Raw genomic sequence first — 57,671 nt, 5'->3', positions numbered from 1 at the left:
TTTTTGAGCTTCTTTGTAAACTCCCATTTTCCAAATAATACAAGCCCAATCTTCCGGGCAAAAAGCTTATTAAACTGGTATCCAAGCCACTTTTTCGTAATTCGGATACAGCCCTTTTACCCAATTCATCATCTGGAAAGGCTGTCACATGGGAAACATGTTCTCCCCAGTAAGCTAAAGCTGCCCCGACATTTGCTTCTGAGCCTCCAAAATCTATTTGAAAAGAATTAGCCTGAGCAAATCTTCTATTATCTGCCGGAGATAACCGCAGCATCACTTCTCCCAGAGTGATTATTTTATTCATGAAAAAGAGAATTGGTTGGTATGTCTTCCAAATTAGAAAATAGCGACCGAAAGTCCCCCTTCTTCAATATAAAAAATAGCGGAATCCATTTCAGGGCATAAAAAAAGGCGACCGAGGCCGCCTTTTACATCATCGTGATGATATTTAATTCAATTTAATCAAAGCTGTTACTGTGGATTCACCTTGCCCGTTATTTGGATTATAAAAGCCTGTTACATTTCCCGTACCAGTTGCATTTTCATATTTTTTAGTTCCCCCAACTATGGTTAATTCTGCTTCAAACTCAACTCTATCTGGTGCCATTGAATTAGCTACATTAGTTTTACTTTCGAAAAATAAAGCATGGCCAGCATCATTTATTGTCACAGTATGAACATTGTTAGGAAGGTCAACAATTCCAAATTTAGCTAAAGCATCAGCATGAAATTGCATAACTGGTGCGCCGATTGATGTTGTTGGTCCAGTTGCAACTTGGTTGATAAATGAATGCACATTTCCCATAGTTCTGGCTTTTCCCTTTCCGGTTCCTGGTAAAAAGATAGTCCCCTCAAAAGTCCTTGGGTCTACTAAAACAAACTCACCATCTACCTCTCCAAGACTTAAAATTTGATTTGTAAAAGAGTCTTTATACTCAACAAACCCTCCTTTTTTCAAATTCTCACCACCTTCTGAATCAGTAACTTCCAGAGCTTTTTCAGTTAGTAATGATTCTTCTAAAGGACCCTCTGTATCTGTCATACAGGACGTTACGATTAAGGACGATGCTGCTAGAATTAAAAAACTCTTAGCAAAGAAGTAATTCTTTTTCATTTGAATAATTTTTAAAGATGATTGAACTTTATGGTTATGTGAAACAAATATTTTCAATGGATTTAAGGCGATTAGATAACTCAAATCCATTTATTTGTATTACATACCAATAAAAATGCCAATTATTCAGATTCGATAAGAAAAAATTTGGCAGAGCCTGCTTTTGATCGAATTTCCTTTGCTTCTTGATATTCCTTAGAATTGTACCAGGCTTTTGCACTTTTCCCATCCGGGAACTTTAACATCACCAATCTGTCGTGAGTCCATTCGCCTTCGAGCGCTTCAACCGGTTGTCCTCGAAGCACAAATTTTCCTCCGTATTTTTCAACAGTGGCAGGAGTTAATTTCTTGTACTCCTCATACTGAGCCGGATCGGTAATATCTACTTCAACAATAATATAAGCTGGCATAATCCTTTTTAATTATTCAAACCCTATACCCGCAGCAAACCTTGCCTTGGCTACGGCAACTTTCCTTTTTGCAATTAATTGGTTCAAAGTCAGTCTCGAGTCAAAGACCGAAACCTCACGGGCATTGACCAAGAACAAACTACTCTCTCCCATGTCAAACTTCCGGATTTCGGCATCCAATAATCTTTGAAGACTGAATACATTTTCTGAAAAGACCTGAACCTGTGTACTCAAAGCAGAAAAGTTGTTAATCTCTGCCTCTAGTTTAGTTCTAAGTTCCAATGCTTTGATGTCTCTGGAGTTTTGCTTGAAGTCAATTTTAGCTTTTGCTAACCCTAAAGAACCTCGAGCTTTTCTCCAAAGCAATGGAGTATAAACTGAAAGCCCAAATTTGTAATTGTTCTCAAAAAACGGTGCTTCCTGAAATCCGTCTAAAGTCTCAACCAAGAAATTGTACTTTAGCTTAACCACTGGCAAGAGTGATTGCGCCTTGAGTTTTCTGTCTATTTCCAATCCCGCCAATTCGTAATCTACCAGTTGAAGTTCTGGATGATTCGTAATAAAAGTTCTTAATTCCTCAGGGTTTAGGACTAAAGACAAATCAATTTCCAGATTTTCAGGAATAGTTTGCTCATCCAAAACCATGGGAAATCCATCCTCACTCCAAAGAAATGCACTTAAGAATTGAGTAGCTGCGAAATACTCATTTCTGGCATTTTGTAGTCTATACTGCCTGTTTAGCAATTGTGAATAGGCTTCTACCGTATCAATAGCGGCTACGTCACCCTGCTTATAAGAACTTACTATTCCCTCAAATCGGAATTGTGTCAGTCTCACTGCTTCTTCCAAGGCTTCTTGATTGGCATAAGTTAATGCCCAGTTCCAATAAGCCTCATATCCTCTTACATAGAGTTCGTTGAGCATTCTTGCCCGCTCAACTTCTGTAGACTGCTGATAAATCTGAGCCTGTCTCAAACTTGCCCTTCTTTCATCCAAAATCAATCCTTGGCCCAAATTAACCGCAGCGCCTGCGGCAAATAGCCCTCCGGAAGGAACAGTTCTCTCCTCATTCAGAAACTGTCCATTATTCTGTTCAAATGTACCGTTCAACTCAATTCCAGCCCAAGTGGGAATAATTACTCCTGCTTCCCTCTTGTCATAATAATTGGTCTCTTTGTACTGTTTGCTGTCAAGATCTCCATAAACCAATGGATCAAAAGCTCCCCTAGCTGTTCTCAATTCCATATCCCCGAATTCCAGCTGGATTTCAGCCTGCCTAGCCATGGGATGATATGCCTGCAACCAAGAAATGAAGGTTTCCGCTCTCAGGGTATCAGCTGCTTGACCATAAGTCAAAGAGGATAGAAAAAGACCTAAAACGATGAAGAAATATCTCATTTCTTTTCCTTGGCTAATGCATCTTTTTGTTCCTGCGTGTAATAATCAGCTGGGAATCCATTCAACTGACGCCAGATTTCATACCATACCGGCACATCGTTAAGAAGAGCGATTCCATCAGCTCCAGAACCGATTCTTAGCATCTCTGGCCAAGCTTCTTCTTCTGGATCTTCAATTACTAAAACACGATATTGATTATTATTTCCTGCAAATTGGTCTATTGCTACTACAACCCCGCCGAATGTACCATTGGAAATCTGAGGCCAACCAGAGAATACAATTGCAGGCCATCCATCGAATATGAATCGTACCTTATTTCCAACCTTAATCAATGGAAGATCTACAGGTTGCACATACATTTCTACTGCCAAAGCAGCTTCAGCCGGTACGATGTTGAGAATTGGATCACCTTCTTTGATGGTCTCACCTAAACCTACCTGGATTGCTCTCGCTAAGTATCCATCCTGTGGCGCCAGAATATATCTAAAGCCAGTCCTAGCTTCATAATTCGAATAGGTGTTTTCCAGTTTGGAAACTGTAGCCTCCGTATCAAACTGAGAGGACATGGCCGTATACATCTCAGACCTTGCCTTCGCTAATTTATCTTTAAATTCATTGTCAATCGCACCCAACTCAATTTGAGCGGAAAGAAGCTCATTTTGACTGGATAAATAGTCGTTTTCAGCAGCAATTAATTTAGCATTTACATCCTGAAAACGGAGTCTTCTCGATTCCAAGTCTGTCAAAGATGTCAAACCTTCTATATATAGAGTTTCATAACGTGCAAGCTGCTGCTTTCCAATATCAAAGTTTACAGAAGCCTGATAGAACTTGATGCTGTCAGATTCCACTTTCAATTCAGCCATTCTGAGCTTATTCTCAGCCTGTTGAATTTTGAGTATGTTATTTCTCTCCAAAGCCTGGATTTGAGCCTTCAAAGCTTCTACTTTTTCACCATATGATCTAGCTGCGAAAGTTTTAGCATTAACCTGCTGCTGTGTTCTAGGCAATAACAAGGAATCAAAATACTCATCTTTGATTTCTGATATCCTTAATATTGTATCTCCTTTTGAAACAAAGGCGCCTTCACTTACATACCACTTTTCAATCCTACCAGCAATGACAGAATGAATGGTTTGAGGTCTTTGATCAGGCCTTAAAGCTGTCACATATCCCTTAGATCTAATGTTTTGAGTCCAGGGAAGGAATAACATCCCAAAGAAAACTAACATGATCACTGTCAAAATCCTGACTCTCTTCTGACTTTCTTTGACAGGCAGAGTCATCACCAAACTTTTGGCCCCACTGAAAGGAATAGATTCCTTGATTCTAATATTTGAAATATTCAGCATGACTTAATTAGAATTTGAAGTGAATGATAAGTAGCCCTCATGATTTCCCTGGAAGACATTTTTACCCTGATCCATAACAATAATTTCATCTACTCGCTTAATGGCTTCCTCATCTTTGGTTACCAAAATCAAGGTCCAATCTCCCTTAATCAAATAATCCAAGATTCGATTTTTTACATCCTCATATAAGTGAAGAAGTGCGTTCTCCATAATGATCGCTTTTGGCTTGCCAATCAATGCTCTAGCCACCAAAATACTTTGAATTATACGCTTTGAAAGCCCTTTTCCTTCAGGTTGCAACTTGGTTTCTAAATCGTTCGGCAATTGGTACACGTACTCTTTCAAATCCACCAATTCTAATACAGATTCAAGTTGCTTATCATCATATTCTCTTCCAACGATAATGTTTTCCCGAATGGTCCCGTGGAAAATCTGCTCCATTTCCAAAACATCCCCAACCATGGATCTGTATTTTTCCAATTGAATCATATCAATGGATAAATCATTGACCATGACTTTACCTTCGTATTCTTCATACAATCCAGAAAGTAAAGCCAAAAAGGCACTTTTTCCACTGCCACTCTTTCCAGTTACGGCAACTTTTTTACCGGGTTCTATAGTCAAAGAAATTCCTCTAAGAATAGGATGATCTGAATCCTGGGGATGAAAAACCACGTTTTCCATTCCAAACTTCAAGCCTTTTGGATTAGATACGATTACTTTTTCTGTACCTCTAGTATTCTCAAGCTCTAAATCCATTACATGACCAAGTTTTTCTGTAGCCACCAATGTGTCATAAACAGTTTCAAGAGAAAGAATCAACTTTTCTACAGAGTTAACCACCAATACAATGATTACCTCAGCAGCTACAAACTGACCGATACTGATTTGATCGTTTATTAAAAGTAAACTTCCTGCAACCAATAAACTGGATACAATTAATACCTTAAATGCAATCATGATCTTGTATTGGAAGATCAAAACGGCAAAGTGCTTGGATCTGAAATCCACATAAAACTGCAGGAGTTTATCAGCCCTTAAAATTGGCAAACGGGTATTCCCCACCAATTTGAAGGTATTCATAGTTCTTCCTATTTCTTCCAGCCAGTAAGCTGTTTCGTATTTGTAGGAAGACTCTTTCATGGCAGTTTCCATACCTCTTGGTCCTGTGATGTAGAAAATCAATCCTAAAATCACGAACAGAGCAATACCAAAGAGAATGAAAGTTGGGTGGTAAACTGACAACAACAACAAACCAAATATTACCTGAAGCAAAGCAGTGGAGAAATCGATCAGAATTTTCGAAAGCCCTTTTTGCAAGTTGACTGTATCAAAAAATCTATTGACTAATTCAGGTCCGTATTGTCCATGAAGAATTTCTGCCTTTACCCTTGGCAATCTGTAAGCAATGCTCAATCCCGATTTGGTGAATATTCTCTGTTGCAATTTCTCCATAATTTGGAGCTGAGAAATCTGAAGAAATCCACCAAATGCAACACCTGCTGCCACAATCAGAACCAAAATTATCCAGGATGTTGATATTCTGCCCCCTAGAATAAAGTTCAAAATCGCCTGAATACCAAGAGGTAAGGTAAGTGTAATTAAACCATTTAATACGGCATAGAAGTAAATCGAATATACCTGACTTTTTTCTTCTTTCAGTAATCTGAAAAAGCGTTTAAGTGGTGTGATATCGCTATTAGTTGCCATTTTGAATCGTATTTACGACCAGTTGATGAAAGAATTGAAAACGTGAAGCAGCCCCCAAACCATTTTCTGTCATTCCAGGGAGATGCTGGGAATTAAAAGACTGCAATAAACTTGACTCCAAAACAGTGTAAACCAAGGTTTTCGGGTATTTATAGGAAGGGTTAATTTCCTGAATTATATTGGCTATTCTTTCACCAAACTTGTAAACCTGGGCAAAGATTCCAATTTCATTTTCTACGTCTACTTCTTTTGTTAAAAAACCCTTCAGAGACTCATTTACTACTATATCCCTAAGAATAGAGGGATTCAAATATTCATTTTTGGTAAAGACAGGACCTTCTGAAAGCAAACGAATAGCCATTGATAGTCTCTCTGCCGGATCCTTAAGGTTCGCCGTGCTATACACTAAATTATGCTCCATCCAACCCCAATACCAAGCTGTAAGGTAAAGCAGAAGTTTATGTTTATTGTCAAAATACCGATAAATCGCTGCTTCTGTACTTCCGATTTGTATGGATAGTTTTTTAAAAGTAAAATTTTCCATGCCCAATTCCTGTATCAGTTTGGAGCCTTCCTTAACAATGGATGTGCCCAAATCAGAGCTAAATGGCTCTTTTTGATACAAATTAGGATTGACTTCTACTTTGATTTTACTGAGAATAGCCTCCATAATTGGTCTGATTTAAACCCATGAAACGGACAGTTTTGAAAAAGGTTTAGTATAGCTTCGATTTTTGTTAGTAATAATAACAAATAATTAGGATTGTTTCCAGTACCATAAAGGCCAAGCGATTAGAATAGGGTGAATGATCACCAGTCTTATCCATCCAATCCAGTTTGAAACACAAAGCCCACCATCAATGCAAGATCCCTTTTGAATAAAATAAACATGGGATGGAATAAAGGCCAATAGCATTAAAACGATCCCAATAATAGCTAACCTCCTTACCTTTTTGATCAGAAGACCTATTCCAAGAATAATTTCAGCTAGGCCTGCCATAACATTGATGAATTCAGCATTTGAAAAATAATCAGGAATTAATGGGAGGTAAAATTCAGGATTTAGGAAATGATTGATGCCCGCAAATATGTAAAAGCCCGATAGGACAAAAAGGGAATAACGCTTCAAGACTTGTATCATAGTAGTGCGATTGGGATTAAAAGTATATGGATATCCGCTTTCTTACAAGCAACAACAAAATACGGCTTATTGTCTGCTAAAAGGATCAGAATCCGGTGACAATGCCTGAAAAAAGTTGACACATTTTGTTGGGACGATAAACCAAATAAGATGACAAAAAGATTTCAACTTAAAGCTCAGCGGATTTTCAGTGAGGATTTGCGTAGGCAGATTGTAGGTCAGATAGAACGGAAAGAGTTAACAGTTCTCCAGGCTGTTCGTGAGTACGGAATAGGCGGAAAACAGACTGTATATACTTGGCTTTACAAATATTCGACTACCTTGAAGAAGGGGACAAGAATGGTTATGGAAAAAGACAGTCAGGACAACAGGGTTCAGGTATTAAAAGGTAGGATCAAGGAGCTGGAAGCTGCTTTGGGACGTAAATCATTGGAGGCAGATCTGTACCGGATCATAGTAGAGCAGGCATCAGATGAATTTCGTGTGGATTTAAAAAAAAGTTTTGGCGATCCAGCATCAAAGTCTCAGAAAAAATGATCTATCCGTATTCTTTTGAGATCAGCTCAGCCTGTAAGATATTGGGTTACAGCCGTCAGTCCTATTATAAAGTTGCCGCTGGTAAGCCAGAAATTGAAGATGAGGTCATTCGGCTGGCAGAATTGAACCTGCGTAAAGTCCGTAAAACTTGTCCCAGCCAAGGCTGCCGGAGTATGTATGAAGAGTTTGGTGATCAATTGCCCATAGGAAGGGACAAAAGTATAGCGTTATTTATGGAGTTGGGTTACCGTGTCAAATATCCCAAACGTTATGGGAGAGCCACACAATCAGGTACCCGGGAGTTTTCTAACCTGCTGGTTCAGAAAGATGTGAATGGAGTAAATCAAGTCTGGCAGGCAGATATGGCCCATTATCTATACGGAGACACTAAGCTTTACACGATCTATATCACCGATGTGTACAACCAAGAAATCGTAGGCTATGGAGCTTATGATTCCAATCATGCACTTAATTATAGAGCAGTGATGCGAAAAGCAATCAGCAGAGCCGTGGGCAATGGAGTAAAACTCAAAGGGATGATTCATCATAGCGATGGAGGCAAGCAGTATGAGAGCGAGGTATACAAGAAGTTGTGTAATCGACACGGAATTCTTCAAAGTATGTGCATGTACTCTTACGAGAACCCCTATGCAGAGAAAACAAACGATCTGATAAATAGTGGATACTTGAATTACTGGAAGCCAAAGAAACTTGAAGAATTGAGAAAATGTCAGAAAAAAGCAGTCGCTGACCACAACAAGAAAAGAAGAAAGAAAGTACTCAATGGACTTTCTCCCCTCCAATATAAATCAATGTTGCAAACTCAACCTTCAATGGCATATACCTTGAAATTGAAGCCCAGAAATCCTGAACAACCAAGAAAAAGAGTACCTCAAAATATAAACAAATTAACAGTTCACAAGACGGAATTGTGACAACCAAAATCAGGCAAGGTCACGGAAGCTTCGGTCTTCGGTCATCGGTCTTCCAACCAGCCAATCAAAGAAAATAAGGAAACAGGCATGAATGCGGATAATCAGTTAAATGTATATTCATAACTTACAATCCTATAAATTGATTTGAAATCTTTTTAATTGATCATTTGAATGCAGTTTCCTCCCGAGCTTCCAGTAAGAAAATCGGTTTTTTGGCCACCCGTAATTCTGCTCATTTTTGCAGTAGTTCTCTCCATTTTATACCCTGGAGTTTTTGATCTAAAGATGAGGGAAATCCAAAACTGGATACTTATTAATTTTTCACTGGGATTTAGTTGGCTTTCTTTCTTAATGACTCTATTAATTGGATGGGTATTCTTTTCACCTTTGGGAAAATACCGAATAGGAGGCGAAAATGCTAAACCTCGATTACACACTGTTTCTTGGTTTGCAATTGTCCTTTGTACCACCATAGCAGTAGGAATTCTATTTTGGGGAAGTGCAGAACCACTTTCTCATTTCCTCTTCCCTCCTGAGTTCTTTCCAATCGAACAACAATCTGAGGCTGCCAAATCATTTGCGCTGGGTGCTCTCTTTTTTCACTGGGGCTTCACTCCTTATGCTATCTATGCTGTTCCTGCTTTGCTTTTTGGATTGATGTATCATCAAAAGAAGAATAAGTTTCGATTGGGGCTGATGCTTAAACCTACTTTGGGAACAAAAAAATCAAAACTTTCAGAATCATTAGTAGATATGATCAGTCTCTTTGCTTTGGTGGCAGGGATGGCGGCATCTCTGGGAGCAGGGATCTTGAGTCTTTCAGGCGGGATCCAAAATATTTTCCCTAATGTGAGTTTCTCTTTATCCTCCTCTGTAGTGACTTTGCTAATAGTCTTCACATTTGTGATTTCTGCCAAATCAGGCATAGAAAAAGGGATAAAAAACTTATCTCTCTTCAACTTGGGTTTTTTCCTAATTTTTATAAGCCTCTTTTTGATCTTAACTAATGGGGAATTTCTAAAGAACATCATGTTGGGTTTCCAACAATATTTCTCAAACTTTCTTGATCTCAGCCTTCAAATCTCCGGGAAAAAAAAGCAGTGGACTTATGATTGGTCTACCTTCAATTTTGCGATTTGGATGGCTTGGGCACCTATTACAGCATTATTCTTAGGGAAAATTGCTATAGGAAGAACAGTGCGGGAATTCCTCTTGGTTTCCTGGTTTTTCCCAGCCCTATTTTGTTTGATTTGGATGGGGATTTTTGGAGGAAGTACCCTCGATTTGGCTTTAATATCCCCTGATAAATTTCTAGATTCTTTTGTAGAAAGGGGGCCTGAATCCATCATCTACTTAGTTTTTGAAGAAATTGGATACTATCCCCTTTTTGCAGGAATATTTTTGATCGCCATGTTTATTTCCTATGTCACTGCTGCTGACTCCAGCACTGAAGCCTTGGCCAGTTTAAGTATGCGAGGCGGAGCGGAAGATGATTTTCATGTTCCCAGTTCGATAAAAATCTTTTGGGGAATTTTAATAGGCGCAACAGCCTGGATAATGATCAACTTTTCAGGCATTGACGGAGTCAGAATCCTTTCAGTGATCGGTGGTCTTCCAGCACTTTTCTTTTTAAGTTTGGTAAGTATAGGATTAACTTTGGTCAGTTTCTCCCCGAAAAAATATCTTTAATAGCCTTCCTTATATTTAAGTTTCCCGACTGCATATAAGTACAGAACTTTAGAATATCGGAGCATAGCCGGGAGCAAAACCAAGTTGATCACCACTATGGTTGTCAAATACATCCATAGCTTGGGAACGTCTACCAACACATTAATCGCCACAAAAACTGCTATCACCAGTGCCACGGAAAAGGCATAACTGATGTACATGGCTCCATCGTAAAATCTCGGTTCTGGCTGAAAACTGGCATTACATACTTCGCAGGAATGCTTGATATCAGTCAATTTATTGAAACTAAAGATTGAAACAGAAAAGATATTTCCTTTCCTGCAACGTGGGCATTTGGCTTCTACAATTGCGCCTGCTAGACTTTTTGACATCATTATTTATATTTTCTGATTATCCGCAATCATGCCAGTTGCCTTATTTTCTTTGCTTAATTGGCTGGAAGACTGATGACCGATGACCCAGCCACGGCTGGCAAGCGAAGCTTCCGGATTTTGATCCTCTCAGCAGAAAATAAGCCGTATTTTTGTCAATACTGATAAGAAAGCGGATATCCATTTTGTATTTAATACGAAGGTACTAATTATTCAAAAGTTGTCAGTGACTTCCAGCACATTCTTCTTTTTATGAAAATTAACAACCTAGGCTAAATAAGTTCGTTAATTTTGCAGATGGAAAAAGAATATCAAATTGTCAGTTCGATCAACTAATAAGTATGCAACTTGGGTAAGGGTTTTTTCCTACATTCTCCTTATCAATTTTATCAATCTCTCCGCAAATTTTTATGAAGGAGGCGTAGAAGGTCATGCTAAAATGTACTTAGATGATCCTATTGATAATATATCCGAAGTGATTTTCGAATACATATTAGATGGTGATGGAGATGTTATCCCTGATAATGGAACCAATCAAGAAGACAAATCACTGAAAAAATTAAAGGTTTATCAGTGTTTGATTCCAGAACTTACTCTGAAACCAGAATTATTTTTGTTGGAGAAAAAAGATTGGTCTTTGGTTAAAAAGACACTTCCTCCTCTACTTTCCCTTACCCCTCCCCCTCCTGATAGATCCTGATTAATTAAGGCAGTTTTCAAACTCAAATTAAACAGGAATCATAATGAAAAAAATATTTGCAGCGGCTATGGCAGTCTGCCTGACATGGCATGCATACGGCCAAACAGAAACTGACAGTACCAAATTAGAAAGACAATACCTAGATTCAGTCTTTATCCGGGAGGTAGAACAGCCCGATATTTCTCATAAAAAGCCAAAGATTCTCCATGCTGAGCCACTTTACATTGACTTGATCCGTGACTTGGGTGCAAGAAAGGGGGAAAAGGAATGGAACATAGGCTTTGGAATGGATGACAGAAGAGATTTTGATGAATTCCATGCCTTAGTGGAATACGAATGGGCGCCTATTGACCGTTTAGGTTTCGAGGTCGAACTTCCATTTTCCTTTTATTCCTTTAGAAATTTGGAAAACCCAAATAGTCAGCCCGAAAATAGACTGGAGTCGATCAAGCTAGCAACGCAATGGACTTTCTTAGTCAAGGAAAAACAAAATATCTCCATGGCCTTGGGTTACATCCATGAATTTGAAATGAGAGGATTTGATAGATGGGAAAATGAGGGCACCTTCAAAGGAAACATTTTCAATCCCTTTCTAATCGCGGCAAAAAGATGGGGCACTAATTATCATACCTTGGTTTATACCGGACCCCGCATCGAAAAAGAGTTTGGTGGCAGATCTCATGTTGAATATGAAATCAATTCTAATTTCCATTACATGATTTCAGGAACGAGAAACTTCATAGGTGTAGAAATTAACAAGGTGCTGAATGATGGAAACCTTCATACCGTATTGAGGCCTCAAATGAGGGTTGGTTTGGCCGAAAATTTAATGGTAGGCATTGTCAGCGCCATTCCTATCGATAATCCCAATAGAGGATTGGGAAGTTTTGTGAGAATCATTTATGAGCCCGGGTTCAGGTCCATGCATTAATAATTAACTTTTTTCTCAAAGCTCTTTTTCATTCAAGCACAAAAAATTTGAATCGATTAAGATTCTGGTCATAAAACTGAAAACGCCTCCTCACTTGATTGTGAAGGAGGCGTTTAATTTTTATAAATGAATTTGATCTGGGGTTTTACATTTACCTGATTTCGTCCAAATCATAATCTTTTCCTTTGCCCCATTGCAAAAGCTCTTCAATGGTATAATACTCTAAGGTTTCCAGATCTTTCACCTTAAAGTTATCTCCATGAAGCCTAGCCATAATCTCGAGTTTTCTAACTTCCCCTTGATTGACCAACACATACCTTCTTCCTACTCGAAGATTATCTAACGCTATTGCCATTTACGCTTTCTCCTGAATGATTGCCGAACTTGCCTCAAAGGTGATTTCTCTTTTCGGCTCTGTAATTTTTGCTATTTCTTCTTCTGATTTGCCTTGATCTTCAGCAAAATGCCTTAAGGTTTCCACATCGGTTTCCACCATATTGGCCACGCCTTTTATGATTATAGGATAGCCTTGACTGTTAGTAGGCAAAAAGAATCCATAATCCTTAAATGTAACTCTCATGCTTTCTCCATTAGGTAAATCCATGGAAAACCAGCAGCCTTTATTGGTACATACTTCTTTGATTTGGCCTTGAATAACTCCTTCGTAAGATCCAGTCTTCTCTACTTCTTCCATCATGGAGCTTAATTGAGTAAGCTGGAAGTTTCCGTCCATATTTTCTCCAAATTTCCCGGGTACCGACTCGACCTCGCCAACGACTTTTCCCATTTCATGCTGAGGAAGGTTAGCGTACGGATCTTTGGAATTAGAGCATGAAAGACTGATAAAACATAGTCCGATTAAAAGTGAGTAGATAGTTGACTTATGCATAGCTGAATATTTTAATGTAAAAATAGAATGAAAGAGCGCAGTATAAAAATTTAATATGCTTGTTTTGATTCAAAGAAATCAGCCTCTATTTTGTTTAAAACCACACAATCGATTGCGGAAAATTCTGCTTTCAAAAGTATTTGAAACAAAATCTCTAATAAAACTTCAATTTTTTTAACAATACGCTAATTTTACAGAGAATTCTCAATAAGACCCTGCACATGTCTCAAACCAAAAAATTCATCATCGATTTTGACAGTACCTTTACTCAGGTAGAAGCCTTGGATATTTTGGGCGAAATCTCCCTCAGTGGCGATCCAAATGCAAAAGAAAAGCTTCAGGCCATCAAGGACATTACAGATAAAGGGATGGAGGGCTCGGTGACTTTCCGCGAAAGTTTGGAGCTAAGATTGGATATTCTCAAAGCCAACAAAGCTCAGATTTCAGACTTGATTGATGCTTTGAAAAAGAAAGTATCCAAATCCTTCGAAAGGAATAAAGAGTTTTTACAGGAAAATGCAGATGACATATTCATAATTTCCAATGGATTCAAGGATTTCATAATTCCGATCGTAGCTGATTATGGTATCAAAAAGGAAAATGTATTTGCCAATGAATTCGTCTACGATGAGTCTGGAAAGATCGTAGACTTTAATAGAGATAATCCCCTATCCAAAAACAACGGCAAGGCAGAAACTATCAAAAAGATCAATTTGGAGGGCGATATCTATGTGATAGGCGATGGGTATACCGACTATGAAATCAAAGCTTCTGGTTTGGCGAATAAATTCTATGCTTTCACAGAGAATGTGCATCGTCCTAAAGTAGCTTCTCAGGCAGATCACGTTGCCCCTAGTTTGGATGAAATTTTGTACATCAATAAACTCAATACCAAGTTTTCTTATCCCAAAAGCAGAATCAAGGTATTGCTGCTTGAAAACGTTCATCCGATCGGAGTCGAGTTATTAAAAGAAGAAGGATATCAGGTTGAAGTCGTAAGCTCAGCAATGAGCGAAGAAGAACTTTGTGAGAAAATTCAAAATGTATCCATTCTTGGAATCAGGTCTAAGACTAATGTGACCAAAAAGGTTTTGGAAAATGCCAATCGTCTGATTGCCATTGGAGCTTTTTGTATAGGGACTAACCAAATTGATCTGGAAACCTGTCAGGAAAAGGGAATTGCAGTTTTCAATGCGCCTTTTAGTAATACCCGTTCTGTAGTAGAAATGGCTATCGCAGAAATCATTTTCTTGATGCGTGGATTTTTTGATAAATCAGTCAATATGCATCAGGGTAAGTGGGATAAGTCTGCTAGCGGAAGCTTTGAAATCAGGGGTAAAAAGTTAGGAATCGTAGGCTACGGAAATATTGGTGCCCAACTTTCAGTTTTGGCAGAAAACATGGGGATGAATGTTTTCTATTATGATGTAATTGAAAAACTAGCACTTGGAAATGCAACAAAACTAGACTCTTTAGACCAGCTTTTGGAAACCTGTGATATTGTTTCTCTCCATGTGGACGGTCGAAAAGACAACAATTGCCTCTTGGACAAAAAGAGAATCCAAAAGATGAAAAAGGGTGCAATTTTGGTCAATTTGAGTAGAGGTCATGTTGTAGAAATTGAAGCGCTGAAAGAGGCTATGGAAAGTGGCCATTTGGGAGGCTGTGCAGTTGACGTTTTCCCAGAAGAACCCAAAAACAATAGTGAGCCCTTTGTTTCTGAATTGATCGGGCTACCAAATACTATTCTAACTCCTCACATAGGAGGAAGTACCTTGGAGGCTCAGGAAAATATCGCTCGATTTGTTCCTGGTAAAATCATGGAGTATATCAATACAGGGAATACTTTCAACTCAGTTAATTTCCCTAACATCCAATTACCATTCCTGAAAGATGCTCATAGATTGATCCATATTCACCAAAATGAGCCGGGAGTATTGGCGAAAATCAATCAGATTTTGGCAAACTTTGAGATCAATATCGTCGGTCAATATTTGAAGACAAATGAAAAAATAGGCTACGTAATCACTGATATTGACAAGGCCTATTCTCCCGACGCGATTGAAGCACTTAAAACAATTCCGGGAACGATTCGCTTCAGGATGCTATACTAAAAATCTGAAAGTAGATTTAAATTTAATTAAAAACGCCTTGCTATTCAGCAGGGTGTTTTTATTTATTATGCGTATCCGCTTTCTTACCAGTATTGACAAAAATATGGCTTATTGTCTGCTGAAAGGATCAAAACCCAAAAGCTTCGGTCTTCGGTCATCGGTCTTCCAACCTGTCAAGCAAGGAAAATAAGGCAACTGGTATGATTGCGGATATTCAGATTATTTATTAACAAGCTTATTTTGGATTCAAATTATCCTTCCAAAATTCTCCTTAAATAGTTGATCTGACCCAAATGATAATTAAAATGACCATAAAGGTGCATCAAGAAAAAGTTGTATGTCATTGAGTACCCAAATTTTTCCTCGGGATAAGGTTGATTTAAGGTTTCTTCATTTAAACCCTCTAGACTTGCTACTAATTGCTTAGAAACCAATTCAATCTCAGCTCTCATTTTTTCTCTGGAAACACCTTTTCCTGCAAACTCAAAATCTCTATCCCGGGTGTAATCGAATCCTCCTATTTCTTTACAAATGAAGGTTCGCAAATTTCCATTTAAATGAAGGATCAGATTTCCTGCGGTATTACTAATTCCTCCCTGAGTTTTCCAAAGATTTTCTTCCTTCTTAAAAGCCTCTAACTCTTTCTCTAATCTTTTTAAATCTCTCTCAAATAATTCAATTAATTCCTTGATCATATGAATAGCTATTGACTGAAAATATTACTTAGCAAGCCTAATTCTTAGCCTGCGTCATCAATCACGTTTCTCCTTGGCCCAAATTTTCCTGGCTTTTTAGATGTACTTTTCTTCTCTTGAGGGATATCTGCTGATTTGGGTGCAGAGGAATCAAAATTCTCTCTCTTTTTATGAGGTGTAGCCTTAAAACCTCCTTTTTTCTTTGAGAATCCTGACTTCTTATTTTTTGATTTAAAAGAATCTCCAGATTTTTTCTTTGGCTCTCGATTATAATCTGGTCCTTTTTCAAATCCCTCTGGAAGCGGCACTTGAGTTACTTCCATACCAATCAGGTTTTCGATCCTGACAAACTTGTATTGGTCCTTAGGATTTACGAAAGTGATGGCCTCTCCTTCCATATCCGCCCTAGCAGTTCTACCCACTCTGTGTACGTAATCTTCCGGATCACTTGGGGTATCATAATTGATCACCAACTCAATACCTACCACATCAATTCCTCTAGAAATGATATCCGTTCCGACTAAGATTTTTACAGCTCTGTTTTTAAAGGCAGACATGATCTTTTCGCGCTCAAGCTGCTCCAAATCAGAGTGAAAGGCTTCTACATCAAACTTTCTCTTTAATGCTTTATACAGAGCTTTGACCTTATCCTTTGTTGAGGCAAAAATGATTACTGCTTCATAGTTTTTTTGAGACAATATATGGGATACTAAGTCTTCTTTTTGGGTATCATATACAGAATACATGGACTGAGTAACTCCAGCGGCTGTTTTTCCAATAGCAATTGAAATCTCCTCAGGTTTATTCAAAATCTTCATGCTGAAGCTTCTGATTTTTGGAGGCATAGTAGCTGAAAACAGGATTGTTTGTCTGTTTTTAGGCAGATAATTCACGATTTTCAAAATATCATCTGAAAAACCCATATCCATCATCCTGTCAGCTTCATCCAAAATCAGGTGTTCCAAAGAGCTGAGATCAATTTTTCCTCCTGCCAATAGCGCGATGAGTCTTCCAGGGGTAGCAACCACAATTTCCGCTCCTGTTTCTAAAGCCTTTTTTTGCTGCTCCCAAACCAAGCCATCTCCGCCGCCATATACTGGGATAGAACTTATTCCCAAGAAATAGGCAAAGCCTTGTATTTGTTGGTCTATTTGAATGGCTAGCTCCCGGGTAGGTGCTAAAATCAGGGTGTTTAAATTATTGGAGCCAGACTTACTTATTTTGTTCAGTACAGGCAGAATAAAAGCAGCTGTCTTACCAGTTCCTGTTTGAGCACAGGCGATTAAATCTTTACCTTCTATAATGACAGGAATTGCTTTTTCTTGTATAGGTGTGGGTTGATCAAAACCCATTGCATCCAATCCTTCTTGTAAAGAAGATTCGAAATTAAATGATGAGAAATCCAATTTGGGATTATTTAATGATTAAAAACTTCAGGCAGAGCCTTTTCAAATATAACTCTAATTCCCTAGGTATGCCAATTTACAAAAGATTATAGCCTGTAGTCCTAAAATTCAAGCCATACTTTTTGAACTGTTGATCAGGACCTATGATTTACCTATATTTCATATTCCCACTATATGTAACTATTACAATGAAATTATTCCCAAAACTATTTATAACATCAATCTTATTTTTAGTGAGCATTTTTTGGGCAAGTGCTCAAAATTTTACACTGTCCGGAAGAGTTTTGGATTCAGAATCCAATAATTATCTCGATGGAGTGAGTGTTACTCTTAGAGGAACTGCTTATGGCAGGGTAAGTGTAGCCGGTGGTAATTTTGAATTCAAAGATTTACCTGAAGATAAGTATACCCTATCTCTCAACCTTGAAGGATATAATCGCTTGGAGAGAGTAGTTAACCTTCAAAAAGATACAGATCTCGGTGATTTGTTTTTGGTTCGTTTTGGAGCGGAAGGAAGCGGAGCCGCACTTCAGAAAACAATCAGATCCGACAATATTCTGAGGCTTATCAATGAACGGCCTAATTTCATTGGTGGCAATATGGTGTATGGAATAGCACCTGAACCAAAAAAATTGGAAGGGAACAATTATTTAGATCCCAAATGGAATTCAGCCTCCATCCTACTCTACAGAGATCAGCAAATGCTGGAAGGGTTTCGGGTACGATATAATATTGTCTCGAATATGTTTGAATTGATGGAGCCGGAAAATAATCTCGTATCCGTCATGCCCGGATTAAGAATTCAGAATATTGTTTGGGTGGATTCTACCCATAGAGTTCCAAGATACTTTGTCAATGGGATGGATTTCAGAGATGAAGGAAGTCCAATTTCGGGCTTTTTTGAAGTTTTAGTAGATGGAGAATTACCACTCATGCGAAGAACTATGGCAATTTTCAAAGAATCCAATTATAATACAGCCTTGATGGTGGGTCAGCGAAATGATCAGATCATCAAAAGAAACATTTACTATTATCTCGAGGGTAAAAATGTGATTGAAGTACCTAAGAACAGAAAGAAATTTTTCCTGATTTTTGGTGAGGATGCTGAGGAAATGGAAGAATTTGCTGAGGATAATAGCCTAAATATCAAAGACCCAAATGCTATTTTCAAACTATTCACCCAATACAATTCCCAATTTCCTGGATTCAGGCCAATTATGAGCCAGCTTCTGGACGATTTGGATGAAAAAAATCCTTAACCCAATAAGGTCCAACTCCACGAGATCGACACTTATTGGATTGATTAAAAACTGTCCGACCTGCCTGCCGCAGGCAGGGATTCTATATGGCCTTTAAAAAAAATAATAATCATATGAAAAAACTGATACTGATTGTCCTTGCTCTATTTCCAATAGCAGTTATGGGACAAAGTCTTCCGGGTTTAGCTCCAGGCCAAACTCCAACCAACAAGCCTGTTTTACATGGTAAAAACTGGATGGCCATCACTGGTAAACCATTGGCAGCCACTGCAGGTGCCACCATCTTTCAGCAAGGAGGAAATGCTGTAGATGCTGCCTGTGCTATGCTTGCTGCTACAGCTACCATGTGGGATGTGCTTTCTTGGGGTGGAGAAACTCAGGCTTTAATCTACCATCCAGGTTTGAAGAAAGTAATCGCTATCAATGCAATGGGAGTGGCTCCCACAGGAGCAACAGTAGATTTTTACAAATCTAAAGGAATGGATTACCCACCTGCTTATGGCCCGTTAGCAGCAACTACTCCTGGCACACCTGGAGGTTTGATGACCATGTTGGCTGAATATGGAAGCATGAGTTTGGAGCAGGTTTTAAAGCCTGCCATGCAACTCGCAAAAGGATATCCTATAGAGGCACAAACAGCCAATAGCATTGAAAGCGGAAAAGAGCGGATCAAGCAATGGCCTTATTCCAAAAAGATATTTTTACCTCACTTAGGAGAAGATAAAGAAGGACCTGAAGCGGGTGAAATATTTGTACAGGAAGATCTTTTCCAAACATTACAGAAATTGGTGAATGCCGAAAAAGAGGCTTTGGCAAATGGGAAATCAAGAAAAGAAGCTATTTATGCGGCTAATGATAGATTCTACAGGGGAGATATTGGAAAAGAAATTGTAAGAGGTACTCGAGAGCAAGGCGGCTTGTTCACAGAAGAAGATTTAGCTAATTGGAAAGTGAAAATTGAGGAGCCTTTGTCTGTGAATTACAAAGGTATAGACGTCTATAAACTTCAAGAATGGACTCAGGGTCCAGCTTTATTACAAAGTTTAAATATCCTCGAAAACTTTGACTTGAAATCAATGGGCTATAATTCTTCCGAATATATCCATACGATTTACCAAGCGATGAATTTGGCTTTTGCTGATAGGGACTTTTATTATTCAGACCCAGCATTCGAGCCTAGAAGTCCAATCAAAGGCCTTCTTTCAAAAGAATATGCCAAAGAAAGAGCCAAGCTTATCAAAGATAAAAACGATCCAACGATCAAGGCTGGTGATCCTTACCCTTTTCAGGGAGGGAGTAATCCGTTTAAAAGCCTTTTGAATAATTCCGATAATTCAATGGCAATCAATAATCCAGGAATGCCAATTCAGGGTCCAAATGATCCATTTTTACAGGAATTTCAAAGTGGCACCACTTCTATTCAAGCAGCAGATGCAGAAGGTTGGGTAGTTTCTGTAACTCCAAGTGGTGGATGGGTTCCTGCCGTGATTGCAGGGAATACAGGCGTTGGACTTTCTCAGCGTATGCAAAGCTTTGTATTGGACGAAAAATTAAATCCTTATAATTTACCTGAACCAGGAAAAAGACCAAGGGTTACTCTTACTCCAAGCCTAGCTTTAAAAGATGGAAAGCCATTTTTATCATTTGCTGTTCAAGGCGGAGACTCTCAAGACCAAAACCTGCTACAATACTTCCTAAACATTGTAGAATTTGACATGGATGTGCAGGAAGCTGCAGAGGCTGCGAATATCAATTCTTACCAAATGCAAAGCTCTTTCGGGGCTCATGAGATTAAACCGGGCGCCATGTCATTGAGAGATGATACACCTACCTGGATAAGAGCAGAATTAATGAAAAAAGGCTATATCATGGATTTCTGGCCAAGAACTTCAGGACCTATCAATGCCATTTGGTTTGACTGGAAGCATGGCAGTTTCTGGGGAGGAAGCTCCAATTATGGAGATGATTATGGAATAGCTTGGTAGATTTTAAATATTACAATTAAGAAATGCCTTCGGCGAGATACGGATCAATTCCCCCTTTGGACCTTTATATAAATTTCAAAAAAGTGAGAAAAATTAAAAGGGGGCAAGGGGGATTTTAAAAGAAATACAATTGAAATAACTAAAAATATGCCTTGAGCAAGAAAAGGAGTAATTGTATAATTGGTTAATTGAGTAATCGAAGCCCAAGGCTCTTGGATATTATTGATGAATTTATAGGTTCAATAGTTCATGGTTCAATGTTCAATCTGTTCCGTTTTGCCTCCTTAATGAAAAGCCTGAAGGGCTTAAACCCCTCAATAGCCACACCAGAGGCGCACAGGCTCGGGTGAAACCCGAGGTAAGGTAGGTAAATTATCCTCTAGCGCTGGCGCAGAATTTCCAATAAGAACCGGTATCACCGTGCCAGCAAGATATTCGATAAACATTGTGGGAATATCCAATCCCGTAGGGATTTTAGCTAGGTAGCAAAAATGAGCACAAACCCATCTCCATGCCGTAGGTATGGAACTATAGAAAATTCAGTAGAAATAATTAGAAATACTTCATTAAAAGATGCGAGGGACTGTCCCTCCGAATGACGGGAGGTATTTTAGTAGAAACACATCAAAAAATTAAATAGATAAATAGATGAGATACAATTACCTAGCAATTACAACTGCTATATTCACTTTAAGCTTGAGCAATATTTCTTTTGCTCAAAAGAAGGTGAAAACCAACCCATTAAAGGAAGAAGTTAAAGCCTCTGTAGACAAAAGATTTGATGCACTGACCGACCTAAGCGATAGGATTTGGTCCTTTGAAGAAATCGCTTTTAGAGAAACTCAATCAGCCAAAGCTTTGGCTGATTATGCAGAAGAACTAGGGTTCAGAGTGACAAGAGGTGTTGCTGAAATTCCTACGGCATTTGTGGCTGAGTATGGTTCTGGATCTCCGGTGATCGGCATATTAGGTGAATTTGATGCTTTACCCGGTTTATCTCAAAACAAGGTTCCTTATAAAAGCCCTTTGAATGAAGGAGCTCCTGGTCATGGTTGTGGACACAATCTATTTGGAGTAGCATCCTTAGGAGCAGCAGCTTCCATTAAAGACTTGATAGATCAGGGAAAAATTAAGGGTACAGTCAGATTTTATGGTACTCCTGCTGAAGAAAAGTTCTTTGGGAAATTGTGGATGGTGAGAGCAGGACTTTTTAAGGATGTAGATGTAGTGATGGATTGGCATCCTGCTGCTGAAACAAAAGCTGCTGTTCAGAAAGGACTGGCTCTAGTTGATTTTCAAGTGGAATTTTTTGGTCAGGCTGCACACGCTTCTGCCGATCCTTGGAATGGAAGAAGTGCCAGTGATGCTCTAGAACTATACACTTCCGGAATTAATTATTATCGTGAGCATATCAAACCTACTGTTAGAATCCATTACCATATTCAAGATGCTGGCCAGGTTGTAAATGTTGTTCCTGATTATAGCAGAATTTGGGTAAGAGTAAGAGACAGCAGTAGAGAAGGATTAGTGCCTGTATGGAAGCGTGTGGAAGAAATGGCTGAAGGAGCTGCTATTTTGGCTAATGTAGATTATAAGGTCAATTTAATTTCAGGGGTGCATGAGGTTTTAGTTAATAGAACCGGCTCAGCAGCACTTCAGAAAAATCTTGAGAGCCTAGGCTCTATAAGCTATACCGAAGAGGAGCAAAACTTCGCAAAAAAGATCCAAGAGGCTACTGGAAAGCCTCAAATCGGTTTGGTCTCCAAAATCGAACCCATGGAAGAAACTGCAGAACATAGCATGGGAGGAAGCACAGATGTGGGTGATGTTAGCTGGGTAGTTCCTACTATCCGTCTTTCTGCAACTACTGCTCCGAATGGGACTCCATGGCATTCATGGGCGGTTGTAGCTTCCGGAGGAATGTCCATTGGCCATAAGGGAATGGCTTATGCTGCTAAGGCACTATCGATGACAATGGTAGATTTATTCCAAAACCCTGAATTAGTAGAGTCCGTAAAAGCTGAATTTAAGGAGAAAAAAGGCGACTATGTCTACAAAGGCTTCGTTCCAGATGGCCCTCCTCCTATTAATTCAAACTTACAATAATACCTCTATGCTGTCTCAAATAGTCCTGATTTATTACGTAGTATCTCAGTGCATTTTGAGACAGCTGCATTTTTATACTAAACTCTCTTTGACTATGAAAAAATTAATTCTTTCTACTCTTTTCCTGAGTTTGATATGCCTTTCTGCTTTTTCTCAAACTCAGAATGAAGAAAAACAGATTCAAGATTTAATTCAAAACTCTTTTGATGATCTTTTTTCTTCCTTTCATTCTGAAAAATTAAAGGACTACTATACAGATGATTTTATACTGTTGGAGCAGGGGGAATTATGGGATATCCCAACCATTTTAAATTATTTCGACAGAGCCAAACAAAACCCAAACCCTCCTAGCCGAGTCAACAGGTTTGAGTTCATTGAAACCAAAATTGAAGGAAATAGAGCTTGGATTGCTTATCATAATTTCGCAACAATTTCATTGAATGGGGAAATTGTCAGAGAAATAAGATGGCTGGAAAGTGCAACAGCTGTAAAAACCAAAGATGGTTGGAGACTGGATATGTTGCACTCCACAAGAGTTGAAAAAGATTAACAATAAAAAATAGGCTGATTAAATTTAATCAGCCTTTTTTAATGGATTTATTATGTGTGTATCCGCTTTATTGACAGCAAAGAAAAAAACGGCCTATTATTAGCTCAATGGATCAGTATTCGGAAGCTTCGGTCTTCGGTCATCCGTCTTCCCTCCCAATGAACAAAGGAGATTTTGCCAGTGGTAAGATTCCGGATAATCATTTTTATTATTTACGTCAATTAAGAAAACAGCTTTTCCAATATCTTATAAGTAATCAAGTAAGTGGGCCTTACTCCTTCCATACCCAATGCACCAGAAGCTAAAGTACTACCTGTTTCCAAAGGATTATCAGAAGCATAATAAGCATAAAGAACTTTTACATTGGATTTGATGCTTTTTCTGATTTTAGAAGCAGATTGAATAGCTTTCTGATAATGTGCTCCTTCCATTTCCAGCCCAACAGCATTCCAGGAAGATTCCATAAAGTATTTCAGGATATCCTTGTTCTGCAAGGAAGTGCCCAATACAGTTACCATACTTCCACTGTAAACACCAAGTCCAAATCCTTCAAAGTCTGACTTTTTCAACTCATTTTTGAAAGGATAATTATCGGCAGTTCCCTCGAAAACGTGAGCATCAGGAATCATCAGGTCACCTTTACCTCCATATAATATCCCTGCTTTACCCATGATAGAGGTAGAGACGATATTAAGTGGCAATTCCTTATCTCCCTTTTTATAAGGCTTCAATAGCTCATCAAAACATTCATAAGCTTGCTCACCAAAGGCATAATCCATCACTACAAATACAGGCCTCTTTTCCTTTTCTTTTGGCAAGGCTATTCCAGGAATAATTTCAGCCTTTTCAAGCAGAGCAGTATCTATAATTTGTGCGCCAATATTAGTTCCGGATTCATCCGGAATATCTACAAAACCATGCTTTGATGCATAATCATAAATAGCCTTGCCATGATTCCCTTTTGCATTCACAGAGATGTCCATGACCACTTTTTCTATGTCCTCATAGGTCTTTGAACCTAGTTTCTGAGGGGCATAAATGGTATTCAAAACAGAGTGTAAATTGGCTGAAATGACATGGATTGGACGCTTAAGCAAGTCCAATTCATCTAAGGTCATTTTGATTTTTTTGGCCCAAAGCTCGCCATAAACGTGGTGTCCAATTCGCTCTCTCAAAGTTGCTGAGAAAGATATCTCTCGATCATGATTGTGCTTAGCTTCTTCCAAAGCCAATTTACCCATATGGTAAACGATAGAGAAAAGGCTATTGGAATTTGAGCTTCTTTCAAATTTATCAACTGCGGCAACTGTTTCTTCGAAAGTTCTACCTATCAAATGGCTCAAATAAGCCGCAGCTGCCTCTCTGTCAAAATCCTCTCCTGCTGATTCTTTTTTTACCACATCTTCCAACATGGTCCAGTTCAAGGAAATTTTCCCTTTTGGATCAGTGCTGTTATTATAGATCTTATTGGATTCTATATATAAAAAGGTTAAGTGAGTTAGAATATCGTAGATATCAGAGCGACCTCTCGTCATCTCTACATACATCACTTGTTCATCCAAGCGGTAGCAGTTTCTCTTTCTTTTGGGAGGCACTATTGGACTTAGATGAGATGTTTCTAAACCTTCTCTACTGATCAATCGAACCAGTCTACATTCTTCGATTCCCCTGGGAAGTCTCTCCATCACATAAAGGAGTCCGTCTAGTTCTACTTTTTCCGAATCTGTGATTGTTCCATAAATTTCTGGACTCAGCACCATTAGTGATTGTACCAAGCTTTCACCCGAAACTCCCATTGGCTTATAGCTGCCTCTGGTAAAAAGATGTCTCATGGTGATGTAAAGTCGCTCAATAGCTGCTCTGGATTCCTGTGCTCTGGTTCTCTTCATTCGTTTTATTTAGGTTAAATTCAGCAAAAATACGCTTTTCTGAGCTGAAATCTGAATAGTATTTAAAATCTGATCTTTCTAATGAGTGATTAGCTCTTTAAATGATCCGAAAAGAATTTTTTCAATTTGTCTACTTTAGGTTTTACAACGAACTGACAATAAGGCTGATAACCATTTTGGTTGTAGTAGTCCTGATGATAATTTTCGGCCTTATAAAAATTTGTAAAAGCTGTTACTTCTGTCACAATAGGATTATCAAAAACTTGCTCTTGGTTGAGTTTAGCCTTCAAGTCTGACGCAATTCTTCCTTGCTCCTCATTGTGGAAGAATATAGCGGAACGATATTGAGGACCTACATCGGCTCCTTGTCTATTCAATGTGGTTGGATCATGGGTTGCCCAAAAAACTTCTAAAATCAGCTCCAAACTAATTTTTTTAGGATCAAAATAAACCTGAATTACCTCTGCATGACCTGTCGTCGCAGAACAGATTTCTCTATAAGTTGGATTTTCCACGAATCCCCCAGAATACCCGGAAACCACTTGCTCTACTCCTTCCAGTCTTTGAAAGACTGCTTCAGTACACCAGAAACATCCTGCTCCTAGAGTAATCAAGGAAAGGCCATCTGGTATGGAAACTGTGGTTTTCGGAAGTTGAAGTTCGTTCATAATATCAAAGTTTACAGGTCAACAGCCTCCCTCCGAAATTGGTTTCGAAATTCTTAAAGGTCCTCTTGGTTTTTGATGCTTATCTAAACTTTTCCCTTTCTGACTTAAGTTTATTTCTCCTTCCAAATACATTTCCCAAGCCTTTTCTCTTACATCTGTGAGAAAATGCCTCCATGATTCTGGATACATGGCACGTACCACTTCAGAAGGACAAAAACTTTTATCTGCCCGAATTCTACTCATTTCCAAAATGGCTACTTTTAAAATATCCATGAGAAAGATCGGTGAATTGGTAAAGTTGAATAACCCTACAACTTTAATATTGGATTAAAGGTAGGTCCATCTCATTGACAGACCATCACAAAAGCTGGAGGGAGATTTTTGATAGTAAAGCTGGCTTGTACCTTTCCGAAATATTTCTGAAACAGCTTCTTTAATAAATAGGAATAACAAATTTGAATAAAAGCACCGCCTTGGCTTAAAGCATTTTTAGACTGGCTTAAAATTTCATCCGTTACCTCCTTAGAAAGAAAAGAAAATGGCAAGGATGAAAAGATAAAATCAACTTTTCTTCCATCTAAATACTTATCCAAGTTTCCGGCAGAATCGTTGATGATTCTGATATTTTCCTGTGGAAACTGCTTTTTCATAGCTTCGCAAAAAGATGGGTTGATTTCGAAAACCAAAAGCTCAGCATCAGGACGCATGCGGTTGAAGATACCCTGGGTAATACTTCCATCTCCTCCTCCCATTTCTACAATTAATTTGGACTCGGTTAGATCTGCTTGGGAAATCATTTTATTGACCAAAGCTTTTGAGCTAAAAGTAAGCGCTCCAGTGGTGCTTAAATTAGAATATAACTCTATAAGAAGATTAGATTTACTCATAATAGTGATTTGAGACCTTGAAGATACCCGATTTTACCCTATATTTTCCCCGACATCCTGATTAATTATAGTTTTTATTATGTCCCAAAAGGCATCCATTAGATCCACGTTACCTTATAGATTACGCCAAATCCTCAAGAATTTCTGGGGCATGGCACTGGTTTTCATTGTTTTAATGACAATACTGAGAGCCTTAGAGCTGTATTTGGTATTTCAAAATCACGTTTTAAATCTGACTCCAACCGATGTCATAGTCGGTAGTTTTTTATCGGATATAGCCTGGAGTCTTTATCTCTTGGGAATTTTTTTCACGCTTTATGTTTTGCTTTCATTGCTTTCAGGAAATCTGGCTAAAATTCTCCTTCAAATTGCATTGACAATTGTCGTAATTGTTCAAGTAGCATTGATATTTTACTTCATTAAAACATTACTCCCCCTAGGCAAAGATCTTTTTGCTTATAACTGGAATGATTTAATTCTTACCGTACAGGCATCAGGACAACTGAATTTTATTTCCGTGTTTGGAGGAATCGTTATTTTTTTAGCCCTAATAGCACTTTTCCATTACGGAACTCGATTCTTTTATTTTTCACTTAAAACTTATGCCATATTCTCCGCTATCCTTGGAATTGGAGTCTTTTCCTTTATCACCTTTGATTTAGCTAAAGAAGCCTCATCCACTGAGGTAGAACAAAATATTAAACTGAATAAAAGTCAATTTCTGGCTGAGCAATCATTTGATTACTGGATGTATGGAGGAGAGTATTATTTTGACTTCTATTTAAGATCCGGAAAAGATGATTTGATTGTCAAAAAGGAATTTACCAGTGACTCCTACCCTTTTCTGCATAAAGCAGAATACCCTGATGTACTAAGCCCCTATTTTGATTCTCTGGAAAAAGCCCCTGATTTGGTCTTTATTTTTCTGGAAAGTTTTGGGAAAGCCTACTCGGGAAGAGATGCATATCTAGGCAGTTTTACTCCATTTTTAGATTCACTTGAGCAACATAGTTTGGTATGGTTAAATGCTCTCTCTTCCACAGGTAGAACATTCGGTTTGCAACCTGGAGTATTTGGTGGTTTGCCTTTCGGAGCAAAAGGATTTTTGGAATTGTATGATGAATTCCCCTATCATGAAACTCTTTTAAGCGTTTTAAGAGATAATGACTATGAGATAAGATACTTTATCGGTGCAGACAAAAACTTCGATCACGTTGGGGATTTTATCGACTATCAGCGGCCTGTTCAGTTTGTTGATGAAAAGTTATTTGATCCTAAATATTCCAGAGCTCCTTCTTCCGGGAATTTCTCTTGGGGATATGCTGACAAAGAACTTTTCAGAAATGGGCTGGAAAAATTACCCGAGACGGTGACCAAGCCTCAGGTCAGAATATTTCAAACTCAAACTTCTCATGACCCCTATATCGTTCCGGAAAGACCATTCTATAGAGAGAAGCTCAGAACTCATCTGAGAGATTATCTCAATCTGAATCCTTCGGAATTTGACTCTTATTTGGCTTATGAGGATATATACATGACAGTTTTGTATGCAGATGATGCCGTAAAAGAGTTTATCAATGAATACAAGAAAAGACCTGAGTTTTCTAACACCATATTTATAATCACTGGAGATCACCGTCTACCTGAAATACCCATGTCTTCTCGACTAGATAGATTTCATGTTCCCTTGATTATTTACTCTCCTCTTTTGGAGCGAACAGATTACTTCAAAGGGGTTACAAGTCACTATGAAATAACGCCCAGTATTTTAGCCTTTTTAGAAGCTCAAGTTGGAATAGAATTGCCTGAACAAGTCACTTGGCAGGGTCAGGTTTTAGATACTGCAAGGAATTTTCAATCCCGTATTGCTATGCCATTGATGAGAAACAAAAATCAGTTGATGGAATATATCCACGGCGAGTTATTCCTTTCTGATGGTCAATTATTTAAGATCTCTGATCAGTTAAACATTGATCCGATTAATTCTCCCGATGATTTAACGCAAATGATTGGAGAGTTTGAGGATTTCAAAAACAAGAACAACTACATGATCCAGACCAGAAAACTCTTGCCACCGCCTAATTTGGCTAGCAATTAATTCTGTTTTTGGTGGGTTCGTTGTAAAATCTGCCTAGTTAAAGGGAGGTAGTAATTCCAGAAAAAGCTCTGTCTATCTCTGTAATCAGAAGCTACATAAAGCCCTCTATAGAAAAATGGCAGCCCTTTAAATCTAGCAGCGCCTAAATCACCCTGCATATCTGAGAAATCACCGGACATATAATAGATCTCTCCTTTCCCATTAGGTTTAAATACAGCCGCAGGAAAAAATCTAGGAAGGCCCATTTCTCTCAATCGTTCTAGACCTTGATTGGTTGCCCCTATGTCGAAATAAGAAATTACCTGATAATCTCTTTCAATTAACACTACATCAAACCAATCAGGATATGGAACTACCTCGGGCAGACTGAATCCATGCTTGTTTACTTTTTGAGTTCGAATCAATGGGGTTGTATTAGTGAAGTCTTCATTTGCCACAAAGATTTCTATTTCTCCAAGTTCATTGACAAAAACCATCCCTGGGCCAGCAAAAGGCCATTGATTGTCATTTTGCTTTCTATAATTACTAATCAACCATTGAGGTAGATCTCCATTTTTATTGACATCCAATTCATCAAAGTATCTCCCAATCCAACCCGTCCATTTCAAACCCATCAAACGTTCAAATTGAGATCGAATTGATCTTAGTGTTGGAGAAGCCATGGTGTTATATTCAGCTACAATGGTTTTTTCATTTTCCTTTGCTAAAGTCAATAAATCTATATCTGCCTGACTCAGACCGCCATAGATTTTTTTACTTCTTTCGTTGCTTCTTCTTTGACTGGCAAAAAAATTATTTTCATACACACCATATGTATCCGCATAATAAAACAACTCATGATCCTGAACCAGCTTTTCTAAATCAAGCTTGGTAGGCTGAATCAAGTCTTTTACTTCTCCTATATCCTCTTGAAATTCGGAAGGGAAAAAACCTAAATAGTCTTTTTTTTCATCGTAATAAAAGCCATCCTTTTTGATGTACTTATCATATTCCAAGGCCCAGAACAGGCCTTTGTGCTCTCTGAAAGTCGAATTAGGGACTGTTTTGTCAATTACTAAAACAGAAAGGTCTTTTTTTGATTCTATCCACCAGACACCAAAGCTTATTCCCGGAATCACAACCAAGATCAAAAAGAATGGCCAAAGGCGAAGAAAAAAGAGTTTTAATTCCTGTCCCATTTTAGAATCTATATTCAGTACCTATGGAAATGTTAATATTATTTCTAAATCGATCTGCAGCTAATTCATCCCTGCTATATCCGGTAAATCCAAAAATCATAAACCTAGGACTGACTAATTGCTGATAGCCAAGTCTTGCACGGTAAGAGTTCAATAGCTGAGACTGATCTCTGCTTTCTTCATCAGGAGAAACTCCAGTACTTAGCTGTAGTGAGAAGAAATCTTCTGCGGTTTTGAAATAGTACCTTGCCTGAAAATTACCCGATGTACTGGTACCGTTATTAGCAGATGGAACCACGTTGACCCTGAAGTTCAACCACCAACTCCCAACATATTTCCCAAGTGAACCTGTCAAAATATGGGTGACTTCCGAAAAACCCAGATAACGGTATCCACCATCGATTTCCCAAGCTTTGGGCAAGTTGAAATAAATGGATGCACCCATTCTTAATTTAGGAAAGAAGGAGGCGCTTGATCCCCCAATGTTTAAATAAGCATAGGAACTTTTACCAAGTGAAGGATATGCATCCAACTCATATAAGGTTCCAAATCCATCAAATCGTGAACTTTGAGTAACTCTGGCAATTAGAGATCCAGTCAGCTTGGTCATGGTTCTTCCATAAACTGACCAAGTGTGCCAAGGGCTAATTTCACCTTGAAAAGTATCGTAATCGTAGGTCACACCTAAAGCTGAATTTCTTCTCAGTCTTTGTAAGTTTTGAATATAACCTAACAGGCCTTCCTGCTTGAATCCCTGATCAAAAAGGTTTTGTGCAATTGTATAGGCCTCATCATAATTTTCTTGGTAATACAATAATCTAGACTCACGGTATCTAATGGGATCAGGAAGCTTTTCTTCAAAATTCTGTTTTGCTCTTTGCAAAATTTCATCTGCTTTTTGGTATTGCTCGGCCCAAGACAAATTATCCAAATAGGCTACATAAGCATCAGCATATTTTGGAGATGCAACGATCGCTCTTTCTAAATAAATACTAGCGGAATCATTTTTCCCTTCCCATGCATAGCTTCTTCCCACAAGTATCAGAATATCCGCATATTCGGGATATTTGTTCAAAGCCCTAAAAGCAATAGATCGCCCTTCCTGATATTTTCCGTCAAGGATTAGAGTTCTAGCTTCATAAAAAAGCTGATCCGGATCAAAATTATCTTGGGCAAGGCTGAAACCATAAGATCCCATCAGAATTAGAAATATCAGGGTTAGATTTTTCATAGGCTTTTCTCAGCTTGGGCTTCTATTGTTTTTCTTTCTTCAGCAGTTTTAAATCCAGTTCGGATCATCTGTCCCCATCCACCTTTTCCGATGATAAAGTCAAGATGACCTTTCAGTCCCCATAAAAGCACCTTGGGATGAATGTATAATGGCTCTATCAAAATGATCCAAATTAACTTTTTGAGGTCATTTTTATTTTTGTAATTGTTATAAGAAACCTGTTCGTAGAGGATACTAAAAGAAGAAACCAAAAGAGAAAGGAGATAAATCATAAACAATAAGGCCACAAAGTATATCGCAGAAAAATCACCGATGATTAAAAGAATCAAAGTGTAAATCAGGCCAAAAATTTCGACTATCGGTGCCATCTTCTCAAAGACGGACCAGAAAGGATATGATATAGTACCAAGTATTCCAAACTTCGGATTCAAGCCGATCTTTCTGTGAAGCTGCAGGGTCTCAATGGTTCCCCTCATCCAACGGTTTCTCTGCCTTCCCAAAACCTCAACATCTTCTGGAACTTCTGTCCAACAAAGGGGATCTGGTATAAAAGAGACTTTATATGGAATCTTTTTTTCTTCCATATATCTTCTCATCCTCACAACCAGCTCCATATCTTCTCCCACTGTTTTCGGGAAATATCCACCCACATTCAAAACCAAGTCTCGTCTAAAAAATCCGAAAGCCCCTGATATAAGCATGAGCCCATTTATTCTGGTCCAGGCCATTCTTCCCATCAAAAATGCCCGACAGTATTCTATGACCTGAAATTGACCCAAGGTACTTTGTGGCACCCTATATTTGGTCACTGTTCCATCCTGTACATCACAGTTATTTGCAATTCCGATTGCTCCTCCTACTGCGATTACCTTACGGTTGGTTTCCTCCATAAATGGGCGAACCATTCTAGTGAGAGAATCATTGGCTAGAATACAATCCACATCAATACAGGCCAATATTTCCATCTGAGAAATATTGATTCCTGCATTAAGCGCATCGGCTTTGCCCCCATTTTCCTTGTCAATTACAGTCAGTCTTCTGTATGATTTATTCTGAGATTTATAGACTCCCTTCACTTCTTGGGTAATAATCTCTGGATTATAGGCGTAAGAAACTTTTTGCAACTCAAAAGCATCCAAAAGCTTGGTCAAGGTGTCATCTTTGGAGCCATCGTTGATGATAATTACCTCAAATTTCCCATAATGAAGGGAGAGAAGACTTTTGACATTTTGAACAATGTTAGAGCCCTCATTGTAAGCTGGGGCAAGTATGCTTACCCCCGGAGCGATTGGAGAAGTGATGATGTCTTCGTAATCCGCAAATCTATTTTTTCGTCTGTAATCCCTCATCTCTAGAGCACTCAATATCATAATGATGAAATAAATCACGATCACAGAGAAACTGAGGATCAAGTAAAAGAGCCCTATAAGTTCAATCAGAAAATAGAACAGAAAATTATACATTGCTTAACAGAGGGTCTTGAATTTGGGCTTTAAGTGCTTTGTTTTCCGGTAAAGGCTGAGTTGCTACAAACTTTTCGAAAGTTTGAGCATTCAATTTATTCAAACTCGTTAGGCATGCTCTACGAAGTCTGAAATCAATATTTTGAAGAAGAATGTCCATCAGAATGACCTCTGAATAGGAATTCCCTAAATTTCCCGCAGCTTTCACCGCGATTTTCTTCAAATCCGGATTATTGGATAACATACAGTTATTGATAAACTCCACTTCCATATGGGCTCCTAACGCGTCATAAGTTTTAATCAATTCAATTTTTTCCTCTTCCGTAGAAGCCTCATTAATCATATGCAATTCAGCTATCAAATCTACTCTACCCAGCATTCTTACCATTTTGATGGCAAATTCTCTCACGGATGGATTTTTAGATTTAAAAAGGATTGGAATATTCAGAAATTTGGAAGACCCCACAAACTTGATGATGCGGAGGTAATTCATCTGTTGCCAATCAGAAAGAGGATAATCCTGATCTTTCAAAAAACTCAAATCGACTTTTTCAGAAAGGTTGAGGAGGGTTGCCCCAGCCAAAGAACGCACATGGAAATTTTTGGAATTGGTAAAGCTTTTAACTTCATTAATCAATTCACTCAAATCCATTTCATTGACCTGGACTAAACCTGAAGCGATTATATCCCAACGAGAATCTTTTAAATTGGCTTTAGTCAGGTCAACCAGGCCAAGCCGTTTATAAAGGGTCTTTAATTTATCTTTAAACTCACCCTTCATTTTTTTATTAAGACCTATGATCCTTTCTATCAGTACCTGCTTGAATAAGCGCTTTTTGAAAAGTGATCTTGGAAAAATTTCAGAAATCTCCTGATCACTCATTTGGCTGATTTCATCCAAATCTTTTTCAAAAAGAAGATTGGTTAGTGGGCCAATAATCTCATTTTCGTAATTCTTAATATTCTCTTCTCGCTGATTTCTTTGGGTTTTGAATATCAACATGAAAATGATCATGCTTGCCGCAGTAAATATGAAAAATAGGATAATCAGGGTTACAGCCAATAATTTGAAATCCCCAAGCAGACGATTTTTATAGGCGTCTAAAGGTTGATAATTATTGGATGAAGCCAATAACATGATGTCGTTTTCGGGTTGCTCTTTGTCTTCAGCCAATACAAAGTCTCCAGTAGCATACATAGTTTCCAGATAACTCTGTAGCCCTTCTACATTTGTTTTTTCCTCGTATACAAAAAATAGAAGATTGGCAGAATTCCCCTGTAATTGCCCATAAAGCGAATCTATAAGAGTGCCATTTTTGAATGATTTTGAGATAAAAGCAGTATCAGTCTCAACCCATAAAAAGGAGGAGTCAGCTGTGATTTTTGAGTTTATATTGGCCTTTGGAATGAAAAATCTATAGGTAAAAGAAGGAATGTCTTCCTGAAGCTTCAGTTCCTGAATTAAAGCCGCGGAATCCTGAAAAGGAAGTAAACCCTCTTGACCAAAGGAAAGAGAAAATGAAGCAAAAAAGAAGATGACTGGTAGAAGTTTTCTCTTCATAGACTTAGGTTAAAACTCTTCGGACTCGAATTGCTAATTCGTTGGGGTTAAATGGTTTAGGTATAAAGTCTACTACACCTAAATTAAATGCCTCAAGCACAACCTCTTCCTCCTCGCCCAAGGAGCTTAACACAATAATTGGAATTTCTGGCTTAGTCTTTTTTGCATGATGGATGATTTCTATACCACTTCGAAATGGCATCATCACATCAGTAATAATCAAATCCGGATCTATGGTATCAATAGCATGAATTCCTTCATTACCATCTTTGACCAATATGGTCTCATATCCATCTTTTTTTAGTCTGAATTGTACTAAACTCGATATTAATAAGTCATCCTCAATAATCAGGATTTTTTTCATAGTTGGGCGATCTATTACCTAAATATAACAGCTTATGTGAAATAACACACAAGGAAAGACCATTCAAAGAAATTGGATTTTTTTGCTTTGCAGATTACAGGGTGAAATTCGCATTTTAAGCACCAAGGATCGCCACTGATCAAAAATAAATATCCTAAAAATAATTCTCGATGGATTCCCTATGAGCTTTTATTAGCTTGCTTATTAAAACTAATCAACCAAATCAATATGAGAAAAACACTTCTGAAGGCAAGTGTTATGAGTATAATGATGGGAGGATTCTTTGGTTTACAAACTACTTTTGGCCAAAGTGATCCAAGTGGTAAAAAACCAATCACCTCAACTTATGCCATAACCAATGCCACGGTCTTTGCCAATCCTTCCAGTGAAGGCAGCAAAGCGACAGTTTTGATCAAGGACGGAGTTATTAAAGGTGTCGGCAATAATTTGACCCTTCCTGCTGAAGCAAAAATCATTGCTGGCGATTCATTATTTATTTATCCAGGATTCATCGATGGAGCTAGCAATGCGGGTATTATTAAGCAAGAGCCTCCGAAAAGACCGGACAACTTTGTTTCTTCTAATCCGCCTGATGAAATCGCAGGTATCACCCCTTGGAAATCAGCAATAGATCAATTTGATATCAGTTCAAGTCAAGTGGATGACTTGAGAAAAATGGGTTTCACTCTGACTCAAATTATTCCTGACGGCGGAATGCTTTCCGGCAAGACAGCACTAGTGGTTTTGGGAGAGAAAAATTCTACCAACTTGATTAAGGAAAATGTTGCATTAAATGCGAGCCTCAATGGAGCCAGAGGTATGTATCCTGGCACTACAGTAGGCGTGATGGCTAAGTTCAGAGATGTGTATAAAAACACACAACTGACCAAAGAAAGACAAGCAACATTTGCTTCTAATACTGGTATTTCCCGTCCGGAATTGACTCCTACTTACATGGGAATGATGGACGTAATAGATGGAAAAATACCGGTGATCTTTAATGTTGAGAATGATCTGGAAGTAAGAAGAGCCCTAAGTCTCCAAAAAGAATTAGGCTTTCAATTAATCCTATCAGGACTGAAGGAATATGACAATGTTATTGACCTGATCAAGTCCAGCGGCACCAGAGTTTTGATTCAATTGAGCGTTCCGGATGACAAAGCCATCAAAGCTCAAAAAGATGATGCAAATGAAAGTGTAAAAGCCCAATATGCCCGAGTTAAGGAGGCCTATGACAAGGCAATTGCTCAAGCGGCTAAGTTGGAAAAAGCAGGGGTAGCCTTTGCTTTCACCACTTCTGGTGCTAAGACTAATGATTTGATGAAATCTCTAAGAACCATGATTGAAGCAGGTTTAAGTGAGAAAGCCGCCTTAGCTGCCCTTACAACAAACCCAGCATCCATCTTGGGTGTATCACGATTTGCGGGTTCTATCGAAACAGGGAAAATGGCGAATCTGGTGATTAGCACCGGTCCAATTTTTCAGGAAGAGAGCCAAATCAAACACGTAGTGGTTGATGGAAATATCTTTGACTACGAAATCAAAGAGAAAAAGAAGAACGGAGCTAATGGCAACGGCAACGGCTCAATATCTATTGTAGGTACTTGGGATTACAATTCTCAAACTCCAGCTGGATCATCAGGTGGCAAATTTGTCATCAGTAAGGACGGAAGCTCTTATTCTGGAACTATCACTTACCAAGATCCTTCTGGTTCCGGTCAAGCTACTTCTCCATTAAAAGACATTTCATTGAGCGGCTCAACTCTAAGCTTTTCATTTGATGTGAATGCCGGAGGGATGAATCTTACTGTGAGTGTGTCTGGAGATGTTTCCGGTAATTCAATGGATGGATCTATGAATATTACAGATTTTGGATCTTTCCCGATTTCAGCTACTCTCAATCCAACCTTAATCGCTAACAAGTAAGCCATGAAAAAATTAAGCTATATTCTTGCTGCTTTGGTAGGGCTGAGTATGCAGTTCGCGATTGCTCAAACGCCCAAAGGCAGCATTCTAATTAAGAATGCCACGGTAATCACCGTGACAAAAGGAACTTTGGAAAATACAGACGTTTTGGTTCAGGATGGTATCATCCGAAGAATAGACCAAAATATCAGTGCTCCAAGTGGAGTTCAAACCATTGATGCTAGTGGAAAATATGTGATGCCTGGAATCATCGATGCGCACTCTCACGTGGCATTGGATGTGGTCAATGAGGCTACTGCACCTATCGTGGCGGAAGTCAGAATGAAAGATGTGGTCAATCCTTATGAAATCGGAATCTACAGAGCATTGGCTGGGGGTGTGACAGTTTCTCACGCCATGCACGGATCTGCCAACGTAGTAGGCGGACAAAATGCCACTTTAAAGCATAGATGGGGTTCTTCGAATCCTGCTGATATCATCATGGAGGACGCTCCTAGAACTATCAAATTTGCATTGGGAGAAAACCCCACCCGAGTTCATGGTAGAGGTAATGGCATACAGCCTAGAAGTAGAATGGGTGTAGAAGCTATCCTAAGAAACGGATTCAGTGAGGCCTTGCAATACAAAAAAAGATGGGCTGATTACAATGCAGCAAAATCTCAAAAAGGAAATACCATGGTTGCTCCTGAGTATGATGAGCGCCTTCAAACCTTGGTAGATATTTTGGATGGCAAAATTATCATCCACTGCCACTCTTACCGTGCGGATGAAATTTACATGCTTATCAACGTTGCAAGGGATTTTGGGATCAAAAAATTAGTATTCCAACATACCAACGAAGGCTTCAAAGTAGCTCCTGAAATTGCAGAATACACCATGGGTGCTTCAGTTTTTGCCGACTGGTGGGCTTACAAATTTGAGGTGTATTATTCTACTGCTTTCAATGCTGCAATTCTTCAGAAAAATGGAGCTATCACCTCAATCAATTCCGATTCTGCTGAATTGATCAGACACCTGTACCACGAGGCTGCAAAAACTCAAAGATATGGTGGCATGACAGATGATGAGGCCTTGGCTATGATCACTATCAACCCAGCCAAACAACTGGGAATAGATGATAAGGTCGGTTCATTGGAAGAGGGCAAGCAGGCTGATATAGTGATCTTTGAAGGTCACCCCCTATCCTCTTACGCTGTACCACAAATGACCTTTGTAGATGGTGTGAAATACTTCGATATCAAAGAAGATAAGGATGATCAAAGACAGCAGGTTAGTGCAACAGAAATGGTGGAACCAATCATGCTGACTGAGGAAAACCATAGATGTATGCAGGATACTGAGCATTTGTTCGAAACTGCCAATGCACTATTCTCCTTACACAATCATTAATCACCCCGAAAAGAAAGATTTATGCAAAGTATATATAAAACCTTTTTCGCCTTCCTGATTGCCTTGACGCCTTTTATGGCTCTGGCTCAGATTGATGGGGAATTCGTAAAGCCTCGTTCAGGCAAATTCTTGTTGCAAAATGCAACGGTTCATACGATCACAAAGGGGGTTCTTTCCAATACCTCAGTATTGATAGAGAATGGAAAAATCGCCCAGATTGGTAGCTCAATCCAAGCTGCTGATGCAGAAATAATTGATTGCAGAGGAATGGTGATCTATCCAGGGATGATCGATAGCGGTACTACTCTGGGTTTGGTGGAAGTCAACTCAGTGGCTGAAACTGTAGACTATCAGGAGATAGGTAATTTTACTCCCAATATGCAAGCTTTGACAGCAGTGAATCCAAACTCTGAAGCGGTACCTGTTACTCGAGTTTCTGGAGTCACTACGGTATTGTCTGTTCCTCAGGGAGGTTTATTTCCGGGAACTGCCGCTTTGATCAATTTGGTGGGTTATACTCCAGATCAAATGTATGCTGGTTTTAAGGCTGTGGTCATGAACTTCCCTAGTTCTGCAAGAAGGGGAAGATTTGATCGCAGATCAGACGAGGATATCAAAAAAGACAATGAGAAAGCTCAAAAGGAAGCAAATGAGTTGTGGGAAAAAGCTAAGAACTACCATGAACTGACTTCCAAGGGTGCTACTCTGGAGTATTATCCTGAAATTGCCCAATTGGCAAAAGTTGTTGCTGGTGAACTTCCTCTAATGATTGAAGTTAATGCCGCTGCAGATATTCAAAATGCCATCAAGTGGGTAGCTGATAAAAAAGCGAAGGTAATTTTCTCTGGTGTTGATGAAGGATGGAGAGTTGCCGATGAAATTGCCAAAGCTGGGATCCCAGTTTTGACAGGACCTGTTCAGGATCTACCTACCCGTCAGTCAGATCGCTATGATGCAGCTTATGCCAATGCAGGAAAAATGGCTAAAGCAGGAGTAAAAGTTGCTCTGAGAACCAATGATTCTGAAAATGTAAGAAATCTGCCTTTCCACGCTGCTTTTGCCGCAGCTTATGGTTTAGGTAAGGAAGAAGCATGGAAAGCGGTGACTATCAATCCTGCTGAAATATTCGGCTTGGCTGATCAATTGGGTTCTGTGGAAGTTGGAAAGGTTGCTAACCTAATCGTATCCACTGAAGATCCGTTTGAAACAAGAGCTCAAATCATGCATGTCTTTATCAACGGATATAGAATTCCTTTGAGCAATAGACATATCAGATTGTATCAAGAGTTTTTGGAAAGATCTCCTGCATTGAAGAAAAACTAATCAGGAACCTTTAATTTTAAACCACAAGTGAATCCTTTCCTCAAAGGATAGCTTGTGGTTTTCTTTTACAAATCTAACCCTATGAAGAAGGTAAATATTTTAGTCTCTTTTTTATTAATTATTGGCTTCCAAGCCTGCAATACTTCCAATCAAAAAGACCAAGTTCTCAATCAAATTGAAGAAATGCGCAAAGAAGTCGCGCCCGATAAGAGAGTGGCAATCTGGGATCTTCAGTATGAAAATGGAACGCTTAGCGGTGAAACAGATCAGATTGAGGCCTTAAATCAAATTTTAGCATCCTTGGAATCACAGGGAATAGAAGTGAGGGATCAAGTAATGCGTCTACCTTCGGCAGAACTTGGAGATAAGACCCGAGCATTGGTTACTATCTCTGTTGCCAACATCCGAAGTCAGCCCAAGCATTCTGCAGAATTGGCTACTCAAGCACTTTTGGGCACACCTTTACGAGTTTTGAAAAAGGATGACTCTTGGTATTTGGTGCAAACTCCTGATGGTTATTTATCCTGGGTAGATCAGGCTGGAATCCAGTTAATGACTGAAGATGAATTAGCAAATTGGTTTATACAATCCAAGGTAGTTTTTACCCCTTTATCTGGACATGTTTGGCAAGACCCGTCTCAATCAATGATGGTTTCTGATTTGGTAGCCGGAAATATTTTGGCAGTCGAAGAAGTGCAATCAGAATGGCTGGAAGTTATTCTCCCAGATGGGCGAAAGGGATGGGTTCAGGCTTCAGAAGTAATGCCATGGGAACAATGGATAGCGTCTAGAGAAACCAGCCCAACCAACTTGGTTAGCACTGCCAAGTCTATGATGGGAATTCCCTATTTGTGGGGAGGAACTTCCATTAAAGGAGTGGATTGTAGTGGCTTTACCAAAACCATTTTTTACCTCAATGGAAAGGTAATCCCAAGAGATGCCTCACAGCAGGTAAACGAAGGTTTAGAAGTGGATACTGATAAGAATTGGAATAATTTGGAAGTGGGAGACCTCTTATTTTTTGGTGAAAAAGCTACTGAAGAAAAGAAAGAACGCGTAGTGCATGTAGGAATGTGGATTGGAAATAATGAGTTTATTCATTCTAGAGGAAGAGTGAGAATCTCCAGCTTTGATCCAAATAGCCCAAATTATGATGAGTACGAACTCAATCGTTACTTAAGAACAAAAAGAATTATTAACCAACAATCAGACGGGGTAATCTCTGTTTCTGAATTATTGACCAGCAAGTAATATGAACTTAAATAAAACAACCTTACTCCTCTTTGGAGCTTTGAGCGTCAGCATCTCGCTTCAGGCTCAAGATGGCTTCTTTACAAAAAGTCAAGCCAAGCAAAAATCTGTTGAAGCTGCATATCTGAAATCGGTCAACTATGATCGTTTCAAAGTTCATCTTCAGGAATTAACCAAAAACCCACATATCGCGGGTACTCCTGAAAACGAACTCGTACAGCAATACATGGCTAAAATTATGGAGGATGCGGGTATGAGTGTGAAGCTTTACCCCTATGATGTATATCTTCCTAATGACCCGGGGGAATCTCATTTAGAGATAGTATCCCCTGTTCAGATGAAGCTTTCGCAACAGGAAGCTGTTCTCGAAGAAGATCCTTTTTCTTCAGACCCAAGACTACATTTAGGCTTCAATGCCTTTTCTGGAAGCGGTGATGTGACTGCAGAGGTGGTTTATGTCAATTATGGTACTCGGGAAGATTTTCAGAAACTGAAAGAAATGGGGATTGACCTGACTGGAAAAGTTGCCATAGCTAGGTATGGAGGGAATTTTAGAGGATAAAAAGCCAAGTTTGCAGAACAAGCTGGAGCTATTGGTTTGGTGGTTTATACTGACCCTAAGGACAATGGATTTACCAAAGGCGATGTGTATCCTGATGGGCCCTATTACAATGAAACAACCATTCAAAGAGGCTCTATGCTAACATTGGATTGGACAGGAGATCCATTGACTCCTTATGAACCCGCATTGCCTTTGGATGGACCAGTAAAAGTAGATCGCCTGGACCCTAAAGATGTCGCATTGCATAAAATTCCTGTCACTCCTATTGGATATGGTGCAGCAAAGGAAATCCTTTCTAGAATGACTGGTCAGGCAGTTCCTAAAGAATGGCAAGGTGGTTTGCCTTTTGACTATAAAATTGAAGGTGGCTCTGACCTGAAGGTCCGTGTGATGGTAGATCAGCCCATCAATTTTATCCGGGCAAATAATGTGATTGGAACTTTTGAAGGAGCCAAATATCCAGACGAATGGATTATACTAGGCTCCCATTTTGATGCTTGGAGCTTCGGTGCCACAGATCCTAATTCAGGAACAGCCATGCTGCTTACTTTGGCGGAAGCTCTGGGAGAGTTGGTGAAAAACGGCGAAAGACCTGCCCGCTCAATCATGATCGGCCATTGGGATGCAGAGGAACAAGGTGTAATTGGATCTACAGAATGGGTAGAACACTTTAGAGATGAATTAGGAGCAAAGGCGGTAACTTATATGAATTTCGATGGAGGAGTTTCAGGAAGAAACTTTGGAGCTTCAGCTGCCCCAACCCTCAAAAAACTAATTATCGATGCATCTAAAGAAGTGATGTATCCGGATTCTGCAAAAACGGTATTTCAAGTTTGGGCTGGTGATAAAAAGGAACCTGGGATTGGAAATTTAGGAGGAGGTTCAGATCATATCGCATTTTACATGCATGTGGGTGTACCTAGCTTAAGTGGCGGTGCAGGAGGTATAAGTGCCTATCATAGCAACTATGATAACTTTCACTACTACAGCAAGTTTGTAGATCCTTCCTTCAAAATGGGTGGAGCTGTTGCTCAACTATTTGGCTTGGTAGCATTGAGGATGGCTAATGGTGAAGTAATTCCTTACGATGTCCCTCGCTATGCTCAGGATTTAAAAGGACATTTTGCGCAAGCTGTGAAAAACGTTCAGGGAATAGCTCCAGATTTCAAGGAATTTAATCTAGTCAATGCTGCACTGAATAAGTTGGAAAGTAGCTCTACAGCCTATCAGACCAAATTAAACGCAGCGTTGAATAAAGGGAATTTGTCTGCATCAAAAATTAAAAGTATCAATCAGGAATTAATTGGCTTGGAAAAAAGCTGGATAGATCCACAGGGTATGTATTATGGGGATTGGTATAAGTCTCTATATGTTTGCAATGATCCTTTCTCAGGCTATGCTTCTTGGATTCTTCCGGGAATTCAATACGAAGTAGCAATTGAGCGAACAGAAAAATTAGAAGAATGGGATGAAAGATATGCTGCTGCCATTTTGAGCTTAGCAGAAAAAATCGATCGAATCTCAGCAAGTCTGTAAAATTAAATCCCGGCCATTATTTTGGCCGGGATTTTTAATACACTGCTTTTTCTAATTGATCTTGTAAGTAAGTTTTTAACTCCTCTCCTACTTCTACTTTGATCTCACCTGGGAGCCCAAGAATAAATCTTGCAATACCTGGGAGTTGAGGAACTTCGCCTTCAAAATAGTATTGATTTCTATTTCTGATATTCATAAAAGGCCTTGCATTAGGATGCTCCTCCATCATGAGTTGATAAGCCTTCTTACTCATTTTTAGTCTGACTTTGAATTGCTTTTTACCGGTAAACCCAAATAAGGATTCCTCAGGCAATTCATGTTTAGCACTAAACTTCCATGAATCGTTTGTGATGAGCACTTCTCCTATTCGCTCAATTTTAAAAATTTTCATGGCTTTGCTTTCCACTTCCAGGGCATGAATAGATTCATAATTACTGGAAAAAGCCACTGGTTCGACTAATCTATCACTCGTTGTATCAGAACTCAAGGAATAGTATTCTCTCAGCCAAATCTGCTTTCTGTCTTGAATTGCTTTTCCAATTTCATCTACCAAGCGACCTAAATTGGCTTTAAACAGTTCTGCCGTTCCCTGTTTCAGCTCAGACTTTAACTGAAGCTTTTGAAGCACGGAGTCTTTCAAGAGGTTTTTCTTCCCCTGTGACTCTATAAGGCTTTTAAGCCATTGGCTCTCTTCAGGAGAAAAACTTCCGTAATGTAAAGTTGCATCCTGCCCCGCTGGTTCTTTGAGTTTGTATTTGCTAAACTCTTTGATGACCTCGAAACCCAAAGCCTCCAATAATTTGAAATAGCGGTAAATGGTTCTCTCATCTGTTTCCAGAAGTTCAGCCAATCTGTGCACAGGTTTCCCAATATTCCCCTGCAAGAGGTTGATTAACTTAAATACACGAAGGATTTTTTGCTGTTCTACTTTTCCTGCTTGAGCCATTGATTCCAAAATTAGGTTATCAAAATTAGAGTATTCCTTGGATAATTTTGGATTTATGACACAATTTGTCAAAGAATGAATTAGGGGTATTTAAGGTGGGGAGAGAGAAAGTTCCATACCTCCGGCACGGAGAGGGTTCATTAAATCTTTATTCTACCTAGCTTAAATCCCTACGGGATAAATATCTCGTCGCAGGCATATCTCGATAAAATCTTGAAGAATATCTTCTGATCTAATCGGCCTTTTCTATTTATTTCGCCGAAGGAGTATTTCTAATTATTTCAACTTTATTTCCATCATATCTTGCTGGCACGATGTAGTCGTTTCCAAATGGAGATCTCGGGCCAGCGCTGGGGAAATGAAACTACATTTTAAACCCCGAGTTGCACTCGGGGCTATTATAAATTTCGACCCCTTCAGGGTCTAAGACTCTTGGACCAGTGGTTAAAACCCCTGCCTGTCCGCCGTGGCGGGGCTAAAAAATCACGCTCCTTTGGAGCTTTTGAAAGTAGGATTTCATTAGTCAAATCTCAACCTCCTGATAGTTGAAATCAAAATGGTACTAACCCTAAAATTTGACTAAGGGCTATTTGAACCTTGAACCTTGAACATTTGAACTAATAAAACCGATCAATAATATCCAAAAGCTTTGGGCTTCAATTACTCAATTAACCAATTACACAATTACTCCTTTTCTTACCGCAGGCGTATTTCCATTTATTTCAATTGTATTTCCTCTAAATCTTTCTCTTAATCCAAAATCAAAAAATAATAGTCTACCTTTCAAGTACATATTTTTCCTAATTTTGATTCTATCATGAAATCTTTTTTAGCCAATGTATATCCTTCCAAATGGCAAATCAGTTCTATTGGAAGTCTTATGCTTTTTCTATTCTGGCTCTTTGGCTACGATGGAATCACATTCAGTGATGATGTCTATTATATCCTTGCAGGAAAAGAGTTTTGGAATGGAACCATGGAAGTGGGCTCCTATCACTTTTCCAGTCGCTGGGGAGCTTTTGTACCTGCCGGTTTTTTCAGCCTTTTATTTGACTGGGATATACATTGGATCTCTTTGGTATCTTTCTTAAGCTACTGGGCTACCTATTATTTGCTCCTGCAATTTTTTTCCTCAAAAAATGAAAGACTCATCCTCACACTCTGGTTTTTAACGCATGTCTATTTCTTGCATTTTCTAACAAAAATCTACCCGGACAGCCTTTTGGTTCTTTGGTGCACTTTATTTGTAGCAGCTGCAAGCTTGCGCTTCGAAAAACCCTTTATCTCTGGTATTACCATGGTTTTCGCTTTGTTCATGGGCTTCATCACGAAAGAAACCATCGTTTTTCTGGCTCCTTTTCCTATCCTTTTATTTCTTTTTGACTTTAATTCAAAGCCTGTCCAGAAGTCATTTTATATTACCTTGGTAGCATGTGGGATTACAGCAGCCCTGCTCTATCTGGGGTATTTCTGGGCTAAATTTGGAGATCCTTTCTACAGAGTTACCTCTATCAATGCAGGACATTATGTATCCGAATTCACCTATGCCGACAAGGGAATTTCCAGCATAATCAAAAGGATCACATATTCTCCTTTTCTAACATTCATTGAACGGGCTTATTGGCCTTGGATAGTTCTTGCTATTCCTGGATTTTGGAAATTATGGAAAGAAAGGTCTCATCCTGAGTTCACCCTTGCTTTCATTTGCCTGATTCTTGGATTTTGGTTTATGAGCTCTACGCTGGAATTTTATAACCCTATTTACCTCAATCCTAGACATCTGATTATTCTAATACCCTTTCTTTCCTTTTTTATCGCAAAAGGGTGGGATACTTGGATCAATTCCTTCAAATGGAAGCAATTGCTCGCTAATTTACTCCTATTAGGCTTGACTTATTCCGCAATTACTTCGGATTGGAAAATGGCATTTTTCCAATTGGCTTTGGGTATTTGTTTGTGGATTCAGTATAAAAATTTCCGCCTGATTGGAATAGCGATTTTATTGCTTTTCCCTGCCATTTATTCCTTTTACTATCAGCATCAAATCAAGCAATATCAAAGTCTTCTAAATCAACTGGATTCAGAAGTAGAGGAAACAGCAGAATCACCTATCCTGATAAATAACTTTCTGGATTTCAGTAAAAAAATACTTTTGGAAGGAGATTCTGAAGAAATGGAAAAGTTGATTCCGATTGAAAAAGCTGACTCTATCATCGCTTTAAAGCCAGAAAAAATCAGACTTTTTCTCTATCAATATTACCAACATGCCTATCCTAAAGAGGAGGTGGATGTGAGTAATTTTGAAAATGCCATACCTATCAATTATTCCTTGGAATCAAGCAAAACCGAGGGACTTATTGAAACCAGAACCTATACAAGAAAGGATTAATACTTTCTTTTCTTTTGGCCGATCGCAAAAATCCGGTTCACATTAAATCCTAATCTAAACTCCTCTCCCGGTACGCCATTGCCACCTGCCAATAAATATTGCTCATTTAAAGCCTGAGAGGTCACGAAATACATTTGGAATACGTGTCCGCCTGCTTCCACATCCCAGCCTATACCTACATTACTTCTTAAATCTGAATTAAGATTTGGAATGTATTGCAGAGTTAAAGAAGATCGGTCTGTCACCTTGAATTTTCCGCTCAAGCCAAGGGCAAGATAAAAATTCTGATCTCCTTCAATCTGATAAACAGATCTCGGATCTACAAAATAAGCCATCATCGGTGTAAGCTGTAGGGATATTTTTTCAGAAAACTTTCTAGCCAACATTACCTGTCCAAAATAACTGCTACGCTCAGAGAAATTAGGCGCAGGCTCAGGAAGGAAATCATAACGGGAAGTATTGACACCTGCTCCACCAGCCAAACTTAAACTGAAAGGCATTTTGTCATTTTGAGTTTGCTCAAGGAGCAAATAACGCCCATACAAATTATAGACCTTGTCTCTACTGCTACGGGAAATACCTGCTGATAATTTGTCGGTCAAGGCAAACTCAAAGCTAAATTGAATATTTGCTCCATTGTCCAAACCAAAAAGGTTCTCAATTCCACCGTTCAATGTGCCAAAGGTGTGCATAATCGCAAAGTGCATGGATTTTTTATCCAATGGCTCCACAGTTAATATATTGATGTGGCGGGGAGCATGAAAAATTAGATCAACCGGTTGATTTTCATTTTCAAGTTTTCGCTCCAACTGTGCGAAAGAAGAAAAGGAAATCATTAAAAAGGCAATAAATGCTATTTTTTTCATCATTTTTTGGGTTTGAGAGTGGCGTTTATGCTAACTTCTTGCTTCTCTGCCAGTTCATAAAAAACCAATTTAGGGAGCGGAATCTCGTAATCTCCCAGAAGGATATCAAATTTGGCTTTCAACTCTAGGTTTCCACTAGAGGTCTTCTGGAGATTTCCGGTAATTTCCACGTTTCTTTCTATCCCATGGATTTTAAACTTACCAACCACAGCCACTGGGTATGTTGTACCGGTATTCAGAGCAGGGATAGATTTCATTTTTCCAGTAAACTCTGCAAAGGGAAATTTATCCGTTTCCAGGTAGTTTTCCCTCATATGCCTATCTCGTAGGCCTATTCCAGTTTTTAAAGTATTTAAATCCAAATAAAAGTCCACCAAATTTTTCTCCAGATCAATCAGCCCTTTGAGCTTTTCAGATTCTCCTGTAAACTCATTTAATGGAGCTTTAGAAAGGAATATAGCCTCTCCACTTTCAGTTTTAAAACTCTGACTGAAAGCGAGAGAAGGTAAAAAAAATAAAAATGCAATTATCAGATTTCTCATTACTTAGTAATGGTTAAAATATTGTTGTTGATACTTGTTGAAAATGATCTCAAAGCCTGATTGGCAGGTCCTTTTAAGACATTTCCGTTGGTATCAAACTCAGAACCATGACAGGTACAAGTGAATTTATTGCTTCCAAATGTCCAGTTTCTATCACAACCTGAGTGCGTACAAACTGAAGTCATCGCGCTGTAAGATCCACCAACATTAACGATTAAAGTTTGAGCATCAACTACCAACAACCAGCCGCCTGCTGTTTTCAATCCAGTCTGAACATCCAGGTCAATTCTAACAGTATTACCAGAAATGGTGATACCATTTGATCCTCCTCCTGATGTAGGTGGGTTTTGAGGGGGTTGTTGAGGGTCCATGTCCTCAGAACTCGAGCATGCAGTGAAAAATCCAAGTCCGAAAATGGACATTACAGCTATTGATCCTGATTTCTCTAAGAACTCTCTTCTTGAGGAGCTCAGGTTTCCTGATTTTGTTTCAATTTTTTTCATTTCCTTTCTATGTCGTTACATTTTTACTAACGAGATAAAAAGCAATTGTGGATTAAAAATGTTTGAGAAAAGATTAAAAGTGCTTTCTATCAAGAATCTCCTTTAGGACGATGGCATCTTTCATGGAAGAGGAGTTTTTCAGAAGCCTAGCATAAGGGTTGGACCTAATAGACTTTCTGGATTCTTCTCTTTCTACCACTGATGGGATTTCTGGAACCCCTTTCGAAGTCTTGCTAAGATCCGATTTGGTTTTATTGAATGCTCCTTCGTAATACTGAATTTCATCATCCTGCTCCTCCAAGGACTTGTATTTGGTCTTCCATGGCAACTCCTCTACTGTCTCCGGCATTTGAACAGGGGCAGGTTCTTTTTTGATGGGTTTGGGAGCTTCCTGCGTTCTTGGTTTTTTCTGTTGATCCCGGATTTCACGGAGTAGGTCCTCGAAACTAGTTCCTTGCTCGGGTTGATTGGTTGGAGTATCAGAAGGGTCTACACCTTCCTCAGATTTCTTTTTCCGCGTAGCAGTGTAAATGAAATAAGCCAAAACGGCCAAAATGTAAAGGATATTTCCCAAGTCCATAGCTTGAAGATAATAGAATTTGGGTGGATTGTTGAGAGTAGGTCTAAAATTTAGATTGGAATGATAAAATTTAATGTAGGCCTTCCATACCTACGGCATGGTGATGAATTCGATTCCAATTTGCTACCGAGCTAAAATCCCTCTGGGATTTGGGTAGGCTTTGGGGTGCTGTGTCTCAGCGAGATCTCGAGCCAGCGCTGGGAAATAGATTTGACTCTTGGACCAGGGGTTAAAACCCCTGCCTGTCCGTATTCTAAGGTTTAAGCAAGAAGATTTTCAGTTTTTTTTCATGCGGCATATTTTAGTATGTCTACATAGCTGGAATTTCGGTTGACAACAGCAAAAGCCCTTGCAATAAGTTTATTTCTGATAATATTAAGTGTGCTCATTTTGCTTTTCCCTTCACCGGTTCTTCTCTTGTAATAGGTCTTCATCTCAGTGCTGTATTGGATGGCTGTGCCTGCACATAATGTCAGCAGTGTTTTAATTCTCTTATTCGCCAGCGGACTGGTTTTGGTTCTCCCTCGATAGGATGTACCTGACTGGTTGGGAAACGGTGCTGTTCCTGCATAACTGGCAAACTTTCTCCAGCTATCGAATAGGGTAAACCCTTCTGTTAAGACGATAAGTGCAACAGCTGTCTGTGGGCCTATGCCCTTGATAGAGTTAATCAGCTTATATTGGTTCATTAACAGTTCATCTTTGCGTAAAAGTTTGTCTATTTCTTTCTCCACGGTTTGGATCTGCTTATCCAAACAAGCGATCACTTCGGTATTGGATTTTTGATAGACTTTTAATTTGATTTCTGAAACTACAGCTTCATATTCTTTGATACGGGTGATGTAAGCTGCTCTGTCTTTTACAAGTCGCTCTCTGTAATTAAACAGCTTTTTGAGATCCTGGATGACCTTTTTGGGAAGAACAGTGGGGATAATCTTCTCCTGCTTTTCATAAAGATATTCAGCTATGTCTTTAGAGTCTGCCTTGTCTGACTTACCTCTTCTTATTCCCAAGGATCGCTTTAATTCAAGTCCTGAGATGATATAAAATGGTAGGGAGTGCTTTTCAAGAAACAAAGCAAGTTCTGAAGAATAAATCCCAGTGGATTCAAATCCGAAAAGCAGTTCTTCTGCGAGTATTAACCCAGAGTTTTCCATTACCCATTCCACCAGCTCCTGGTAACCTTTCTCATTATTTTCAAAGACTGCGTGGCATTGGTTGATCTTCAGATAGGCATCAAGTGTAGATTTACTTACATCGACTCCAATAATTGATTTGAATTTCATAATTTAGACATTGAAGTTTAACAAATGAGAGTTGCGGAAACTAAAACCTTTAACAGGCCTAAAGCCTAAAATTCTAACTGGTTACTGGCAACTCAACTAAGAATGGGGACTGATACAGGCAAGAGGTCGCTAGCCTAGCCGTGGCGAAAGTTCACCCCATTCTTTTTTAATTTATTCAATATCTGAGTCACTTAATAATCGTTAAGATATTAGCTCTGATTTTCTCAAATAATTCTACTTTGCAAACCTAAAGGCCGTGGCGGCGCTAATAAATTACGCTCCTTCAGAGCTTTTGATATAGGTTCTATTTATGGTTTATCTTGCCGAAGGCATATCTGGCTCGACGGAGGAGAGCCTATCTTGCGAAGCATATCTGTCGAATTGTATTTCGCCGCAGGCGTATTTCTATTTATTTCAATTTTATCTCGAAAATCTCCCTACAAAAAAATCGTTTTCATCTTGCTGGCATTCGGTTTTTATGTCACAATTGAAATTGTGCGCCAGCGCTGGGGATGCAATTATCCGATTATTACCCCGAGTTGCACTCGGGCCTGCCCGACTCAGGCGGGGCTAATAAATTACGCTCCTTCAGAGCTTTTGATATAGGTTCTATTTATGGTATATCTCGCCGAAGGCATATCTGGCTCAACGGAGGAGAGACTATCTTGCAAAGCATATCTGTTGAATATTATTTCGCCGCAGGCATATTTCATTTTATTTCCACTGTATTTCTATTCTATCTCCCCTTAGGCACATTTCTATCTATTTCAACTATATTTCTCACACCATTTATTTCCTCTAAAGTCTTTTAATTTTTGCCAATTCCTTCAAATGATACTATTTTACTTGCTTTTAGAAAGAGGATAAAATCACATGCTACTTAGTAAACTGGAGATCAAGGGCTTTAAGAGTTTTGGCGACCGAATGGTCATCAATTTTGACAAAGGTATTACCGGTGTCGTGGGGCCTAATGGTTGCGGAAAATCCAATGTAGTCGATGCCATCCGCTGGGTCTTGGGTGAACAAAAAACCCGAATGCTCCGCTCGGATAAAATGGAAAATGTGATTTTCAATGGCACCAAAAACCGAAAGCCTTCCAACTTGGCTGAAGTGTCCCTCACTTTTGAAAACACCAAAAACCTCCTCCCTACTGAATATACCCATGTCACCATCACCCGTCGCTATTATCGCTCCGGGGAAAGTGAATATCAGATCAATGGGGTTACCTGTCGATTGAAGGACATTACGAATCTCTTCATGGACACAGGAATCAACTCGAATTCCTATGCCATCATCGAGCTGAAAATGATTGATGAGTTGCTCAATGATAAAAACAACTCTCGACGCGAACTCTTCGAAGAAGCTGCCGGAATCTCCAAGTTCAAAACCCGAAAGAAAGAAACACTTCGCAAACTAGAAGACACAGATGCTGACCTAGCAAGGGTGGAAGATTTGCTTTATGAGATTGAGAAAAACCTCAAATCCTTAGAAAAGCAGGCAAAACAGGCAGCTAAATACTTTGAAATCAAAGCTGAATACAAGTCTGCTTCCATCAATCTGGCTAAAAAAAGTATAGAGAAGTACTCTAAGTCTTTGATTGAAACGAATCAGAAAATTCAGGCGGAATCTGACCGCAAACTTTCCTTCCAAACTCAAATCGCAGACCAAGAGGCTATGTTAAGCCAGTTGAAAGCAGATTTGATTTCTAAGGAAAAACTCTTGGCTTCTCGTCAAAAGACACTCAATGAGCATGTCAATAAGATCCGCTCTTTTGAGTCTGAAAAGAAAATCAAAAATGAGCGTCTCCGCTTTTTGGAAGACAGATCCCAAAAATTACGGGAGCAAATAGATGCTGATAGAAAATCCAATGATAGAGCAGGCTTCTCCATCCGATCCCTTCAACAGGAAATGGAATCTGCGGGAAAAATGCTGGCCGAAAAAGAAGCTGTTGTCTCTGAACTCAGAGCTGCCTACGAATCCCAAAAGGAGATTCAGGCTGAAAAACAATTGCAACAGAAATCTCAGCAACAGGCATTTGAAGGATTGAAGGAAAGAGTTTACCAACTCAGCAAAGACCTAGAAATCAAGCAAATTCAATTATCTACTTTAAAGCAGGAACTTGAGAGAACTTCCTCAGATGATTCCCACCAGGAAGCTTCTTTGGTGGATTTTGAAGCCAAAATAGTAGACTTGAAAGAAGAGCTGGATCAGGCAACAGCGGAATTCACCAGCTTGAAAAACAAGCAGGAAGACCTGGACCAGAAGATCGAGGAATCCAATCGGGTCATTGAGATGATCCGCGAGGAATTGACCACCTCATCCAGAAAATTAGACTCCAAGCAAAACGAATATAACCTCACCAAATCCTTGGTAGAGAATCTGGAAGGTTTTCCAGAGGCTATCAAATTTCTTAAAAAGAACAGTTCTTGGGGAAAAGATATACCCCTCCTCTCCGATCTCTTGACTACGGATGAAAAATACCGGGTTACCATAGAGAATTACCTGGAGGGATACATGAACTACTATGTGGTGGACACCGAAGCACAGGCAATTGCAGCGATCCAATTGCTTTCTGATGCTTCCCGTGGAAAAGCCAATTTCTTTGTTTTGGAGCATTTTGAGCGCTTCAAATCCAGCCAAAGCAAGTTGTTCACGAATGCCATCGCTGCCACCGAAATCATAGAATTTGATGTCAAATACAGTCGTTTGATCAACTTCATTCTGGACAATGTCTACATCGTGCAGGGAGATTACAAGGATTTTCCTCAGGACACCGAGGCTGTGTTTATCTCCGAAAGCGGCAAATACACCAAACGTAAATTCTCCCTTTCCGGTGGTTCTGTAGGCCTTTTCGAAGGAAAAAGAATCGGTAGAGCCAAGAACCTGGAAAAGCTAGACAAGGAGATCAAAGAACTCAATAAGAAAGTTTCTGCTACCCGATCCAATCTGGATCAAAAGCTTTCTGACTTGATGAAGCTGAAGGAGATTTCCTACAAAAAGCAATTGGAGGAAAAGCAGGCAGCGATCAATGAGATCAATCAGTCTTATGTCTCGGTTCGAACCAAAAAAGAACAACTGGCAGAATTACTTTCTTCCAATGCCAACAAGCGAGAGGATATCCTAGATAGAATTGCTGAACTGGAGGAAAGTCTATCCACTATCCAACCGGATTTATTAGAGCAGAGAGGTGAATATGAATCTGCGGCTCAGGATCTGGAAATGCTGACGGAGGACTTGGAGAAAGAATCTTCTTTGCTTTCCGAAAAATCTCAGGCTTTCAACCAGGAAAATATCCTCTATCATCAGCAGCTAAACCGAGTGAATAGCCTGGAGCAGGAGATTGAGTTCAAGCAAAATGCTTATGAGAGTTCCAAGGAGCGTATAGAAAAGTCCCAAGCTGAATTGGCCTCTTTGGATTCAGAAATCAAAGGTCTATTGGAAAACAATGAGATCAAGGATGATGAATTGATTGAATTGTATTCAGAAAAAGAAGGAATAGAAGCTGGGGTTACTGAAGCGGAAAAGGATTATTACGGTAGTCGGGGCTTGATTGATGAAACAGATCAGAAAATCCGCAGTCTACAGAAAGCCAAGGAAAGTCATGATCAATTGTTGCATGAATTACAGAATAGCATCAATGAGATCAAGCTGAAAATGACCTCCATGAAAGAGCGTCTGAGTGTGGAATTCGAGTTGGATCTGGATCAGCTGATGGAGGAAAATCCAGAGTTGGATGAAGAATTTGCAGACTTCTCCGAAGAAGACTTGAGAAGCTTGGTTCAGAAGCATAAAGAGAAGTTGGAGAAAATCGGCCCTATCAACCCAATGGCCATGGAGGCCTACGATGAGATCAAGGAGCGTCATGACTTTATCATTACGCAAAAAGATGACTTGGTGAAGGCTAAGGAATCCTTATTGACCACCATTCAAGAAATCGATGATGTGGCCAAGGAGACCTTTTTGGAGGCATTTGATAAGATCAAGGAGAACTTTATCAAGGTCTTCCGTTCCCTCTTTACAGAGCAGGATGATTGCGACTTAAAGCTGACCGATCCGGACAATCCTTTGGAGTCCAGCATTGAGATTATGGCCAAGCCTAAGGGCAAGCGACCCTTGACTATCAATCAGCTATCTGGGGGAGAAAAGACCTTGACAGCCACTTCCCTACTCTTCTCCATCTATCTGCTCAAACCAGCGCCCTTCTGTATTTTTGATGAGGTGGATGCACCTTTGGACGATGCCAATATTGATAAGTTCAATCAAATTATCCAGCAATTCAGCGGAGAGTCCCAGTTTATCATTGTGACCCACAACAAGCGCACCATGGCCAGTACGGATATTATCTATGGAATCACGATGATTGAGGCGGGCGTGAGTCGAGTAGTGCCGGTGGATTTGAGGGAGTTGGCTTGATTTATTAAGAATTTAGCTAAAGCCCAATTTCAAGCAGTAAATCAATTTAAAAAAACCTCAATTTCAGAAAATAATTTGTACCTGCCTAAGAATGGCCTAATTGCCCGTTAATTTTGAAAATCAACAGAGTATTTGGCAATTAAATAGGAATGTGCGTTCTATTCATTTAGAGAATTATTTTTATTTATAAGGACTTTTACCCAGTGGTTAATGCTAAAAATTTAACCTACCAGTTTATTTTAGGATAAATTTGAATTAGTCAGGGTTTTTCAAAAAGAAAGAAAACTTATAGCAATTAAGGGAGGAATCTGTATTAAAATTAAATCAACCTAAAATAGAAAGGTTTTTAAAAGCATCACCTTAACCAATGTTTGACCAATATAATATCTATTTCAAAACAATAACCAATCAATATTTTAATAGATATAAACTAATCAAAATACGATTTTTTCAAACTGTATATTTAGGATAATTTAAAAATTATTGCTAAAATTCTACCTCTTAACTTTTAGAAATATGGGAAAAGTAGAAAACCCTATGCTTAAGGGAATCAGTGGTAAAATTGGTGGGCTGGTATTTTATCAATCTGGTGGAAATACCTATGTCAGACAAAAACCTGGAAAACAAAGTAAATCAGTAAAAAAACGAACCTCAAGAAGAAAGCGCTTATCTCAGTCTGTCATGAAACAAACTCACCAGTTTTTACGGAAGTTGGTTCCCTTGCTTCGATTTAGTTATCAGGAAATGAAGCAAGGAGCTAGACAACCCTATCATGCAGCTGTTGCCTATATGGCAAAAAATTCTTTTAAATCAGATGGTGATTCCAAAATAATAGACCCTAGTTTACTTAAGCTGAGTGCAGGTTCGCTTAGCGGTCCATTAAATGCGGCTGCTCATTGGTACAAGAATGGGGTTCAATTTACTTGGACAGATAACTCATGGTCAGGATCTGCGAAACCGTCTGACCAAGCACTCTTAATTGCCATTAATCTGGAAGAAGATATCCGAATTTGGAATCATTTAGGAGAAAGAAGAGATAGAGGAGAAGATTTTCTTCCTCTTACACCAACTACGAAAGGTTCTTGGCATGTTTATCTGGCCTTTAGTCAAGAACAATTGCAACAAAAGAAAACCTATGTTTCGGATTCTGTCTATTTGGGAAAAATTAAGCCTTAAGATTAGCACAGTTTTTCAAATAATTTCTCTCATGACCTCCCCCAGCCCCTCCTAGAGGAGGGGGGCGGACACGAATCCGTAAACTTATTTTAGGACGAGTCACAAAGATGAAATTCAAATTGGATCAATTATTCTCTTTGTTCTTTTTTAGGCAAAAAAGAACCAAAAAGCCTTGTCGCAGCTAAGCTTCAACCGCACTAGCCAACGCGCTCCTCGCGGCTGCGACAGCCCACCGCGCCCTTACGAATATTGGTATTGCTTGATTCCTTAAAAATATCCGCATTGTGGGTTTCTACCTCTGCCAGCCCCTACTAAAGGAGGTGAGCGGACACGAACCTTCCAAAGGTTTTCTAATTTGAAAAAATCATTGAAAAATACCTCCTTCATTTTTCTTACTATCCTTTGGAGGGTTTTTAACCCATGTTAACCTCCCCCAGCCCCTCCTAGAGGAGGGGGACGGACACGAATCCGTAAACTTATTTTAGGACGAGTTAAATTGAAAAATCCTCCTTACCCCCTTTAAGAGAAAGGGGATTGGATCCTTCTGATTTAAGACATTAAGATCAAAAATTTAATCTCTTCAAAGCCTGAAAGGCTTGAACTATTCAATAGCCACGCCAGAGGCGCGCAGGCCCGAGTAAGGAGGCGGAGGAACAGAGCTTTCAATTCAGCATTAAAATCGGCCGTCCCTATGGGACTTCGTCAACAATTCAACACCTTATCTGAATTCCAGAGATTGAAATCTCTGGCTAGGAGACCAACCGTCGCTACGCGACTTAACTCTTAATTTAAAGCTCGATGGTACTCAAAGCCTGAAAGGCTTTAACTTTTCAATAGCCTCGGGTGCAACCCGAGGTAAGGAAGGTAAATTATCTCCCAGCGCTGGCGCACAATCTCCGTTTTGAAATGATGACTCAATGCCAGCAAGACAGGAAGAGAAATACATTAGAAATAAAAGAAATACGCCTGCGGCGAAATATTCCTAAACTTGAGGTTATCGATAAGATATTTTTTAAGATAAGAGAAGATATGCCTTTAGCAAGATAAACTATCCATCGAACTCGAATCAAAAGCTCCGAAGGAGCGGAGATTTTTTAGCCAGGGGTTTTAACCCCTGGTACGAACGACACAACCGTCCCCCAGCGCTGGCGCATGGGCTTTGTCTGGATACGGTATCACCATGCCAGCAAGACATCCGAAAAACATTGTGAGTATACCCAATCCCATAGGGATTTTAGCTCGGTAGAAAAAGGATTTAAGATATCCTCTCCATGCCGTAGGTATGGAAGAAGGTAGAAATACGCCTACAAGAAGATAAGATTAATTTCCCATTTAGGATTGTCCTTTCAAATAACCATTTATATCGGCCGTCCCTATGGGACTACATCTAAAAATTCATAACCTTCTTAATTTCCAGAGATTGAAATCTCTGGCTAGGAGACCAATCGTCGCTAAGCGACTTAACTCTTAACTTAAAGCTCGATGGTACTCAAAGCCTGCAAGGCTTTAACTTTTCAATAGCCAGGGGTTTTAACCCCTGGATTCCAAAATGAACCACCCTTCCCCAGCGCTGGCCCTTAATCTCCGTTTGGAAACGATGACTCAATGCCAGCAAGACATTCGAGAAATAAAATGGAAACAGATAGAAATACGCCTGCGGCGAAATATTCCTTAACTCTGGATTATCGATAAGATATTTTTTAAGATAAGAGAAGATATGCCTTTGGCAAGATAAACTATCAATCGAACTCGGATCAAAAGCTCCAAAGGAGCGGAGATTTTTTAGCCAGGGGTTTTAACCCCTGGTACGAACGACACAACCGTCCCCCAGCGCTGGCGCATGGGCTTTGTCTGGATACGGTATCTCCATGCCAGCAAGACATCCGAAAAACATTGTGAGTATACCCAATCCCGTAGGGATTTTAGCTCGGTAGAAAAAGGATTTAAGATATCCTCTCCATGCCGTAGGTATGGAAGAAGGTAGAAATACGCCTACAAGAAGATAAGATTAATTTCCCATTTAGGATTGTCCTTTCAAATAACCATTTATATCGGCCGTCCCTATGGGACTACATCTAAAAATTCATAACCTTCTTAATTTCCAGAGATTAAAATCTCTGGCTAGGAGACCAATCGTCGCTAAGCGACTTAACTCTTAACTTAAAGCTCGATGGTGCTCAAAGCCTGCAAGGCTTTAACTTTTCAATAGCCAGGGGTTTTAACCCCTGGTACGAACGACACAACCGTCCCCCAGCGCTGGCGCATGGGCTTTGTCTGGATACGGTATCTCCATGCCAGCAAGACATCCGAAAAACATTGTGAGTATACCCAATCCCGTAGGGATTTTAGCTC

General features: G+C 39.3%; 48 protein-coding genes (1 of these 48 running past the window's edge). 20 read left to right on the top strand and 28 right to left on the bottom strand.

Annotated elements, in window-relative coordinates; genetic code table 11:
* The 8 genes from GYM62_RS06800 to GYM62_RS06765 form a co-directional block, all read right to left on the bottom strand.
* A protein-coding gene (locus GYM62_RS06800) for a sugar kinase (protein WP_219958849.1) crosses the window boundary here: on the bottom strand, positions 1 to 304 show its 5' portion. The gene continues 686 nt to the left of window position 1, outside the view; only the first 304 of its 990 coding nucleotides appear in the window; it begins with the start codon at positions 302 to 304; its stop codon lies off the left edge, out of view.
* Positions 305 to 448: 144 nt separating this feature from the next.
* Positions 449 to 1,204, bottom strand: a complete 756-nt coding sequence (locus tag GYM62_RS06795) for a hypothetical protein (RefSeq protein ID WP_219958848.1) — start codon at positions 1,202 to 1,204, stop codon at positions 449 to 451.
* 32 nt (positions 1,205 to 1,236) lie between these two features.
* Positions 1,237 to 1,524 (bottom strand): DUF1330 domain-containing protein, encoded by a 288-nt coding sequence (locus GYM62_RS06790; protein ID WP_219958847.1) that lies wholly within the window; start codon positions 1,522 to 1,524, stop codon positions 1,237 to 1,239.
* A 12-nt stretch (positions 1,525 to 1,536) separates the two neighbouring features.
* The gene (locus GYM62_RS06785) at positions 1,537 to 2,922 is read right to left on the bottom strand and encodes a TolC family protein (protein WP_219958846.1); all 1,386 of its coding nucleotides are present in this window, start codon (positions 2,920 to 2,922) and stop codon (positions 1,537 to 1,539) included.
* Complete coding sequence (locus tag GYM62_RS06780; RefSeq protein WP_219958845.1) at positions 2,919 to 4,274, bottom strand: HlyD family secretion protein; 1,356 nt, start codon at positions 4,272 to 4,274, stop codon at positions 2,919 to 2,921. The genes GYM62_RS06785 and GYM62_RS06780 overlap by 4 nt, the downstream gene beginning before the upstream one ends.
* Positions 4,275 to 4,277: 3 nt before the next feature.
* Positions 4,278 to 5,984: a peptidase domain-containing ABC transporter gene (locus tag GYM62_RS06775; RefSeq protein WP_219958844.1), complete on the bottom strand. Its 1,707-nt coding sequence runs from the start codon at positions 5,982 to 5,984 to the stop codon at positions 4,278 to 4,280.
* Complete coding sequence (locus GYM62_RS06770) at positions 5,974 to 6,654, bottom strand: TetR/AcrR family transcriptional regulator (protein ID WP_091653794.1); 681 nt, start codon at positions 6,652 to 6,654, stop codon at positions 5,974 to 5,976. The genes GYM62_RS06775 and GYM62_RS06770 overlap by 11 nt, the downstream gene beginning before the upstream one ends.
* Positions 6,655 to 6,741: 87 nt before the next feature.
* Complete coding sequence (locus GYM62_RS06765) at positions 6,742 to 7,125, bottom strand: hypothetical protein (RefSeq protein ID WP_219958843.1); 384 nt, start codon at positions 7,123 to 7,125, stop codon at positions 6,742 to 6,744.
* A gap of 150 nt (positions 7,126 to 7,275) precedes the next feature.
* Here GYM62_RS06765 and GYM62_RS06760 point away from each other — a divergent pair, with 150 nt between their 5' ends.
* From GYM62_RS06760 to GYM62_RS06750, 3 genes are all read left to right on the top strand, one after another.
* A complete protein-coding gene (locus GYM62_RS06760; protein WP_219956550.1) occupies positions 7,276 to 7,662 on the top strand; it encodes a hypothetical protein in 387 nt (128 codons plus the stop codon).
* Positions 7,659 to 8,597: a DDE-type integrase/transposase/recombinase gene (locus GYM62_RS06755; RefSeq protein ID WP_219958842.1), complete on the top strand. Its 939-nt coding sequence runs from the start codon at positions 7,659 to 7,661 to the stop codon at positions 8,595 to 8,597. Before GYM62_RS06760 ends, GYM62_RS06755 begins: the two co-directional genes overlap by 4 nt.
* 171 nt (positions 8,598 to 8,768) lie before the next feature.
* Entirely contained in the window at positions 8,769 to 10,286 is a 1,518-nt protein-coding gene (locus tag GYM62_RS06750) for a BCCT family transporter (RefSeq protein WP_219958841.1), read from the top strand.
* Here GYM62_RS06750 and GYM62_RS06745 read toward each other — a convergent pair.
* Positions 10,283 to 10,660, bottom strand: coding sequence for a DUF983 domain-containing protein (locus tag GYM62_RS06745; protein WP_186300003.1), 378 nt, complete (start codon positions 10,658 to 10,660; stop codon positions 10,283 to 10,285). The two genes, GYM62_RS06750 and GYM62_RS06745, sit on opposite strands and share 4 nt — an antisense overlap.
* Before the next feature lie 313 nt (positions 10,661 to 10,973).
* Here GYM62_RS06745 and GYM62_RS06740 point away from each other — a divergent pair, with 313 nt between their 5' ends.
* On the top strand, positions 10,974 to 11,357 hold the full coding sequence (locus GYM62_RS06740) for a hypothetical protein (protein ID WP_219958840.1): 384 nt from the start codon (positions 10,974 to 10,976) through the stop codon (positions 11,355 to 11,357).
* A gap of 43 nt (positions 11,358 to 11,400) precedes the next feature.
* The gene (locus GYM62_RS06735) at positions 11,401 to 12,288 is read left to right on the top strand and encodes an HAEPLYID family protein (RefSeq protein ID WP_219958839.1); all 888 of its coding nucleotides are present in this window, start codon (positions 11,401 to 11,403) and stop codon (positions 12,286 to 12,288) included.
* A gap of 151 nt (positions 12,289 to 12,439) precedes the next feature.
* Here the strand turns inward: GYM62_RS06735 and GYM62_RS06730 are convergent, their stop codons facing one another.
* Together GYM62_RS06730 and GYM62_RS06725 are read right to left on the bottom strand one after the other, a co-directional pair.
* Positions 12,440 to 12,643: a hypothetical protein gene (locus GYM62_RS06730; RefSeq protein ID WP_091653803.1), complete on the bottom strand. Its 204-nt coding sequence runs from the start codon at positions 12,641 to 12,643 to the stop codon at positions 12,440 to 12,442.
* Positions 12,644 to 13,177, bottom strand: a complete 534-nt coding sequence (locus tag GYM62_RS06725; protein WP_219958838.1) for a DUF4920 domain-containing protein — start codon at positions 13,175 to 13,177, stop codon at positions 12,644 to 12,646. It abuts the gene before it with no gap.
* Between the two features lie 221 nt (positions 13,178 to 13,398).
* Between GYM62_RS06725 and serA the strand changes: the two genes are divergently transcribed.
* The gene (gene serA, locus GYM62_RS06720; RefSeq protein ID WP_219958837.1) at positions 13,399 to 15,291 is read left to right on the top strand and encodes a phosphoglycerate dehydrogenase; all 1,893 of its coding nucleotides are present in this window, start codon (positions 13,399 to 13,401) and stop codon (positions 15,289 to 15,291) included.
* A gap of 251 nt (positions 15,292 to 15,542) precedes the next feature.
* Here serA and GYM62_RS06715 read toward each other — a convergent pair whose 3' ends face one another.
* Positions 15,543 to 15,986, bottom strand: a complete 444-nt coding sequence (locus GYM62_RS06715) for a DinB family protein (protein WP_219958836.1) — start codon at positions 15,984 to 15,986, stop codon at positions 15,543 to 15,545.
* 44 nt (positions 15,987 to 16,030) lie between these two features.
* Positions 16,031 to 17,392 (bottom strand): DEAD/DEAH box helicase, encoded by a 1,362-nt coding sequence (locus GYM62_RS06710; protein WP_219958835.1) that lies wholly within the window; start codon positions 17,390 to 17,392, stop codon positions 16,031 to 16,033.
* A 233-nt stretch (positions 17,393 to 17,625) separates the two neighbouring features.
* Here GYM62_RS06710 and GYM62_RS06705 point away from each other — a divergent pair, with 233 nt between their 5' ends.
* From GYM62_RS06705 to GYM62_RS06690, 4 genes are all read left to right on the top strand, one after another.
* A complete protein-coding gene (locus tag GYM62_RS06705; RefSeq protein ID WP_255590603.1) occupies positions 17,626 to 18,651 on the top strand; it encodes a carboxypeptidase-like regulatory domain-containing protein in 1,026 nt (341 codons plus the stop codon).
* Positions 18,652 to 18,764: 113 nt separating this feature from the next.
* Positions 18,765 to 20,636, top strand: a complete 1,872-nt coding sequence (locus tag GYM62_RS06700; RefSeq protein WP_219958833.1) for a gamma-glutamyltransferase family protein — start codon at positions 18,765 to 18,767, stop codon at positions 20,634 to 20,636.
* Between the two features lie 648 nt (positions 20,637 to 21,284).
* The gene (locus GYM62_RS06695) at positions 21,285 to 22,742 is read left to right on the top strand and encodes an amidohydrolase (protein WP_219958832.1); all 1,458 of its coding nucleotides are present in this window, start codon (positions 21,285 to 21,287) and stop codon (positions 22,740 to 22,742) included.
* A gap of 94 nt (positions 22,743 to 22,836) precedes the next feature.
* Positions 22,837 to 23,292 (top strand): DUF4440 domain-containing protein, encoded by a 456-nt coding sequence (locus GYM62_RS06690; protein WP_219958831.1) that lies wholly within the window; start codon positions 22,837 to 22,839, stop codon positions 23,290 to 23,292.
* Between the two features lie 221 nt (positions 23,293 to 23,513).
* On the opposite strand, the gene GYM62_RS06685 is transcribed toward GYM62_RS06690, so the two are convergent.
* The 4 genes from GYM62_RS06685 to GYM62_RS06670 all read right to left on the bottom strand — a co-directional run bounded on the left by GYM62_RS06685 (position 23,514) and on the right by GYM62_RS06670 (position 26,736).
* Positions 23,514 to 25,181: a hypothetical protein gene (locus tag GYM62_RS06685; RefSeq protein ID WP_219958830.1), complete on the bottom strand. Its 1,668-nt coding sequence runs from the start codon at positions 25,179 to 25,181 to the stop codon at positions 23,514 to 23,516.
* Positions 25,182 to 25,270: 89 nt separating this feature from the next.
* Positions 25,271 to 25,849, bottom strand: a complete 579-nt coding sequence (gene msrA / locus GYM62_RS06680; protein WP_219958829.1) for a peptide-methionine (S)-S-oxide reductase MsrA — start codon at positions 25,847 to 25,849, stop codon at positions 25,271 to 25,273.
* An 18-nt stretch (positions 25,850 to 25,867) separates the two neighbouring features.
* Positions 25,868 to 26,122: a DUF3253 domain-containing protein gene (locus GYM62_RS06675; RefSeq protein ID WP_091653823.1), complete on the bottom strand. Its 255-nt coding sequence runs from the start codon at positions 26,120 to 26,122 to the stop codon at positions 25,868 to 25,870.
* A 71-nt stretch (positions 26,123 to 26,193) separates the two neighbouring features.
* Positions 26,194 to 26,736, bottom strand: coding sequence for a class I SAM-dependent methyltransferase (locus tag GYM62_RS06670; RefSeq protein ID WP_219958828.1), 543 nt, complete (start codon positions 26,734 to 26,736; stop codon positions 26,194 to 26,196).
* A 151-nt stretch (positions 26,737 to 26,887) separates the two neighbouring features.
* Between GYM62_RS06670 and GYM62_RS06665 the strand changes: the two genes are divergently transcribed.
* Positions 26,888 to 28,834, top strand: coding sequence for an LTA synthase family protein (locus GYM62_RS06665; protein ID WP_219958827.1), 1,947 nt, complete (start codon positions 26,888 to 26,890; stop codon positions 28,832 to 28,834).
* Here GYM62_RS06665 and GYM62_RS06660 read toward each other — a convergent pair.
* The 5 genes from GYM62_RS06660 to GYM62_RS06640 are packed head-to-tail and all read right to left on the bottom strand — an operon-like array spanning position 28,831 to position 34,631.
* The gene (locus GYM62_RS06660; protein ID WP_219958826.1) at positions 28,831 to 30,012 is read right to left on the bottom strand and encodes a hypothetical protein; all 1,182 of its coding nucleotides are present in this window, start codon (positions 30,010 to 30,012) and stop codon (positions 28,831 to 28,833) included. The genes GYM62_RS06665 and GYM62_RS06660 overlap by 4 nt on opposite strands.
* 1 nt (position 30,013) lies before the next feature.
* A complete protein-coding gene (locus GYM62_RS06655) occupies positions 30,014 to 31,243 on the bottom strand; it encodes a YaiO family outer membrane beta-barrel protein (protein ID WP_219958825.1) in 1,230 nt (409 codons plus the stop codon).
* On the bottom strand, positions 31,240 to 32,706 hold the full coding sequence (locus tag GYM62_RS06650) for a glycosyltransferase (protein WP_219958824.1): 1,467 nt from the start codon (positions 32,704 to 32,706) through the stop codon (positions 31,240 to 31,242). Before GYM62_RS06650 ends, GYM62_RS06655 begins: the two co-directional genes overlap by 4 nt.
* Complete coding sequence (locus GYM62_RS06645; protein ID WP_219958823.1) at positions 32,699 to 34,267, bottom strand: hypothetical protein; 1,569 nt, start codon at positions 34,265 to 34,267, stop codon at positions 32,699 to 32,701. Before GYM62_RS06645 ends, GYM62_RS06650 begins: the two co-directional genes overlap by 8 nt.
* 4 nt (positions 34,268 to 34,271) lie before the next feature.
* The gene (locus GYM62_RS06640; RefSeq protein ID WP_091653836.1) at positions 34,272 to 34,631 is read right to left on the bottom strand and encodes a response regulator transcription factor; all 360 of its coding nucleotides are present in this window, start codon (positions 34,629 to 34,631) and stop codon (positions 34,272 to 34,274) included.
* A 228-nt stretch (positions 34,632 to 34,859) separates the two neighbouring features.
* Between GYM62_RS06640 and GYM62_RS06635 the strand changes: the two genes are divergently transcribed.
* From GYM62_RS06635 to GYM62_RS06615, 6 genes are all read left to right on the top strand, one after another.
* Positions 34,860 to 36,557, top strand: coding sequence for an amidohydrolase family protein (locus GYM62_RS06635; protein WP_255590602.1), 1,698 nt, complete (start codon positions 34,860 to 34,862; stop codon positions 36,555 to 36,557).
* A gap of 3 nt (positions 36,558 to 36,560) precedes the next feature.
* Positions 36,561 to 37,946 (top strand): amidohydrolase family protein, encoded by a 1,386-nt coding sequence (locus GYM62_RS06630; protein WP_219958822.1) that lies wholly within the window; start codon positions 36,561 to 36,563, stop codon positions 37,944 to 37,946.
* A gap of 21 nt (positions 37,947 to 37,967) precedes the next feature.
* A complete protein-coding gene (locus tag GYM62_RS06625; RefSeq protein WP_219958821.1) occupies positions 37,968 to 39,269 on the top strand; it encodes an amidohydrolase family protein in 1,302 nt (433 codons plus the stop codon).
* A gap of 81 nt (positions 39,270 to 39,350) precedes the next feature.
* On the top strand, positions 39,351 to 40,520 hold the full coding sequence (locus GYM62_RS06620) for a C40 family peptidase (protein WP_219958820.1): 1,170 nt from the start codon (positions 39,351 to 39,353) through the stop codon (positions 40,518 to 40,520).
* 1 nt (position 40,521) lies between these two features.
* Positions 40,522 to 41,082, top strand: a complete 561-nt coding sequence (locus GYM62_RS21135) for a hypothetical protein (RefSeq protein WP_339816276.1) — start codon at positions 40,522 to 40,524, stop codon at positions 41,080 to 41,082.
* Positions 41,083 to 41,121: 39 nt separating this feature from the next.
* Positions 41,122 to 42,618 carry a M28 family peptidase gene (locus GYM62_RS06615; RefSeq protein ID WP_339816278.1) on the top strand — a complete coding sequence of 499 codons (1,497 nt, stop codon included), beginning with the start codon at positions 41,122 to 41,124 and terminating at the stop codon, positions 42,616 to 42,618.
* Positions 42,619 to 42,652: 34 nt separating this feature from the next.
* On the opposite strand, the gene GYM62_RS06610 is transcribed toward GYM62_RS06615, so the two are convergent.
* Positions 42,653 to 43,564: a YafY family protein gene (locus GYM62_RS06610; protein WP_219958819.1), complete on the bottom strand. Its 912-nt coding sequence runs from the start codon at positions 43,562 to 43,564 to the stop codon at positions 42,653 to 42,655.
* 817 nt (positions 43,565 to 44,381) lie between these two features.
* On the opposite strand from GYM62_RS06610, the gene GYM62_RS06605 reads away from it, so the two are divergent.
* The gene (locus tag GYM62_RS06605; RefSeq protein ID WP_219958818.1) at positions 44,382 to 45,953 is read left to right on the top strand and encodes a hypothetical protein; all 1,572 of its coding nucleotides are present in this window, start codon (positions 44,382 to 44,384) and stop codon (positions 45,951 to 45,953) included.
* Here the strand turns inward: GYM62_RS06605 and GYM62_RS06600 are convergent.
* The 5 genes from GYM62_RS06600 to GYM62_RS06580 form a co-directional block, all read right to left on the bottom strand.
* Positions 45,950 to 46,822: a DUF5777 family beta-barrel protein gene (locus GYM62_RS06600; RefSeq protein WP_250161378.1), complete on the bottom strand. Its 873-nt coding sequence runs from the start codon at positions 46,820 to 46,822 to the stop codon at positions 45,950 to 45,952. The two genes, GYM62_RS06605 and GYM62_RS06600, sit on opposite strands and share 4 nt — an antisense overlap.
* Positions 46,819 to 47,361 carry a YceI family protein gene (locus tag GYM62_RS06595; protein WP_219958817.1) on the bottom strand — a complete coding sequence of 181 codons (543 nt, stop codon included), beginning with the start codon at positions 47,359 to 47,361 and terminating at the stop codon, positions 46,819 to 46,821. The genes GYM62_RS06600 and GYM62_RS06595 overlap by 4 nt, the downstream gene beginning before the upstream one ends.
* Complete coding sequence (locus tag GYM62_RS06590; RefSeq protein ID WP_091653856.1) at positions 47,361 to 47,864, bottom strand: ubiquinol-cytochrome c reductase iron-sulfur subunit; 504 nt, start codon at positions 47,862 to 47,864, stop codon at positions 47,361 to 47,363. Before GYM62_RS06590 ends, GYM62_RS06595 begins: the two co-directional genes overlap by 1 nt.
* Positions 47,865 to 47,937: 73 nt before the next feature.
* Entirely contained in the window at positions 47,938 to 48,444 is a 507-nt protein-coding gene (locus GYM62_RS06585; RefSeq protein WP_219958816.1) for a hypothetical protein, read from the bottom strand.
* A 287-nt stretch (positions 48,445 to 48,731) separates the two neighbouring features.
* On the bottom strand, positions 48,732 to 49,730 hold the full coding sequence (locus GYM62_RS06580) for an IS110 family transposase (protein ID WP_219957577.1): 999 nt from the start codon (positions 49,728 to 49,730) through the stop codon (positions 48,732 to 48,734).
* Positions 49,731 to 50,603: 873 nt separating this feature from the next.
* Here GYM62_RS06580 and smc point away from each other — a divergent pair.
* Both smc and GYM62_RS06570 read left to right on the top strand, forming a co-directional pair.
* Entirely contained in the window at positions 50,604 to 54,143 is a 3,540-nt protein-coding gene (gene smc, locus GYM62_RS06575; RefSeq protein ID WP_219958815.1) for a chromosome segregation protein SMC, read from the top strand.
* A 516-nt stretch (positions 54,144 to 54,659) separates the two neighbouring features.
* Positions 54,660 to 55,319 (top strand): DUF6266 family protein, encoded by a 660-nt coding sequence (locus tag GYM62_RS06570; protein WP_219958814.1) that lies wholly within the window; start codon positions 54,660 to 54,662, stop codon positions 55,317 to 55,319.
* The last annotated feature ends 2,352 nt before the right edge of the window (positions 55,320 to 57,671 follow it).

The organism is Algoriphagus sp. NBT04N3 (genome assembly GCF_019443765.1).
GTDB lineage: Bacteria > Bacteroidota > Bacteroidia > Cytophagales > Cyclobacteriaceae > Algoriphagus > Algoriphagus ornithinivorans.
The sequence above is the reverse complement of the archived record's forward strand: the minus strand, read 5'-3'. Positions and strand labels throughout refer to the sequence as shown.

Excerpts from the sequence above, each read along its gene's own strand:
- GYM62_RS06795 (WP_219958848.1), bottom strand. The coding sequence starts at position 1,204 with ATGGATTTGAGTTATCTAATCGCCTTAAATCCATTGAAAATATTTGTT.
- GYM62_RS06790 (WP_219958847.1), bottom strand. The coding sequence starts at position 1,524 with ATGCCAGCTTATATTATTGTTGAAGTAGATATTACCGATCCGGCTCAG.
- GYM62_RS06785 (WP_219958846.1), bottom strand. The coding sequence starts at position 2,922 with ATGAGATATTTCTTCATCGTTTTAGGTCTTTTTCTATCCTCTTTGACT.
- GYM62_RS06780 (WP_219958845.1), bottom strand. The coding sequence starts at position 4,274 with ATGCTGAATATTTCAAATATTAGAATCAAGGAATCTATTCCTTTCAGT.
- GYM62_RS06775 (WP_219958844.1), bottom strand. The coding sequence starts at position 5,984 with ATGGCAACTAATAGCGATATCACACCACTTAAACGCTTTTTCAGATTA.
- GYM62_RS06770 (WP_091653794.1), bottom strand. The coding sequence starts at position 6,654 with ATGGAGGCTATTCTCAGTAAAATCAAAGTAGAAGTCAATCCTAATTTG.
- GYM62_RS06765 (WP_219958843.1), bottom strand. The coding sequence starts at position 7,125 with ATGATACAAGTCTTGAAGCGTTATTCCCTTTTTGTCCTATCGGGCTTT.
- GYM62_RS06760 (WP_219956550.1), top strand. The coding sequence starts at position 7,276 with ATGACAAAAAGATTTCAACTTAAAGCTCAGCGGATTTTCAGTGAGGAT.
- GYM62_RS06755 (WP_219958842.1), top strand. The coding sequence starts at position 7,659 with ATGATCTATCCGTATTCTTTTGAGATCAGCTCAGCCTGTAAGATATTG.
- GYM62_RS06750 (WP_219958841.1), top strand. The coding sequence starts at position 8,769 with ATGCAGTTTCCTCCCGAGCTTCCAGTAAGAAAATCGGTTTTTTGGCCA.
- GYM62_RS06745 (WP_186300003.1), bottom strand. The coding sequence starts at position 10,660 with ATGATGTCAAAAAGTCTAGCAGGCGCAATTGTAGAAGCCAAATGCCCA.
- GYM62_RS06735 (WP_219958839.1), top strand. The coding sequence starts at position 11,401 with ATGAAAAAAATATTTGCAGCGGCTATGGCAGTCTGCCTGACATGGCAT.
- GYM62_RS06730 (WP_091653803.1), bottom strand. The coding sequence starts at position 12,643 with ATGGCAATAGCGTTAGATAATCTTCGAGTAGGAAGAAGGTATGTGTTG.
- GYM62_RS06725 (WP_219958838.1), bottom strand. The coding sequence starts at position 13,177 with ATGCATAAGTCAACTATCTACTCACTTTTAATCGGACTATGTTTTATC.
- serA (WP_219958837.1), top strand. The coding sequence starts at position 13,399 with ATGTCTCAAACCAAAAAATTCATCATCGATTTTGACAGTACCTTTACT.
- GYM62_RS06715 (WP_219958836.1), bottom strand. The coding sequence starts at position 15,986 with ATGATCAAGGAATTAATTGAATTATTTGAGAGAGATTTAAAAAGATTA.
- GYM62_RS06700 (WP_219958833.1), top strand. The coding sequence starts at position 18,765 with ATGAAAAAACTGATACTGATTGTCCTTGCTCTATTTCCAATAGCAGTT.
- GYM62_RS06695 (WP_219958832.1), top strand. The coding sequence starts at position 21,285 with ATGAGATACAATTACCTAGCAATTACAACTGCTATATTCACTTTAAGC.
- GYM62_RS06690 (WP_219958831.1), top strand. The coding sequence starts at position 22,837 with ATGAAAAAATTAATTCTTTCTACTCTTTTCCTGAGTTTGATATGCCTT.
- GYM62_RS06685 (WP_219958830.1), bottom strand. The coding sequence starts at position 25,181 with ATGAAGAGAACCAGAGCACAGGAATCCAGAGCAGCTATTGAGCGACTT.
- msrA (WP_219958829.1), bottom strand. The coding sequence starts at position 25,849 with ATGAACGAACTTCAACTTCCGAAAACCACAGTTTCCATACCAGATGGC.
- GYM62_RS06675 (WP_091653823.1), bottom strand. The coding sequence starts at position 26,122 with ATGGATATTTTAAAAGTAGCCATTTTGGAAATGAGTAGAATTCGGGCA.
- GYM62_RS06670 (WP_219958828.1), bottom strand. The coding sequence starts at position 26,736 with ATGAGTAAATCTAATCTTCTTATAGAGTTATATTCTAATTTAAGCACC.
- GYM62_RS06665 (WP_219958827.1), top strand. The coding sequence starts at position 26,888 with ATGGCACTGGTTTTCATTGTTTTAATGACAATACTGAGAGCCTTAGAG.
- GYM62_RS06660 (WP_219958826.1), bottom strand. The coding sequence starts at position 30,012 with ATGGGACAGGAATTAAAACTCTTTTTTCTTCGCCTTTGGCCATTCTTT.
- GYM62_RS06655 (WP_219958825.1), bottom strand. The coding sequence starts at position 31,243 with ATGAAAAATCTAACCCTGATATTTCTAATTCTGATGGGATCTTATGGT.
- GYM62_RS06650 (WP_219958824.1), bottom strand. The coding sequence starts at position 32,706 with ATGTATAATTTTCTGTTCTATTTTCTGATTGAACTTATAGGGCTCTTT.
- GYM62_RS06645 (WP_219958823.1), bottom strand. The coding sequence starts at position 34,267 with ATGAAGAGAAAACTTCTACCAGTCATCTTCTTTTTTGCTTCATTTTCT.
- GYM62_RS06640 (WP_091653836.1), bottom strand. The coding sequence starts at position 34,631 with ATGAAAAAAATCCTGATTATTGAGGATGACTTATTAATATCGAGTTTA.
- GYM62_RS06635 (WP_255590602.1), top strand. The coding sequence starts at position 34,860 with ATGAGAAAAACACTTCTGAAGGCAAGTGTTATGAGTATAATGATGGGA.
- GYM62_RS06630 (WP_219958822.1), top strand. The coding sequence starts at position 36,561 with ATGAAAAAATTAAGCTATATTCTTGCTGCTTTGGTAGGGCTGAGTATG.
- GYM62_RS06625 (WP_219958821.1), top strand. The coding sequence starts at position 37,968 with ATGCAAAGTATATATAAAACCTTTTTCGCCTTCCTGATTGCCTTGACG.
- GYM62_RS06620 (WP_219958820.1), top strand. The coding sequence starts at position 39,351 with ATGAAGAAGGTAAATATTTTAGTCTCTTTTTTATTAATTATTGGCTTC.
- GYM62_RS21135 (WP_339816276.1), top strand. The coding sequence starts at position 40,522 with ATGAACTTAAATAAAACAACCTTACTCCTCTTTGGAGCTTTGAGCGTC.
- GYM62_RS06610 (WP_219958819.1), bottom strand. The coding sequence starts at position 43,564 with ATGGCTCAAGCAGGAAAAGTAGAACAGCAAAAAATCCTTCGTGTATTT.
- GYM62_RS06605 (WP_219958818.1), top strand. The coding sequence starts at position 44,382 with ATGAAATCTTTTTTAGCCAATGTATATCCTTCCAAATGGCAAATCAGT.
- GYM62_RS06600 (WP_250161378.1), bottom strand. The coding sequence starts at position 46,822 with ATGATGAAAAAAATAGCATTTATTGCCTTTTTAATGATTTCCTTTTCT.
- GYM62_RS06595 (WP_219958817.1), bottom strand. The coding sequence starts at position 47,361 with ATGAGAAATCTGATAATTGCATTTTTATTTTTTTTACCTTCTCTCGCT.
- GYM62_RS06590 (WP_091653856.1), bottom strand. The coding sequence starts at position 47,864 with ATGAAAAAAATTGAAACAAAATCAGGAAACCTGAGCTCCTCAAGAAGA.
- GYM62_RS06585 (WP_219958816.1), bottom strand. The coding sequence starts at position 48,444 with ATGGACTTGGGAAATATCCTTTACATTTTGGCCGTTTTGGCTTATTTC.
- GYM62_RS06580 (WP_219957577.1), bottom strand. The coding sequence starts at position 49,730 with ATGAAATTCAAATCAATTATTGGAGTCGATGTAAGTAAATCTACACTT.
- smc (WP_219958815.1), top strand. The coding sequence starts at position 50,604 with ATGCTACTTAGTAAACTGGAGATCAAGGGCTTTAAGAGTTTTGGCGAC.
- GYM62_RS06570 (WP_219958814.1), top strand. The coding sequence starts at position 54,660 with ATGGGAAAAGTAGAAAACCCTATGCTTAAGGGAATCAGTGGTAAAATT.